Source organism: Crenalkalicoccus roseus (assembly GCF_004761865.1).
GTDB classification, from domain to species: Bacteria; Pseudomonadota; Alphaproteobacteria; order Acetobacterales; family Acetobacteraceae; genus Crenalkalicoccus; species Crenalkalicoccus roseus.
The window spans coordinates 218,569-275,123 of the sequence record NZ_SJDM01000002.1 but is presented as its reverse complement, the minus strand read 5'-3'; the positions used below and the strand labels follow the sequence as shown (position 1 = coordinate 275,123).

The window sequence follows — 56,555 nt, the reverse complement described above, 5'->3', positions numbered from 1 at the left end:
ACCCCTTCGGGCAGGCCGCGCGGCCCGCACAGGCCGAACCAGCCGGTGATGGCGAGGTCCGGGATCGTCTCCGCGAGTGTCGGCGCCTCGGGGAAGAACTCCCGCGCCGCCTCGTCTCCGACCGCGAGCAGCCGGAGCTGGCCGCCGCGCACCTGGGCGGCGATGTCGCCGAGATTGGTCACCATGAAATCCACCCGCCCCGCGATCAGGTCCGGCAGCGCCGCGGCAGCGCCACGGTAGGGGACGTGCAGCATCCGCACCCCGGCCATCGCCGCGATCCGCTCGCCGGTCAGGTGCTGGCCGGTGCCGGTGCCGGCACTGGCGAAGCTCACCTCGCCCGGGCGCTGCCGCGCCGCCGCGAGCAGGTCCTGCAGGCTGCGGTGGGGCGCGCCCGCGCCCACCACCAACCCCCAGCTCGCCCGGGCCACGTTCGCCACCGGCACGAGGTCGCGCCGCGGGTCTATCGGCAGCCGCACGTCGATGAGCTGGGGCAGGATGGTCATCGGCCCCATGGCGCACTGGTAGAGGGTGTGCCCGTCGGGCGCGGCGCGCGCGGTCGCCTCGGCCGCGATGTAGCCGTTCGCGCCCGAGCGCACCTCGACCACCACCGGGCCGAGCACGGGCGCCGCGCCCTCGGCGACCAGGCGGGAGACGAGGTCCGAGGTGCCGCCGGCGGCGAAGCCCACCAGGATGCGCGGCGGGCGCTCTGGGAAGGCGTGGGCGACGAAAGGCAGGGCCGCGAGCAGCAGCCCAAGCAGCAGGCGCATCGGTTCCTCCCTCTTGCCGGGCGGGCTACTCGGCCCGCACATTCACGGCGCGGATCACCTCGAGCCAGGTGCGCCGGTCGTTCTCCAGCCGCCGCGCCAGCGTGGCGGAGTCCTCGAAATGCGGCGTCAGCCCGTTGTCGGCGAGCCGGCGGACCACCGCCTCGTCCCGCAGCGCCGCGCGGAGCGCCTCCTCCCAGCGGCGCAGCGGCTCGCCCGAGAGCCCCTTCGGGCCGCAGATGCCGAACCAGCCGGTGACGTCGAAACCGGGAACGATGCGGGAGAGCGGCGGCGTCTCGGGGAAGAGGGGAGAGCGGCTGTCGTCGGCGATGGCGAGCAGCCGCAGCTTCCCGCCCTGGATGTGGCGCGTGGCGTCGCCGAGATTGGTGATCATGAAGTCGGTGCGCCCGCCCAGGATGTCCACGATCGCCGGCGTGGCGCCGCGATAGGGCACGTGCGTCATGCGCAGCCCGGTCTTCTGCTGCAGCAGCTCGCCCGAGAGGTGCTGCGCGGAGCCGACCCCGGCGCTGGCGAAGGTGACCTGGCCGGGGCGCTGGCGCGCCGCCTCCAACACATCCTCGACGCTGCGGTAGGGGCCGTCCGCCGCCACCACGAAGCCGTAGGAGGAGAGCGCCACCGTGGCGATCGGCTGCAGCGCCGTGCCGGGGTCCACCGGCAGGCTGGCGCCGATGAGCTGCGGCGCGATGGCGAGCGTGCTCATCGGGCACTGGAAGACGGTGCCGCCGTCGGGCGCGCTGCGCGCCACCTCGGCCGCGCCGATCGCGCCGTTCGCGCCGGTGCGGTTCTCGACCACCGCCCGCGCGCCGAGCATCGGCCCCACCGCCTCCGCCACCAAGCGGCTGACGAAATCCGAGGCGCCGCCGGCGGCGAAGCCGCTGACGACGCGGACGGTGCGCTCCTGCGCCCCCGCCGCGGAGGCGGCGAGGAGGAGCAGCGCGGCGAGCGCCAGGCGTCCTGGAAGCATCGTCCTCCCTCCCTGTCTTGGCCCCGCCCTGCCGCGCGGGGCGGGGGGAGGATCCTGCCCTTGCGGGAAGCGCGTCAAGCCGCTCCGCCGCCCCGAGGGGGAAACCCGGCCATGGCCGGGCGCCGGCGTGACTGGACCGGGGCCGGCCGCGCCTCCACTCTCCGGCGGTCCGGAGAGGGAGTTGGGCGATGAGGACGCGCGCTGCGGTCGCCTGGGCGGCGGGGAAGCCGCTCAGCATCGAGACGATCGAGATCGAGGGACCGAGGCAGGACGAGGTGCTGGTGGAGATCAAGGCCACCGGCATCTGCCACACCGACCACTACACCCTCTCGGGGGCCGATCCGGAGGGGCTGTTCCCCGCCATCCTCGGCCATGAGGGCGCGGGCATCGTGCGCGAGGTGGGGCCGGGCGTCGCCACGCTGAAGCCGGGCGACCACGTGATCCCGCTCTACACGCCGGAATGCCGGCAGTGCAAGACATGCCTGTCGCGGCGCAGCAACCTCTGCACCGCGATCCGCGCGACGCAGGGCAAGGGGGTGATGCCGGACGGCACCAGCCGCTTCCGCTGCGACGGCGCGCAGGTGTTCCACTACATGGGCTGCAGCACCTTCGCCAATTTCACCGTGCTGCCGGAGATCGCGCTGGCCAAGGTGCGGGAGGACGCGCCCTTCGACAAGATCTGCTACATCGGCTGCGGCGTCACCACCGGCCTCGGCGCGGTGATCTACACGGCGAAGGTCTGGCCCGGCGCGAACGTCGCCGTGTTCGGCCTCGGCGGCATCGGGCTCAACGTGATCCAGGGCGCGCGCATGGTGGGCGCCGACCGCATCATCGGCGTCGACATCAACCCGAAGAAGCGCGCCATGGCCGAGAAGTTCGGCATGACGCACTTCGTCAACCCGGACGAGGTCGGGCACGACAAGGTGGTGCAGGCGATCCAGGACCTGACGGATGGCGGCGCCGACTTCTCCTTCGAGTGCATCGGCAACGTGAAGGTCATGCGCCAGGCGCTGGAGTGCTGCCACCGCGGCTGGGGGGAGAGCATCATCATCGGCGTCGCCGCGGCAGGGCAGGAGATCGCGACGCGACCCTTCCAGCTCGTCACCGGTCGCGCCTGGCGCGGCACCGCCTTCGGCGGCGCGCGCGGGCGCACCGACGTGCCGCGGATCGTGGACTGGTACATGGAGGGAAAGATCAACATCGACGACCTGATCACCCACACCATGCCGCTCGAGCGGATCAACGAGGGCTTCGAGCTGATGGAAAGGGGGGAGTCGATCCGCTCGGTGGTGCTGTACTGAGGCCGCCCGGCGGGGAAGGGCGCGGCCCGCTTGGCAGCGCTCCCGGACCGGTCCACAAGGCCTATGTGGCCGCCGCGACGCGGCACGACCGCAACAGGGAGCAACGTCACCTTGCAGCGCAGGACCCTCCTTCTCGCCACTCCCGCCCTCCTGGGCGCCGCCGCCGGCGCGCGGGCGCAGCAGCCGGCCTGGCCGCAGCGGCCGCTGCGCATCATCATCCCCTGGCCGCCGGGGCAGGCGACCGACCTCGCCGGGCGGGTGATCGCCCAGCGCCTTTCCGAGCAGCTCGGCCAGCCGGTGGTGCCGGAGAACCGCGCCGGCGCCGGCGGCATGATCGGCACCGACGCCGTCGCCAAGGCGGCGCCGGACGGCTACACCCTGCTCGCCGCCTCCACCGGGCCGATCACCACCGCGCCGCTGGTGCAGCGCACCCCCTACAACCCGGAGCGCGACTTCGCCCCCGTGGCGAGCTTCGGCCTCTCCCCCTACGTGGTCGTCACCAACCCGAATTTCCCGGCGCAGACGATCGAGGAGTTCATCCGCGTGGTGCGGGCCAATCCCGGCCGCTACACCTTCGCCACCTCGGGCACCGGCGCGGCCGCGCACCTCATCACCCTGATGTTCCACAGGGCCGCCGGGCTGGACAGCGTGCACGTGCCCTTCCAGGGCAGCGCGCCGGGGCTGACGGCGGTGGTCGCCGGGCAGGTGGACTACGCGATGGAGACGCTGGCCGGCACCGGGCCGCTGATCCGCCAGGGCAGGCTGCGGGCGCTTGGCGTCTCGCTCGTCAACGGCACCAGCCTGGCGCCGGACATCCCTCCCCTGTCCCGCACCGAGGGGCTGGCCGGCTTCGATGCCGGCGCCTGGGTGGGAATGATGGTGCCCGCCGGAACGCCGGCGCCGATCATCGAGCGGCTCGCCATCGAGGTGGAGCGCGCCATGACGAACCCCGAGGTGCGGGAGCGCTTCGCCTCGATCGGCGTGGAACCCGATGTCCGCCGGGGCGAGGCCTTCGTCACCTATCTGCGCGAGCAGCGCGACGCCTTCCAGAGGGTGATCGAGGCCTACAACATCCGCCTCGACTGACGGCGGCGGCCCGGGGGGCGGCGCGCGGCGCCCCCGGGCTGCGGCGTTGCCCTATTCGGCGGCGGCGCGGACCGGCGCCAGCAGCGCCAGCACCTCCGCCAGCGGGCGGTCGGCCGGGCCGAGGATGGCCGCCGCCACCCGCTCCGCATCGGCGGCGATGCCGGCATGGGCCAGGCAGTCGGCGAGCTTGGCGACGAGGTCCGCCTCGGAGAGCGGCAGCGCCGCCCCGCCGCGCAGCGCCTCGACACGGCGGCGCAGCGTGCGGCCGTCGCGCAGCCGCACCGTGATCTCGGCGTAGCGCGGGTTGAGCGGGCCGTCGGCCTCGCGCTTCGTCACCAGCGGCAGGAAGGCCTGGATCTCCGGCCGGCGCACCGCCGCATCCTCGAAGCTCGCGAGCGTCACGCGCCCGTCGGCGAGCGCCGCGGCCACGGCATAGGGCAGGCTGAACTTCGCCTCGAGCCCGGTCCGCGGCCGGTCGTGCAGCAGCGGCGCGAAGGCGCGGTGGCTGCCCTCCACCTCCACCGCCGCGACCTCGCCGAGGCCGATGCCGGTTTCCGCCTTCAGGTCGAGCAGGCCGTCCAGGGCGCGGTGGGTGGCGTAGCACATGGGGTACTTCTTCACCTCGAGTCCCGCCCGGGTCAGCAGACGCGGCGCCTCCCCGATGCCCTCCAGCGCCCGCGCCAGATCCTCCCCGGCGCCGTAGAGCGCGCCATAGCCGCGCGGCCCCTCCAAGACGGCGGGCGAGGCGCCGAACCCCTCGCGCGCCAGCAGCACCGCCTGCAGCGCCGCGCGGTTGGCGTGGCCGGCCTGGAAGGACTTGGCGTCGGTGCCGAAATTCTCCCGGCAGCCCGCCGCCTGCGCCACGGCGAGGCCGATCGCGTCCGCCGTCGCCCGTGCCGGGAGGCGGAGCAGGCTGGCGCAGGCGGCGGTGGTGCCGAGCAGCCCGATGCTGGCGGTGGCGTGCCAGCCCTTGGCGTAGTGCTCGTCGCCGATCGCCTCGCCGATCCGGCCCATCACCTCGAAGCCGACGACATAGGCGGCGGCGAGCGCCTGCAGCCCGAGCCCCTCCGCCTCCGCCAGCGCGACCAGGGCCGGCAGCATGGCGACCGAGGGGTGGCCGCGCAGCGGGGTGGCGACGTCGTCATAGTCGAGCACATGGCCGCCGACGGCGTTGACGAAGGCCGCCTGCTCGAGGCCGAGCCGCTCGGACGTGCCCCAGACGCGCGCGACGCCGGGCCCGCTGACGGCACGGGCGTAGCGCAGCGCCCGCGCCGTCGGCTCCTCGCGGAGGCCGCCGAGGGCGCAGGCCAGGGTATCGAGCAGCGCGCGCCGCGCCAGGCGCGCCTCCTCCGCCGTCAGGCGGTGCGGGCCGAAGCCGGCGGCGAAGGCGCCGATCCGGAGGCTGAGCGGTTCGGTCATGGCCTTTCCTCCCTTCTCGCGGCGCCGCTCACGCGAGCGCCTTCGAGACCTTCTCGAAGGTGCCGCGGCTGAGGCACGGCAGCGCCAGGATCCGCTCCAGCTCGCGCCGCATCAGCGCCGCGCGCTCCGGCGCCTGGCGGCGCCACAGGCCGAGCGGCGAGACGAGGCGCGCCGCGGTGGCGCCGTTGATCGGGTCGAGCGCGATCACCGCATCGGCCAGGAAGCGGTAGCCCTCGCCGGAGGCGTCGTGGAAGCGCGCCGGGTTGCCGGAGGCGAAGGCCCCGATCAGCGCCCGCGCGCGGTTCGGGTTGCGCAGGTCGAAATCCGGGTGCCGGTAGAGCGCGCGCACCGCGGCGACCGTATCCGGGCGCGAGGACATGGCCTGGATCGCGAACCACTTGTCCAGCACCAGCTCGTCGCCGCGCCAGCGCGCGTGGAAGGCGGCGAGCGCCTCCTCCCGCGCCGGCGCATCGGTGTCGGCGAGCAGCGACAGGGCGGCGAGCACGTCGGTCATGTTCGCCTGCGCATCGAATTGCGCCTTGGCGAGGCGCACCCCCTCCTCCCCCGCCGCGGCGAGATAGCCGAGGCAGGCGTTGCGCAGGGCACGGCGGCCGATGCCGCGCCCGTCGATGCGGTAGGGGCCGGTGTCGGTCAGCGCCTCGTAGGCGGCGCGCAGGGTGTCGGCGCAGCGGCGGCCGATCTCGCGGCGCAGATGCTCGCGCGCGAGGTGGATCGCCTCCGGGTCGGCGACCTCCATCTGGTCGGCGATCACCCCCTCCGAGGGCAGGGCGAGCACCTCGGCGGCGAAGGCCGGGTCGTCATCGGCGCCGGCGAGGGTGGTCGTCACCGCCTCGGCCAGCGCCGGGTCGAAGCCGAGCGGCTCGCCACGGCGATGCGCCGCGACCATGTCGAGCACCAGCGCGGTCGCGTATTGCTGGTGGGAATCCCAGCGCACGAACGGGTCCGTGTCGTGCACGGCGAGGAAGCGCAGCCGCTCGCGCGGGATGCCGCCGAGCCGCACCGGGGCGGAGAAGCCGCGCAGCAGGGAGGGCACGGGCGGGGCGGGGACATCCTCGAAGACGAAGCGCCGCTCCGCCTGGTCGAGCAGCAGCATGCGCGTGCCGGCGCGGGCCTCGTTCTCCCCGGCGAGGCGCGTCGGCAGCGCCTGGCCCGCAGGATCGAGCAGGCCCATGGCGACGGGGATGGGAAGAGGGCGCTTCTCCGGCTGTCCCGGCGTCGGAGGCGTGCGCTGGCGCAGCGTCAGCGTGTAGCGGCGCGCGGCGGGGTCGTAGGCATCTTCGGCCGTCACTTCCGGCGTGCCGGCCTGGGAATACCAGCCCATGAAGGCGGAGAGATCCTCGCCGGATGCGTCCTGCATGGCCTGGACGAACTCCTCGATCGTCACCGCCTGGTTGTCGTGGCGGGCGATGTAGAGGTCCATCCCCTTGCGGAAGGCGGCCGCGCCGATGCGGGTATGGATCAGCCGCACCACCTCCGCGCCCTTCTGGTAGACGGTCGGGGTGTAGAAATTCTCGATCTCGATGTAGCTGTCGGGGCGCACCGGATGCGCCATCGGTCCCGCATCCTCGGGGAATTGCGCGGCGCGCAGCCCGCGCACGTCGCGGATGCGCTTCACCGCGCGGCTGCCCTGGTCGGCGGAGAATTCCTGGTCGCGGAAGACCGTCAGCCCCTCCTTCAGCGAGAGCTGGAACCAGTCGCGGCAGGTGACGCGGTTGCCGGTCCAGTTGTGGAAGTACTCGTGCGAGACCACGGTCTCGATGCCCTGCCAGTCGGCGTCGGTGGCGGTCTCCGGGCTGGCGAGAACGTATTTGGTGTTGAAGATGTTGAGCCCCTTGTTCTCCATCGCCCCCATGTTGAAGTCGGAGACGGCGGCGATGTTGAACACGTCGAGGTCGTATTCCAGTCCGAAGGTCTCCTCGTCCCAGCGCATGGCGCGCTTCAGGCTCTCCATGGCGTGGCCGCAGCGGGGCTCGTCGCCGCGCCGCACCCAGATGTTCAGAGAGACCTGGCGGCCGGAGCGGGTGGTGAAGGTGTCGTGCACGTTCACCAGGTCGCCGGCGACCAGGGCGAAGAGGTAGCTCGGCTTGGGATGGGGATCCACCCAGCGCACCCAGTGCTTCCCGCCCTGCGCCGCCCCGGAGCCTTCGGGGTTGCCGTTGGAGAGCAGCACCGGCCAGCGCGCGCGGTCGGCGATGAGGGTGACGGTGTAGCGCGCCATCACGTCCGGCCGGTCGGGGAAGAAGGTGATGCGGCGGAAGCCCTCGGCCTCGCACTGCGTGTAGAAATTGCCGCCGGAGGTGTAGAGGCCGGACAGTTCCGTGTTGCGGTCCGGCGCGATCCGCACGCGCGTCTCCAGCGTGCAGATGCCCGGCGCGTTCGGGATGCACAGCGCGCCGTCCGGCCCGATGCGGTACCGGTTCGGCGGCAGGGGCACGCCGTCCAGCGCGATCTCCAGCAGTTCCAGACCCTCGCCATCGAGGCGGAGCGGCGCCGCCAGGTCGCCATGCGCCCTGTTGCGCCGCAGCGCCAGCCGCGCGCGCACGGTGGTGGCGGAGGGATCGAGATCGAAGACGAGCTCCACCGTGTCCACCAGGAAGGCGGGCGGGCGGTAGTCCTGCCGGCGGATGGGCTGCGGCGTGGCGGAGGCGTCGCGCTGTGTGTCGGGCATGGAGGATCCGATGGGTCAGGCGCTGAAGCGGCGCAGCACGTTCTCGAGCATGCGCGAGATCGGGTTGCGGTAGCCGCCGTGCGAGAGGCTGCCGCAGAAGGTGATGGAGCCGACCGAGAACACCGCGCCGCCGCCCCGCGTCTCGAAATGCACGATCTCGCTGCGGATCAGCGCCTCGGGCGGCTCGCCGGTGACGGTGGTGATGTGGGTCAGCAGCTCCTCCGGCACGGTGACGAAATGCTCCTGATGGCCTTCGGAGCGCGCGAGGATCACCGCGTTGGGCGGCGTGCCGAGCATGGGATCGGCGCGGTCCAGCTCGAAGCCCGCGGCGCCGCCGCCGGAGAGGCCGAAGCCGCCGAAGGCATCGCCCGGGCGGAGGCCGGTACCTTCCAGGATCCAGGCGACGCGCGGGTCCTCCGCCTCCGGCAGCAGGCGGTAATGGCTGCCCTCGAACTTGCCCTGGCCGGAGAAGCCGACGCCGCAGAGCATCTGCGGCGGTCGCCCGTTGCGCCGCCACAGCCCGCCGAGCGTGCCGTCGAGCTGGTGGTAGTACTCGCCGGGCTCCGCGGCCCAGGCGCGGATGCCGCCCTCGGCGCGGCGGATCTCCAGGATGTGCGGCCGGTCGGGGCGGCGCGCCACCTTCCAGTAGAAGCCGTTGCCGCCGAGATAGGCCAGCCGCCCGCCCTGCGCCACGTAGTCCTGCAGCGCGTCCAGCGTGCGCTGCGTGTGGTACTCGGGGTGGGAGCCGGTGACGACGCAGCGGTAGCGCGCGAGCAGCGGCAGCCCCTCCTCGTCGAGGTCCTCGTCGGTGATGACGTCGAAGGCGAAGCCCTTCTCCTCCAGCCAGTCGGTCAGGTGGCTGTCGGCCGGCAGGTGCCGCAGGCCGGAGCCCTTCTCGTCCGGCACGGCGAGGAAGCCCGGACGCAGGTTGAAGATCGGACGCAGGCGCGAGGAGAGGTGGATGCCGCTGCCGTCCGGGTGGGTGTTGTAGGTGGAAAGCCCGTAATCGGCGTCGAGATTGCCGCAATGCGGGTAGGCGCCCCATTCCGCCCGCCGCGCAAGCTGCGACTCCGGCAGCTCGACGCGCCGGTAATTGGCATAGACCTGGTAGGTGAAGGTGCCAGCGAGGTACGCGATCGGCGCCCGCGCCTCGCCCCTCGGCGGCGGCACGAAGAAGGGGATGACGTCCCACTGCCCGCCGGCGCGCAGCCGCACGCCATAGACGCCGCTCGGCATGTCGGCGGGGATGTCCACCTCGAAATCCGTGGCCCAGCCGCAATCCTCGAGGTCGTCCTCGTGGAAGTGGATGGCGCCGTACTGCGCCGGATCGTGCCGCCAGCAATGCGCGCCGCCGTCCCAGGCGCTGCCGCGCACGGCGCGGGCGGGCAGGTTGACGAGCCGCCCGTGCAGCCCGGCGGGGCCGCGATCCTCGATGCCCTCGCCCTCGATGCCGCGGCGGAAATCCCACCAGGCGGCGAGGCGGCCGGAGGCGAGCAGCGCCTCCGGCGCAACGGGCACGAAAGGCGCGGCGCCGCGCAGCAGCAGCGGATCCTCGAGCCGGCCGTTCAGGTGGCCCCGCATCGTCCCGTCCGGCCCAGCCTCGGCGGCGAAGGTCACGGCGAAGCGGCCCGACCACGGCACGGCGGCAAGCCGGGCCTCGGCCGCGCCCGCATCCGCCGCGCCCCAGCTCGGCCGCAGCGGCCGCTGCGCCAGGCGCAGCCGCCCGTCCCGCAGCGTCGCCGTCACCTCGTACCAGCGCCGCGCCACCGGCGGGGCGGCGACGGCGCAGCGCGCCGTGGCGCCTTCCGCCACCGCCTCCGCCTCCACCCCGCCGGCGGTGACGCGCAGGATGAGGCGCCGCCCCGGGCCTTCCAGGGCCAGCAGCGTCTGCGGCGCCTCGCGCAGCAGCCAGGGCTGCACGCGCAGCGCCACGGTGAAGGACTCGCCGAGGTCGAGCACCCCCTCCGCCCGGCCCCAGGAACCGCGATGCACGGGCTGCGCACGCGAAGGGTAGCGGCCCGCCCAGGGCGCCGGCACCGGGATCAGCTTCATCCCCGGCCCGGCCGGGTTCGGGTCGGCGTGGCGGATGCGCACCAGATCGGCCTCGTAGGGCTCGCCGAGGGCGGAGGAGACCTTCACCGCCAGCCGCTCGCCCGGCCGGGCCGAGAAGCGGTCGAGATAGCCGATCAGCGGCACCACCATGCGCCCACCCCCTTGCCAGCCACACCAGCATGCCCCAGGCCGCCGGGCGAGGCGAGCCCGGTTGACCCCTCGGCGGCCGGGCGCGAGGCTGCAGGGGGAGGACGCCGCCATGGATTTCGCGCTGACACCGGAGCAGGAGGCGATACGCGAGGGCGTCGCCGCGCTCTGCGCCCGCTTCGACGACGCCTACTGGCTGGCAAAGGACCGCGAGGGCGGCTTCCCGCACGAGTTCCACCGCGCCGTGGCGGAGGCCGGCTACCTCGGCATCTGCATCCCGGAGGAGTATGGCGGCTCCGGCCTCGGCATCACCGAGGCGGCGCTGATGATGGAGGCGATCGCCGCCTCGGGCGCCGGCATGTCGGGCGCGACGGCGGTGCATCTCAACATCTTCGGCCTGCATCCGGTGGTGGTGCACGGCACGCCGGAGCAGAAGCGGCGCATGCTGCCGCCGATCGCCCGCGGCGAGGTGAAGGCCTGCTTCGGCGTCACCGAGCCGACCACCGGCCTCGACACCACACGCCTCAAGACGCGGGCCGAGCGGCGCGGCGACCGCTACGTCGTCAACGGGCAGAAGGTGTGGATCAGCACGGCGCAGGTGGCGGACAACATCCTGCTGCTGGCGCGCACCACGCCGGTCGAGCAGTGCCGCAACCCGGCCGACGGCATCTCCCTGTTCTACACCAGGCTCGACCGCGCGCGTGCCAGCGTGCGGGAGATCGAGAAGATGGGCCGCAAGGCGGTGGACTCCAACGAGATCTTCTTCGAGGACATGGAGGTGCCGGAGGAGGACCGCATCGGCGAGGAGGGCAAGGGCTTCCGCTACATCCTGCACGGGCTGAACCCGGAGCGGGTGCTGATCGCCGCCGAGGCGGTGGGCATCGGCCGCGCCGCGCTGCGCCGCGCCGCCGACTACGCGCGGGAGCGCGTGGTGTTCGGCCGCCCGATCGGGCAGAACCAGGCGGTGCAGCACCCGCTGGCGCAGGACTGGATGGCGCTGGAGGCGGCGTGGCTGATGTGCCTGCAGGCCGCCTGGCGCTACGACCAGGGCCTCGACTGCGGCGCGCAGGCGAACGCGGCGAAGTATCTTGCCGCCGAGGCCGGGCTGAAGGCGTGCCAGAACGCCATCATGACCCATGGCGGCTTCGGCTATGCCAGGGAATACCATGTGGAGCGTTTCCTGCGCGAGGCGATGATCCCCTGGATCGCCCCGGTGAGCCCCAACCTGATCTGCTGCTACATCGCCGAGCGGGTGCTCGGCCTGCCGAAGAGCTACTGACGCCGGCCCCCGCCAAGGAGAGGGATGATGAGCGACGCCGTCCTCTACGAGATGCGCGGCCCGGTCGCGGTGATCACCATCAACCGCCCGGAGGCGCGCAACGCCATCAACCGCGCCGTGCGCGACGGCATCTTCGCCGCCTTCGGGCGCTTCGAGGCGGACGCGGCGGCGCAGGTCGCCATCCTCACCGGCGCCGGCGAGCGCGCCTTCTGCGCCGGCATGGACCTGAAGGAGGCCGCCTCCGAAGGCCGGGGCGTGCTGCCCCGGGGCTTCCTGCCGCTGATCGGCGACACGCTGGAGGTGACGAAGCCCACCATCGCCGCCGTGAACGGCTTCGCCATGGCAGGCGGCTGGATGCTGGCGCAGATGTGCGACCTCTGCGTCGCCGCCGAGCACGCCACCTTCGCCATCACCGAGGCGAAGGTGGGGCGCGGCACGCCCTGGGCGGCGCCGCTCGTCCACATGCTGCCGCAGCGCGTCGCCATGGAGGTCCTGCTGACCGGCGACCCGATCCCGGCGCGGCGCCTGCTCGAGCTCGGCTACATCAACCAGGTGGTGCCGGGCGAGCGGCTGATGGAGGCGGCGCTGGCGCTGGCGGAACGCATCGCCGGCAACGCACCGCTGACGGTGCGCGCCTGCCGGGAACTGGTCTACCTCAGCCAGGAGATGGGCCGCTCGGCGGCCCTGCGCGCGGCGCGGCACCTGTTCCAGCCGGTGTACATGAGCGAGGACGCGCAGGAAGGTCCGCGCGCCTTCGCCGAGAAGCGCCAGCCGGTGTGGAAGGGGCGCTGACCGCCGCGCTTGCGGCCCCTGCCCCGCGGGCGCGATGCTCCCCGGCGAGAAGGAGACGCGCCATGCCCCGCCCGCCCCGCCGCCTGCCCGCGCCGCGCGCCATGATCGTCGCCCCGCAGCCCGAGGCGGTGGAGGCCGGCACCGCCATGCTTGCCACCGGCGGCAACGCGCTGGACGCGGCGCTGGCCTGCGCGCTGACGCAGGGCGTGGTGGACCCGATGATGTGCGGCATCGGCGGCATCGCCACGCTGCAGGTGCTCGACCCGGCGAGCGGTACGCATGTCGTGCTGAACGGCCTCGGCACCTGCCCCGGCGCCGCCCGCGAGGGCATGTGGGCGGATCTCTTCGAGGGCGAGTGCAGCGACGGCTTCGGCTACCGCGTGAAGGGTCATGTGAACGAGCTTGGCCCGCAGGCGATCACCACGCCGGGCGCGCTCAGCGTCTTCGCCGAGGCGCATGCGCGGCTCGGGCGCAGGCCCTGGCACGCGCTGTTCGAGGCGGCGATCGGCTTCGCCGAGGAGGGCTGGATCGTCCGCCCTCATGTCCACGCCATGTTCACCATGGACGAGAGCCCCTACGGCCGCCTCTCCTACGCCGACAAGCTGCGCTTCACCGAGGAGGGGCACCGCCTCTACTGCCGGGCGGACGGTACGCCGAAGCGCCTTGGTGACTTGGTGCGCAACCCGGCGCTGGCCGGGACGCTGCGGCTGATCGCGCGCGAGGGCGCGGAGACGTTCTATCGGGGCACCATCGCGCGGTGCATCGTCGAGGCGGTGCGGCAGGGCGGCGGCCTGCTCTCGATGGAGGATCTGGCCGGCTTCCGCCCGGCGGAGAGCGCGCCGCTCCGCGTGCCCTATCGCGGCTACGTCGTGGCGCTGCCCGAACCGCCGGCAGGCGGGGTGGTGGTGGGCGAGATGCTGCGCATCCTGGAGCGCTTCGACCTCGTGGCGCTCGGGCACAACACGCCCGCCTACATCCGCACCGTGGCCGAGGCGATGAAGATCGCCGGCCGCGACAAGGAGACGCATGTCGGCGACCCCGCCTTCACCCCCGTGCCGGTGGAGCGGCTGCTCTCCGCTGCCTATGCCGAGGAGTGCGCCGCGCGCATCCGCCGCGGCGAGCGCACCAGCCTGCCGCGGGTGACGGCGGATGCGCAGAATACCACTCATGTCTCCTGCGTGGATGCCGACGGCATGATGGTGTCCATGACGCACACCCTGGCCACCCCTTCCGGCGTGATCCCGCCCGACCTCGGCTTCATGCTGAACGGCGCGATGAACTGGATGGATCCGCGGCCCGGCCGCTCCGGCTCCATTGCGCCGGGCAAGCGGCGCTATTCCGCCATGTCGCCCGCCATCGTGCTGGAGAACGGGCGCCCGGTGGCGACCCTCGGCGCGCCGGGCGGAGCCTGGATCACGGTGGCGGTGGCGCAGGTGCTGCTGAACCTGCTCGACTGGGGCATGACGATGCAGGAGGCGGTGAGCGCCCCGCGCTTCTCCGCCACCAGCGACGCCATCGACATCTCCAACCGCATCCCCCGCGCCGTGCAGAAGGCGCTGGAGGCGGAGGGCTACGCGGTCCGGCGCAGCTACCAGTCCTACGCCTTCGCCGGCGTGCACGGCATCGCGCGGTGGGACGGCGTGCCCGAGGGCGGCGCCGACCCGCAGCGCGACGGCTATGCCGGCGGCGTCTGAACCCCCGCGGAGCGTGACCGATCCGCCCCCGGATGCCGGCGCGTGCCTGGCTTCGCCGCACGCGCGGCGGCGGGCGCAAGCCGCGCCCGGTGGGATCCGGTATCAGCCGCCGACGGCGCCGCCAGCGAGGCGCGTGAGGCCGATCAGGGTGGTGCGCGGCGGCACGCCCGGTTCGAAGGCCGGCCAGCGCGTCGCCGGCCGCTCGAAGCTCGCGCCCGGCTCGGCGCCGGGGTGGCGGACGGCGGCGAACAGGATCTCCCCGTCCGGGGGCAGCGCCGCGCCGCCGATCGAGGCGGCGCGCGGCGCGCCATAGGCCGGCAGCGGCACGCCGCGGCGCGGGCCGTCCAGTTCGCAGACATAGAGGCCCTCGGCTTGGCCGCGCACAACCCCGCCATTGTCGGTGCCGATCCAGGCACGCCCGCGCGCGTCCACCGCCACCGTGTCGGGGTTGAGCGGGATGGCGCTGCCCGGCGGCAGCCCGCCTCCGCCGTAGCGCGCCGCCGGGTCGCGCGGATCGCCGGCGGCGAAGAGCAGGCGCGCGAGCGCGGTTTCCGCCCCGTCGTCGCCATCGGCGGCGGTGATCTCGATCACATGTCCCGCCGGGCGGGCCGGGCTGCCGCGGCAGGCGAGCAGGAGGCGCTGCCGGCGCGGATCAAGGCCGAGGCCGGAGGGGCCGTCGAAGGGCGTGCCGCCGGCGCGCTGCGCCGACGCGCCGGGGTCGCGCGCCGTCTCCCCCCCTTCCGGCAGCGGCAGCCAGCGCAGCCTGTCCCCTTCCAGCCGCGCCACGAACAGCCGCCCGGCATCGAGCGCGTCCCGTGCCGTCGCCAGGTCGGCGGAGACGAAGCGGTAGAGGAAGCCGGCCGGGCGCCGGTCGGTCATGTACACCACGGCGCGCCCGTCGCTCGCCAGCGCCGCCGCCACGTCGCCATGGGCGAAGCGGCCGAGCGCGGTGCGCTTCACCGGCAGCGACAGCGGGTCGAAGGGGTCGAGCTCCAGCACCCAGCCGAAGCCCTCGCCATGGGTGAAGCGGGGGTGCAGCGGCGCGAGGCGCGAGAGCCAGCCGCGCGGATCGCCCTCGGCCAGCAGCAGCGTGCCCCAGGGCGTCACGCCGCCGCCGACCGGCCCAAGCACGCCAAGGGCGCTCTCCGCCCCGACCGCGACCGGGCCCGAGATGCGGCAGAGGGTGTCGGCGGCCAGGCGCCGGCTCTGGAAGCCGCCATCCACCACCACCCAGCGCCCGTCCCGCTTCTCGATGTTGAGCAGCGAGGCGCCCTGCATCGCCGCCGCCACCTCCGGCCGGTCCCGTCCGCCCGGCCAGGCCATGGCCGGGTTCACCGTAGGGTGCACCACCGCCAGCACGCCACGCGGGATGCTGTCGGCCGCCGGCGGCGGGATGGCGATGCCGCAGACCCGCGCATCCCAGCCGAATTGCGTGGCGGCCGCCCGCGGCGACGGGGCGCGGGGGTTCCAGGGTGGCGCATCGAAGGTGACGCGATCCCCCCAGCGCACCAGCACGTCGCGCCGGTAGCCGGGGGCGACGGTGTCGTCCTGCCGCACCGGCAGGGCGAGGGCGCCGAACTCGGGGGGGCGGGCCTGGGCGCGGGCAAGCGCCGGGGCCGCGAGGGCGGCGCTCGCGGCCAGGATCTGCCGGCGCCGGATCACGCCGGCTCCTCGATCGGGGGCGGGAGGTGCGCGCGCACCGGCGGCAGCGGCCCGTCCCAGCGCTCCACCTCGACCAGGCAGGACTGCGCCGAGGGTCCCTGGCCGAGGCGCGAGGTGCCGACATCCGGCGTCAGCACGTTGGGGTTGCCGTGGACGCAGAGGCTGCCGGGCACGCCCGGCTCCTGCGGATCGAACCAGGCGCCGGTGGCCATCGTGACCACGCCACGGAGCAGCCCGGCATCGAGCCGGAGGCCGCCGAGGCAGGCGCCGCGGTCGTTGAACACGCGCACCACCTGCCCCTCCACGAGGCCGCGCGCGGCGGCGTCCTCCGGATGCATCAGGACCGGCTCACGGCCCTGGATCTTGTCGGCAGCGGCGACCCGGCCGGGATCGAGCTGCCCGTGCAGCCGCGTCGCCGGCTGGTAGGAGAGGAGGTGCAGCGGGAAACGCGCCGCCTTCTCCGCCCCCAGCCACTCGCGCGGCGGGATCCAGACCGGGTGGCCGGGGCAGTCGTCGTAGCCGAAGGAGGCGATGGTCTCGGAGAAGATCTCCACCTTCCCGGAGGGGGTGTCGAGCGGGTGCTCCTCCGGGTCGGCGGCGAAGTCGGCGAACTGCGTGTAGGCCTCCTCCGGCGGCGGCTCCGGCGCCTCGACATGACCCTCCTCCCAGAAGCGGTCGAAGGAGGGGGCCTCGAAGCCCATGCCGGCGCAGACCTGCCGCCAGCGCTCGTAGAGGTGGCGGAGCCAGGCCGCCTCGTCGCGCTGCTCGGTGAAGCGGTCGCGGTAGCCGAGCTCCTCGGCGATGTCGGCCAGCATGTCGTGGTCGTTCCTCGCCTGCGCCTGGGGCGGGATCGCCTGGTGCATGGCGCGCACGAAGCGGTCGCGGGAGGAGAAGGCGATGTCGTTGCGCTCGAGCGTGGTGGTCGCCGGCAGCACGATGTCGGCGTGGCGCGCCACCGCGGTCCACCAGGGCTCCTGCACCACGATGGTCTCGGGGCGGGACCAGGCGCGCAGCAGGCGGTTGAGGTCCTGGTGGTGGTGGAAGGGGTTGCCACCGGCCCACCAGATCATGCGGATGTCCGGCAGGGTGATGTCGCGGCCGTTGAACTGCAGCACCTCACCCGGCCGCTCCAGCATCTCCGTGATGCGTGCCACCGGGATGGTCAGCGGCACCGGGTTGCGTGCGACCGGGGAGGACACGGCGGGCAGCTCCCGCCGCGGCGTACCCATGCCGTTGGTCGAGCCGTAGCCGAAGCCCACCCCCTGCCCGGGCCTGCCGATGGTGCCGAGCATGGCGGCGAGCGCCACCAGCATCCACCAGGGCTGCTCCCCGTAATCGGCGCGCTGCAGCGACCAGGCGGCGGTGAGCATGTTGGGGGTGTCCGCGCAGTCCAGCGCCAGGCGGCGGATCGTCTCCGCCGGCACGCCGGTGATCGGCGCGGCCCAGGCGGGCGTCTTCGGCGTGCCGTCCGTCTCGCCCAGGATGTAGGCGCGCAGCCGCTCCCAGCCGACGCAGCGGGTGGCGAGGAAGGCGCGGTCCTCGCGCCCCTCGGCGAGCAGCGCGTGCGCCATCGCCAGCATCATCGCCGCGTCGGTGCCGGGGCGGATCGGCACCCATTCGGCGCCGAGATCGGCCTCGGTGTCGCCGCGATAGGGGGAGATGCTGACCAGCCGCACTCCGGCGGCGCGCGCCTTGCGCATCAGCGGCAGGTAGTCGTGCCGCCCCATCCCCCCCGAGAGGACGAGGCCGTTCTTCGCCGCCAGCCCGCCAAAGCAGAGCATCAGCCGCGCGTTCCGCGCGATCGCCTCCCAGTCGGTGATGCGGCCGAGCAGGATCTCCGCCGTGCCGACGACGTGCGGCATCAGCGCCTGGCCGGTGGCGTAGGAATAGGCGTGGATCGAGGAGGTGAAGCCGCCGCCGAGGCCGAGGAAGCGCTGGAGCTGCGTCTTGGCGTGATGGAACCGCCCGGCCGAGGACCAGCCGTAGGAGCCGCCGTAGATCGCGGTCGGCCCGTGCTCGGTGCGGATGCGCCGCGTCTCCTCCGCCAGCAGGCGCGTGACGCGGTCCCAGGAGACGGGGACGAAGGGCTCGCCGCCGCGCATCGCCCCGCGCCGGCGCCCCTCCAGCCAGCCCTTGCGGATGTAGGGGCGGTCGATCCGGCAGGGGGCGTGGACCACGTCCGGCACGCTCTCGATCAGGCTGCCGGGGAAGGGGTCCGGCCCGAAGGGGCGGACGCCAACGACGCGGCCGCCTTCCACCACCGCGTCGAAGAAGCCCCAATGCGAGGCATGCGGCTTGAGCATCGTCATTCCGGCTGCGTCCCTTCCCTGCGGCGGGCCTCGCCCGTCGCGGCGTTCCTGCACGCAAAGGCCGGGCCGGGTCAACCGGCCGGGCTGGCGGAGCGCCCGGGCAGGCCCTAGGCTCCCCTGCCAGACGAGCACAGCAGGGACAGGGCTGATGACCGACGCTCCCACCACCCACCCGGAGACCCTGGCGCTGCACGCCGGCTGGCGGGCGGACCCCGCCACCGGCTCGGTGGCCGTGCCGATCCACCAGACCACCTCCTACCAGTTCCAGGACACGGGCCACGCCGCGCGCCTGTTCGCGCTGCAGGAGCTCGGCAACATCTACACCCGCATCATGAACCCGACCGTGGACGTGCTGGAGAAGCGCGTCGCGGCGCTGGAGGGGGGCGTGGCGGCGCTCGCCCTCGGCTCGGGCCAGGCGGCCACCACCTTCAGCGTGATGAACCTGTGCGAAGCGGGGGATAACGTCGTCTCCTCCACCGACCTCTACGGCGGCACCTGGAACCTGTTCGCCAACACGCTGAAGCAGTTCGGCGTCGAGGTCCGCTTCGTGGACCCGACGGATCCCGAGAATTTCCGCCGCGCCACCGATGCGCGCACCCGCTGCTACTACGCCGAGACGCTGCCCAACCCGAAGCTCAACGTCTTCCCGATCGGCGAGGTGGCGGCGATCGGGCGCGAGCTCGGCGTGCCGCTGATCATGGACAACACCGCCGCCCCCATCATCTGCCAGCCGTTGAAGCACGGCGCGGCGGTGGTGATGCACTCCACCACCAAGTGGATCGGCGGCCACGGCACCTCGATCGGCGGCATCGTGGTGGATGGCGGCAACTTCGACTGGGAGAGGTGGGGCGACCGCTTCCCCACGCTGAACAAGCCGGATCCCTCCTACCACGGTGCGGTGTGGACCCAGGCGGTGAAGCCGCTCGGGCCCATCGCCTACATCATCCGCATGCGCACCTGCCTGCTGCGCGACATCGGCGCGCCGATGGCGCCGATGAACGCCTTCCTCACCATCCAGGGGCTGGAGACCCTGCCGCTGCGCATGGAGCGGCACTGCGCCAACGCGACGAAGGTGGCGGCCTGGCTGGCGCAGCACCCGGCGGTGGACAAGGTGATCCACCCCTCCCTGCAGGACGGGGAGATGCGCCGCCGCGCCGACGCCTATCTGAAGGGCGGCCACGGCAGCCTGATCGGCTTCGAGCTGAAGGCGGGGGCGGAGGCCGGGCGGCGCTTCATCGAGGCGCTGAAGATGTTCTACCACGTCGCCAATATCGGCGACGCGCGCAGCCTGGCGATCCACCCGGCGACGACGACGCACAGCCAGCTCTCGGTGGACGAACAGGCCGCCTCCGGCGTCACGCCGGGCTATGTGCGGCTCTCCATCGGCATCGAGCACATCGAGGACATCCTCGGCGACCTCGACCAGGCCCTGGCCGCGGCGGGCGCCGGCGGAGCGAAGATGGCGGCGCAATGAACGCGGACCGGCGGGCCCTCGGCCCGGACCTGACGCGGCGGGAGCTTCCCGCCGCGCCGGGCGGCTTCCCCACCATCCGGATGCGGCGCAACCGGCACGACGCCTGGACGCGCCGCCTGGTGGCCGAGAGCGCGCTCTCGGTGGACGACCTGATCTGGCCGATCTTCGTCATGGAGGGCGAGCGGGAGGAGCGCCCGGTCGCCTCCATGCCCGGCGTGGCGCGGGTCACGCTCGACCGTCTTGCGGCGCATGTGGAGCCGGCGGCGCGGCTCGGCATTCCGGCGGTGGCGATCTTCCCGATGACGCCGCCCGAGCTCAAGGACCCCGAGGGGACCGAGGCGCTGAACCCGGAGAACCTGATCTGCCGCGCCGCCCGCCTCCTGAAGCGGGAATTCCCGGAGGTCGGGCTGGTCGGGGACGTGGCGCTCGACCCCTACACCGACCACGGGCATGACGGGGTGATCCGCGAGGGCTACGTCGCCAACGACGCCACCCTCGTCGTGCTCGAGCGCCAGTCGGTGATCCAGGCCGAGGCCGGCATCGACGTCATCGCGCCGTCCGACATGATGGACGGCCGCGTCGGCGCCATCCGCAGCGCGCTCGACCGGGAGGGGCTGATCCACACCAGGATCATGTCCTACGCCGCGAAGTACGCCTCCGCCTTCTACGGCCCGTTCCGCGACGCGCTCGGCTCCGGCGGCGCGCTGAAGGGCGACAAGAAGACCTACCAGATGGACCCCGCCAATTCGGACGAGGCGCTGCGCGAGGTGGCGCTCGATCTCTCCGAGGGGGCGGACATGGTCATGGTCAAGCCGGGGATGCCGTATCTCGACATCGTCCGGCGCGTGAAGGACCGCTTCGGCGTGCCGACCTTCGCCTACCAGGTCTCGGGCGAGTACGCGATGATCATGGCGGCGGTGCGGAACGGCTGGCTCGACCATGAACGCGCCATGATGGAGAGCCTGATCGCCTTCAAGCGCGCCGGCGCGGATGGGGTGCTGACCTACTTCGCGGTCGAGGCGGCGCGGCGGCTGCGCGGCTAGCGCGCGTTCCGCGACGGCGGGAGCGCCGGAGCGGTGAACCGGGCACGCAATGAAGGGCGGGAGCGCGATCCGTCGAAGCGGATCACGCCGCAGGGGCGCTTCCGCTCTGGGGCTTGACCCGCTCCGCCGCACCCGCGTCTGATCGCCGGACCAGCGGGAGGGAACGGGCATGGCCAGCGACTGGCTCGGGCTGGGCGGGAAGACCGCCGTCGTCACCGGCGCGGCGGGTGGCATCGGCCGCGCGATCGCGGCGAATCTCGCCGCGGCCGGCGCCGCCGTGGCGCTGCTCGACCGCGAGGCGACGGCGGCCGAGGGCCTTGCCGCCGAACTCGCGGCGAAGGGCGCGCGCGCGCTCGCCATCGGCTGCGACACCACCGACGAGGGCAGCGTCGGCGCCGCCGCCGAGGCGGTGGCGGCGCGGCTCGGCCCGGCCGACATCCTGGTGAACAATGCCGGCATCCTGCGCCCCGGCCCGCTCGCCACCCTCTCCCGCGCCGAGTGGGACCAGCTCCTGGCGGTGAACCTCACCGGCTACCTGCTCTGCGCCCAGGCCTTCGGGCGGGGGATGATCGAGCGGAAATCGGGGGCGCTCGTGCACATCGCCTCCATCGCCGCCTCCAACCCCCAGCCGAGGAGCGGCGCCTACAGCCCGTCCAAGGCCGCGGTCGCCATGCTGTCGCGCCAGCTCGCGCTGGAATGGGGGCCGGAGGGAGTGCGCAGCAACGTGGTCAGCCCGGGGATGATCCGCACCCCGATGTCGGAAAGCTTCTACCAGGATCCCGACATCGCGGCGCGGCGGGCGGCGATGCTGCCGCTGCGCCGGGTCGGCACCCCGCAGGACATCGCCGACGCGGTGACCTGGCTCGCCAGCCCCCGCGCCGCCTACGTCACCGGCGCCGAGATCCTGGTGGATGGCGGGCTCGACCAAGTGATCATGGAGCTGACGCCGCGCCCCGGATACTGACCGAGCCGAGGCGGCGCGACGTTCCGTGAACACCGCCTCCCCGCCCCGCCGCCGCGCCCGCCGCACCGCCTGGGAGGCCGGGCTGCCCGCCCGCGCCGCGGCGCTCGCGGAGCGCTGGGCGCTGCGCGGGCTCGCGCCGATCCCCGGCGGCGCCACCGGCGCCCGGCTCTTCGCCGCCGAGGCGCCGCAGGGCCCTGCGGTGCTGAAGCTCTCCCTGCCCGGCCAGGCGGTGCGGGCGGAAGCGGACGCGCTGGCCGGCTTCGGTGGCAGCGGCGCCGCCCACCTCCTCGCCGCCGACCCGGCGGAAGGGGCGCTGCTGCTGGAGCGCCTCTCTCCCGGCACCCCGCTCACGGCGCTGGCGGCGCGGGACGACGACGCGGCGACCCGCGCGGCGGGGGCGGTGATGGCGGCGCTGCGCCGCCCCCCGCCCCCCGGCGCGCTGCTGGCCGAGGCGGCCGGCTGGGTGCGGCTGCTCGACCGCGCCCTGGCCGGGGCTTGGCCCCTTCCCCGCCCGATGCTGGACCGCGCCGCCGGACTGTTCCGGGACCTCGCCGCCTCCGCACCCGCGCCGGCGCTGCTGCACGGCGACCTGCACCACGGCAACATCCTGGCCGACGGGCCGGGATGGCGGGCGGTGGACCCGCGCGGCCTCTGCGGCGATCCGGCCTTCGAGGCGGCGGCGCTGCTTCGCAACCCTCCGGCCTCGCCGCTGCTGCGCCGCGCCCCGCGGCGCCTCGCCATCCTGGCCGAGACGGCGGGGCTCGACCGGGCGCGGATGGCCGGCTGGGCCTATGCCAGCGCCGCGCTCGCCGCCTGCTGGGCGATCGAGGACGGGGAGGATCCCTCTCCCTGGCTCGCCGCGGCGGAGGCGCTCTCCGCCTGATCCGCCACGCCCTCGCAGAAGGCGCCGAGGATGCGCACCGCCATCCCCTCCGGGGCCTTGTCGTAGAAGCCGCAATGCCCGCCGCCGGAGGCGAGCAGCGGCACCACCGCCGGGCAGGCCGCCCAGTCTATGCCCTCGAGCGAGGCGGGCGGCACCAGCGGATCGTCTTCGGCCATCAGCAGCAGCAGCGGCTGCTTCAGCGCGGGCAGGGCGGCGGCCGGGCGGTTCATCTCCACGAACACCTCGTAGGAGGGGTAGCCGAAGCGGGGCGCGGTGACGCTGGCCTCGAACTCCTGCAGGCTGCGGGCGCGCCTCGCCGCCTCGCGCAGCGGCGGCGGCAGGTCCCGCGCCCGCACCGCCAGCACCTCCTGGCGGTACAGGGCCAGCAGGGCGCGGCCGAGGATCCGGTTGGCATCCACCGCGGCGTAGGCGAGTTCGGGCTGCAGCGGCGGGCAGATGGCCGCGCCGCCGAGCAGGCGCGGCATCCCGGCCGCCCCGGCGTGGCGCGCCAGCGTCAGGATCGTCAGCGCGCCGCCGAGCGACCAGCCGGCCAGCAGGACGCCGGCGGCGACCAGCGGACCGGGCAGCGCCCTGAGCGCATCCGCGATATCCTCGCTGCGGCCGAGATGGTAGTGGCTGGTGCTGCGCGGCCGGCTGAGGTCGTTGCCGCGCAGGTTCAGGCGCAGCACCGGGAAGCCGCGGCGCAGCAGCCCGGCGGCGGCGTCGCGCAGATAGGGCTCGTCCTCCCATCCGGTCAGCCCGTGCACCAGCACGGCGAGAGGCCGGGGGGGCGGGCGCCGCCCCTCCGGGAAGTGCAGGCTCGCCGCCAGCGCGTCGCCATCCGGCAGCGGCAGCCACAGCCGCTCCCCGTGGGGCAGCGAGGCGCTGACCGGGATGCGGATCGCCCGCAGGGTCTGCAGGGTGCCGCCATACCAGGGGGGGCGGGCGCGGAACGGGACGGTCTGGGGCTGCATGGACACCCCAACGCGCCGAAGCCGCGCCGGTCGCGTCAGCGCCGCAGGAACGCCGCCACCAGCGCGGTCTGCGCCGGATCCATCAGCGCCGGGGCGTGGCCGGCACCGGGGATCTCCACCACCTCCACCCCCGGCCGCCGCGCCATCTCGGCGGCGGTGCCGGCCAGCAGCAGGTCGCTCTCCGCGCCGCGGATCAGCAGCGTCGGCGCCTGCACCCGCTGCCAGAAGGGGGAGAGGTCCATCGCCTCCGGCTCCGCCGCCCGGATCGGCACGGCGATCGCCGGGTCGTAGTGCAGGCGCAGGCCGCCCTCCTCGCCGGGGCGGCAGGAGGTTTCGGCGAGGTGGCGCCACTCCGCGTCGGAGAGCGCGCCGAAGGGGGCATGGACCCGACGCAGATGCGCCTCCACCGCCGCGAGGTCGGGGAAGCTGCCCTCCTGGCCCACATAGTCGCGGATGCGACCGATCGCGGCCTTGGGCACGTGCGCGCCGATGTCGTTCAGCACCAGCCGCCGCACCGGGTTGCCGGGCAGCGCCGCGACGGCGATGCCGCAGATGCCGCCCAAGGAGGTGCCGACCCAGTCCACCGGCCCTTCCAGCCGCGCCAGCAGGTGCGACAGCGCCGTGACGTAGGTGGGCGGCACGTAGAGCGCGGGGTCCGGCAGCCAGTCGGAGAGGCCGCGGCCCGGCAGATCGGGGCAGAGCACCCGCCGCCCCTCGGCGGCGAGGGCGCGGGCGAGGGCGTCGAAATCCCGCCCCGTGCGGGTGAGGCCATGCACGCAGACCACCGGCGTGCCCTTCGCCTCCTCTGCCTCCGGCCCCCACTCCCACCAGCGCAGGGTGAAGAAGCCCTGCGGCAGCAGGTAGCGGAGCGCGCCCTGGCGGGGGGTCACACCACCCCCTTGGCCTTCAGCGCCGCGATCTCCTCCTCCGCCATGCCGAGCAGCCCGCCCAGCACCGCCCCGGTGTGCTCGCCGAGCACGGGCGGGGGGATGCGGTAGTCGGGCGGGGTGGCGGAAAGCCTCACCGGGTTGGCGATCACCTTCACCCGCTCGCCGCTGGCATGGGGCAGCTCCACCGTCATGCCGCGCGCCAGCACGTGCGGGTCGGCGAAGACGTCCCGCAGCGTGTTGATCGGCCCGCAGCCGATCTTCAGCGCCTCCAGCGCCTCGATCCACTCGGCGGTGGTCTTCGACTTCATCACCGGCGTCAGCGTCTCGGTGACGAGCTGGCGGTTCTCCACGCGCTTCGGGTTGGTGGCGAAGCGCTCGTCGGCCAGCAGGTGCTCGCAGCCGAAGGCGCGGCAGAAGCGCTCGAAGGTGGGGTCGTTGCCGATGGCGAGGATGATGTAGCCGTCCCTGGTCGGGAATTCCTGGTAGGGCGCGATGTTCGGGTGCTGGTTGCCGAGCCGCGGCGGGTTCTCGCCGGTGGCGAGGTAGTTCATGCCCTGATTGGCCAGCCAGGCCACATGCGTGTCCAGCATGCCGATGTCGATGTGCTGGCCCTCGCCGGTCTGGTGGCGGTGGTTCAGCGCGGCGAGGATGCCGATGCAGCCGTAGAGCCCGGCGAACAGGTCGGCGACCGGCACGCCGACCTTCTGCGGCGGCCCGTCCGGCTCCCCGGTCAGGGACATGATGCCGCCCATCGCCTGGATCAGCGCGTCATAGCCCGGGCGCGGCGCGTAGGGTCCGGTCTGGCCGAAGCCGGTGATCGAGCAGTAGATCAGCCGCGGGTGCCGCGCCTTGAGCTGTTCCCAGCCGAGGCCGTACTTCGCCAGCGCGCCGACCTTGAAATTCTCGACCAGGATGTCGCAATGCCCGAGCAGGCGGTGGATGACGGCCTGGCCCTCGGGCTTCGCTATGTCGAGCGTCAGCGACTTCTTGTTGCGGTTGACGCCGAGGAAGTAGGCGCTTTCCCTCGTGTTCGGCCAGAAGGGGGGCGCGAAGCCGCGGGTGTCGTCCCCGGCCTCCGGCCGCTCGATCTTGATCACCTCGGCGCCGAGGTCGCCCAGCATCTGGGTGCAGGTGGGCCCGGCCAGCACGCGCGTCAGATCCAGCACCCGGATGCCCTTCAGCGGACCGCTCGGCGCCTGCTCCATTCCTGTCTCCTGCCTGTCTGCCGGCCATGGGCCCTCTCGCCCGCTCCATCCTATAGTCCGCGGCGGGCCGTGGCGGAACCCGCTGCCGGCCGCGCCCTGCCCCGGCATCACAAGGCGCGGCGGGCATGATACGGGGCTGGCATGGCGGCGGCCGGCACGGCATGGGATGCCTTCCGCCTTCCGGAGCGGAGTCCGCCCCACATGGATCACGTCGACAGCGGCATCGAGGCGGTGGGAGCCGTCCCCTGGGGGACGCATTTCTGCCAGTTCTACGAGACGGCGGCGGATCTAGTGGACACTCTGGTCCCGTATTTCAGGGCCGGCCTCCTCGCCAACGAGCAGTGCATGTGGGTGACCTCCACCCCCCTGCGCGCCGCCGACGCCGCCGACGCGCTGCGCACCGCGGTTCCCGACCTCGACCGGCGCATGGCCCGCGGCCAGATTGAGATCCTGGACCACGACGAATGGTACCTGCAGGGCGGTGGCAAGGCCGGGGCCGATGCGGTGATCGCCGGGTGGATGCGGCGGAAGGAGACGGCGCTGGCCAGGGGCTGGTCCGGCTTCCGGCTGACCGGCAACACCTACTTCCTCGAGGCGGACGACTGGGACTCCTTCACCGAATACGAGCGCAAGGTCAGCGCCTGCTTCTGCGGCCGGCGCGTCCTTGCCCTGTGCAGCTACTGCACCCTCCGTTGCGATGCGGGCGAGGCGATGGACGTGGTGCAGAACCACGAATTCGCCCTGGCGCGCCGGCGCGGCGCCTGGACGATGATCGAGAGCGCCTCGGTGACAAGGGCCAAGGAGGCGCTGCGCCAGGCGAATGCCGAACTCGAGGCGCGGGTCGCACGGCGCACCGCCGAGCTTCGCCGCGCGCTCGCCGAGAAGGAGGTTCTGCTGCGGGAGGTGCACCACCGGGTCAAGAACAACCTCCAGGTCGTCGCCGCCCTGCTCCGGCTGCGTGCGGGGCGCGGCGCCGACCCGGCCGGCCGGGAGGCCTTTGCCGAGACCCTGCGGCGCATCAAGGCGATGAGCCTGGTGCATGAGGCCCTGTACGGGGGCGGCGATACCAGCGGCATCGATTTCGCCGCCTATCTCGGCAGCCTCGCGGCGGCAACGGCGGCGAGCTACGGCATGGCCGAGCGGGTGCGGATCGAGGTCGCGCCCTCGGCGGGGCGCCTCGACCTGAACACCGCCGTGCCGCTCGGCCTCGCCGCCTCGGAGGCGATCGCCAACGCCTTCAAACACGCCTTTCCGGACGCGAGGCGCGGCGTCCTGCGCCTCGCCTTCCGGGCTCCCGCCGGGAAGGCGGAGGGCATGGTGATGGTGTGCGATGACGGGATCGGCCCTCCCGCGTCAGCGCCGCCCGTGCCCGCCGTCGCGCGGGGCGCCGGCCTGACCCTCGCCGAGGCGCTGGCGCGGCAGGTCGGCGGACGGGCGGCGCTGACGCGGGAGGGCGCGTGGACCGTCTGGCGCCTGGCCTTCCAGGGCGCCGCCCAGCCGACGCCGGCGTCTTAACGCGGCCGGAACTTAACATTTCCTCTACGTCGGCGTGGCCGGCCTGTCATCACGACCGTCGATACCATGCCCGGGCGCTGCGCACGGCCGCCCAGACAGGCACGGAGATTCCTCATGCAATTGCAGACAGGCTGGGAAGTGGCGTTAGGCGCCGCCAGGAACGTCATCCTGCTCATCTCGGATGGCGCCGGCTACTCCACCTGGGAGGCCGCGAGCTATTGGCGGCACGGCGAACTCGGCAAGGAGGCGTATGATGCCTTCGAGGTCGCCCGCTTCATGTCGACCTTCCCCCTTAACACCTCCTCCACCCCAACCTTCTCGGTGGAATCCGAGGTGGGGTACGATCCGGCCCGCGCCTGGTCCGATACGCCCTCCACGCAGTCCTATCGGGGTTACGCCCCGTCCTTCGAAGGGTACGACTATCTCCGCGCAGCCTGGACCGACAGCGCCGCCGCTGGCACCGGCATCGCCAGCGGGCAGCTCACTTACAACAACGCACTGAACGTCGACAACTTCGGCAACCCGCTGCTCCACATCGGCAATCTGGCGGTGGAGAGCGGCCGGGAGCTTGGAGTCGTCACAAGCGTGCAATGGTCGCATGCGACGCCCGCCGCCTTTCTGGCCCAGAACGCCACGCGCAACGATTACGTGGGCATTGCGCGGCAGATCGTGGAGGAGGGGCAGGCCAGGGTCGTCATGGGGGCCGGGCATCCCTTCTATGACGACAACGCTCAGCCGCGCGAGCCTGCGCCCGGCCATTTCCGCTTCGTTGGCGGTGAGGAGACTCTCGCTGATCTCCTGGCGGGCCGCACCGCTTACCGCTTCATCGACAGCCTGGAGGATTTCGAGGCGCTGGCCGCCGGTACTTTCGACCTCACACCCGGCGACAGGATCCTCGGCACCGCCCGGGTCGCCAACACCCTGCAGTACAACCGCGACGGCGACGGCATGGACCCCCTCAACGAGGGAGTGCCCAGCCTTGAGACCATGACCCTCGGCGCCCTGCGCGTGCTGCAGGACAGCACCGAAGGCTTCTTCCTGATGATCGAGGGCGGCGCCGTGGATTGGGCTGCGCACGCCAACAATCTGCCGCGCATCATCGAGGAGCAGGTGGACTTCAACCGCTCCGTCGAGGCAGTGGTCCGCTGGGTCGAAGCCTACAGCAGCTGGGACGAGACGCTCGTCATCGTCACTACGGATCACGGCAACGGCCTCATGCTTGGGCCGGACTCGGACACCGTCTTCTTCCAGCCCATCATCGGCCGGGGCCAAGGCGAGCTGCCGTTGGTACAGTGGCATTCTAACACCCACACCAACGAATTGGTGCCGATCTGGGCCCATGGCGCTGGCAGCGACCTGATCGCCACCCTGGCGACGCGCCCCGACCCTGGCCTTGCCAATCTTGGCGTGCCGGAGGAAATGCAGTACTGGCTTCAGCACAACGAGTTGTTCGATGCCATGGCCGTCGCCATGGGCATCACGCGATCCGACACCATGGCCGAGCCGGTGGACTGGAATGCGCTCGCCGCCCGGGTGACCGCCAACTACGAGGCGACCGGAAGCTGGTTCGTCGGCGCAGCGGTGCCGGACCCGGCGGGTCCGCTGGCCCCGGCGGTGGACTGGAACGCGCTCGCCGCCCGGGTGACCGCCAACTACGAAGCAACCGGAAGCTGGTTCGCCTGAGGCGGGCCGCGGCGGGGCCGGGCGATGCGGGCCGGCCCTTGCCGCACCCGGTGCCGCGGCCCATTGTCGGGCCGACAGCCTCGGGAGGCCCCCATGCTCGACCGTCCGCACCCGACCCCCGCCAAGCCGACCACCGATCCCTTCGCCCTCGCCAAGGCGCTGTCCGGCCATCATTTCATCGGCGGCGGCTATGTGCCCGCGCGCTCGGGCAGGACCTTCCCGGTGGTGAACCCGGCGACCGGCGCGGAGGTGGCCCGCGCCGCGGAGGGCGACGCGGCCGATGTGGACGCCGCGGTGCAGAACGCGGCGAAGGCGCAGAAGGAATGGGCGAAGGTGCCGGCCCGCAAGCGCGGCGCCCTGGTGCATCAGTGCTCGGCGCTGCTCAAGGAGCATGCCGAGGAGCTGGCGAGGCTGATCGCCCTCGAGACCGGCAAGGCGCTGCGCACCGAGAGCCGTGTGGAGGCGAACGTCGTCGCCGACATCTTCGAATTCTACGGCGGATTGGGCGGCGAGCTGAAGGGGGAGAGCGTGCCCTTCGACCCGAAGGTGCTCTCCGTGACGGTGCGCGAGCCGCTCGGCGTGGTCGGGGCCATCATTCCCTGGAACGTGCCGATGCTGCTGATGGCGCTGAAGATCGCGCCGGCGCTGGTGGCGGGCAACTCCGTGGTGGTGAAGTCGGCCGAGGAGGCGCCGCTCGCGGTGCTGCGCATCTGCGAGCTCCTGAACCGCGTGCTGCCGCCGGGCGTGTTCAACATCCTCTCCGGCTTCGGGCCCGAATGCGGCGCCCCGCTCGTGTCGCACCCGCTGGTGAGGAAGGTGACCTTCACCGGCTCGGTCGAGACCGGAAAGATCGTCTACAAGACGGCGGCGGAGAAGATCATCCCGGTCACGCTGGAGCTCGGCGGCAAGTCGCCGATGATCGTCTTCGCCGATTGCGACTTCGAGAGGACGGTGCAGGGCGCGCTGACCTCCATGCGCTTCACCCGCCAGGGGCAGAGCTGCACCGCGGCGAGCCGCATCTACGTCGAGCGCCCGATCTACGACAGGTTCGTTGCCGCCATGAAGGAGGCGGTGGACCGGATGGTGATGGGCGACCCGCTGGATGAGAGGACGGATATCGGCACCATCGTCTCCGAGGGCCAGCTCGAGAAGGTGCGCGGCTTCATCGAGGAGGGCAGGCGCACCCCCGGCGCCACCGCGCATGTCTGCTCCCGCCTGCCCGACGACCCGGCCCTGAAGAAGGGCCTGTTCATCCAGCCCGTCATCTTCACCGGCCTGCCGAAGGACAGCCGGCTGGTGCGCGAGGAGATCTTCGGCCCCGTCACCGTCATCGCCCCCTTCGACGACGCGGAGAGCGTGCTGGCGGAGGCGAACGATTCCGAATACGGCCTCGCCGCCAGCATCTGGACCAACAACCTCAGGATCGGGCTCGACCTCGCGCACCGGCTGGAGGCCGGCCTCGTGCAGATCAACCAGAACCTGGTGGTGCAGGCCAACCTCTCCTACGGCGGCGTGAAGTCCTCCGGCCTCGGCAAGGAGGCCTCGCTGGAGGCGATGCTGGAGCACTTCACCCACAAGAAGACCATCATGGTGAACATGGCATGAGGCGCCCGGCGCGCGCCGCCGGCCTCGCCCTGCTGCTGGCCGCCCTGGGCTGCGCACAGGCGGCGCCGCCCGGCGGCGGGGAGTGCGCCCGGAACGAGGACCGCTTCCCGGCCCTTCTCGGCCGCCCGGCGGAGGAGGCGCGGGCGGCGCTGGAGCGGATGCCGGGCATCCGCACCGTCCGCATGGTCGGCCCCGACGACATGGTGACGATGGATCACCGCCCCGATCGCGTCACGGTGCGGGCACGCGGCGGCAGGGTGGAGAGCATCCGCTGCGGCTGACCGCCATGCGCGGGAGGGTGCGGCCAAGGCCGCCCCTCCCCTTCCCCGCATCCCTGTTCGGACAACGCCGTCCTGCGGGCGCGGCATCCGCCCTGCCGCGCCTCTCCCGCGCGGGCCGAATGGCGGGCGGATGACGGGCGGGCAGGCCGGGAAGCTGACGACGCCCCCTCATGCCGCCACGATATCCCCAAGCCCGAAGGCGCGCCCTGCCGTGGCTGCGCCGCCTCCTGCTCGGCCTCGGCGCCACGCTGCTGCTCGCGGTGCTCGGCGCCGCGGCGGCGCTGTGGTGGACCCTGCCGGCGCACGAGCAGACGCTGCGCCTCGCCGGGCTTTCCGCCCCGGTCGAGATCACGCTCGATGCCCACGGCATTCCGCGCATCGCCGCCGCCACGGAACGCGACGCGGTGATGGCCCTCGGCTGGATGCACGCGCGCGACCGCCTGTTCCAGATGGAGCTGATGCGCCGCAGCGCCGGCGGGCGGATGGCGGAGCTCTTCGGCGCCGAGGCGCTGCCGCTCGACCGCTTCATGCGCACCCTCGGCCTGGCGCGGCGGGCGGAGGCGGACCTCGCCGCCCTGGCGGAGGAGACGCGCGACCTGCTGGAAGCCTATGCCGCGGGCGTCAATGGCTGGATCGCCGCCCGCGGCCGCTTCGCCGCGCCGGAATTCCTGCTGCTCGGTGCGCCAGAGCCCTGGCGGCCGGAGCACAGCCTGCTCTGGGGCAAGCTGATGGGCGTATGGCTCTCCGGCAATTGGCGGATCGAGCTTGACCGGGCACGCCTGCGCGCCCTGCTGCCGCCCGAGCGGCTGAACGAGCTCTGGCCCGCCGACGAAACCGCCGGACGGCCCGACCAGCCATGGCATGCCGACGCCCTGAGCCGGCTCGATCCGGCGGGGCTCGCCCGCCTCGCCGAGGCCCTGCCCCGCTTCCCGGATCCGGGAACCCTGCCATCCGCCGCGAGCAATGCCTGGGCCGTCGCCTCCCGGCACTCGGCCTCGGGAGCGCCGCTGCTCGCGGCGGATCCGCACCTGCCCTTCCAGGCCCCGATCCTCTGGTACCTGGCACGCATCGACCTGCCCGGAGGCCGTGTCCTGGCCGGCGGAACCAGCCCCGGCGTGCCCTTCATGGTGTTCGGGCGCAATGAGCGCATCGCCTGGGGCTTCACCACCACGCATTCCGACACGCAGGACGTGTTCGTCGAGCGGGTGCTCGGCCCCGACACCTACGAGACCCCCGAGGGACCCCGGCCCTTCCGGGTCTTCGAGGAGACGATCCGGGTGCGCGGCAGGGAGCCGGTGACGCTGCGCGTGCGCGAGACGCGCAACGGCGTGGTGATCTCCGACCTCGCCCCCTACGCCACCGGCGAGGACACCGCCCTCGCCGTGGCGATGGCCAACCTGGCGACGCCGGACAGCGCCGCCTCCGGGCTGCTGGCGCTGAACCGCGCCCGCAGCCTCGCGGAAGCGCGCGCCGCCGCGGCGCTGATCACCAGCCCGCCGCAGAACCTGATGGTAGCGGCGGCGGATGGGGGGATCGGCCTGTTCCTGACCGGCCGCACGCCCCTCCGCCGGGGCGGGGACGGAACCCTGCCGGCGCCCGGTTGGGACGACAGCCACCGCTGGATCGGCTGGGTGCCGTTCGACGAGATGCCGCATGTGGAAAGGCCGGAGAGCGGCGTGCTGGTCAACGCCAACAATCGCGTCAGCCCGCCGGACTGGCCGGTCTTCCTCGGGCGCGACTGGTTCGGCGACTGGCGCTTTCGCCGCATCGGTGAGATGCTGGCCGCGAGCGGGGGGACCGGCACGGCAGCGGAGGGGCGGCACGATGCCGCGGGCTTCGCCGCCATGCAGCTCGACACGGTCTCGCTCCTGGCGCGGGAGCTGGTGGTGGCGCCGCAGGCGCTGTTCCGCGCCCTGCCCCGCCCGGACGGCGCGGCGGGGCGGGCCCATGACCTGCTGCGCGCGTGGGATGGCGACATCCGCGCCGACCTGCCGCAGCCGCTGATCTACAACGCCTGGAAGGTGCGCCTGGGCCGGCGCGCCCTGGAGAATGCCGGCGTGCCTCCCGGTGCGTGGATCGTCGGCGCCGAGTTCATCGGCTTCCTCATGCGCCCCGATGGCCGCGGCGCCTGGTGGTGCGGCGGCGACTGCCGCGCGATGGCGGCCGAGACCCTCGTGGAGGTGGTGGAGGAGCTGCAGGCCGAGCATGGCCCCGATCCCGCCGCCTGGCGGTGGGGCCATGTCCATGTCGTGCGGTTCGAGCATCCGGTGCTGCGCCACCTGCCCCTGCTTGGGCCGCTGACGCGGCTCGAGGTCCCGACCGGCGGGGACGGGGAGACCGTGAATCGCGGCGGCTTCCGCGGCACCGGGCGCCCCAACCCCTGGGAGAACGTGCACGGCGCGGGCATGCGCCTCGTCGCCGATCTTGCCGATCCGGAGCGGACGCTGGCGGTGATCGCCACCGGCCAGTCCGGCCATCCCCTGTCGCGCCACTGGGGCGACCTGGTCGGGGCCTGGCGGGATGGGGAGATGCTGTCGCTGGAGCGCGAGGTCGCGGCGCCGCACGGCCGGCTGCGCCTCCGGCCCTGAAGGCTGGCGCGCCAGGGCGGAGCCTGTTCCAGCAAAACCGCCGAGCGGGATCCGCCCTGGCGCCGCATGCAGGGTAGGCTCTTGCCCGCGGCCGCATCCGCGCGGATGGCTGTGCTGCGGCCGCTGGCAATCGCGTGAGCTTGCGTCCGGGCCCCATCGCGGCCCGCCGCGATGGGACCCCGGCAACCCCTGCGCGCGGATGCGTCCGGCGATGCCGCCGGCGGTATCAGCCGGCCTCGGCCACGGCGCGCTTCGCCATCACCGTGACGAGGTGCGCGCGGTATTCGGCGCTGCCATGGATGTCGCTGTTCAGCCCCTCCGGGGACTGCCGGATGTTCGCCACCGCCTCTGGCGACCAGTTGGCGGAAAGCGCCTTCTCCATCTCCGCCTGGCGGAAGACGCAGGGACCTGCGCCGTTGATGGCGACGCGCACCTCGCCCGATCTGAGCCGGGCGACGAAGGCGCCGGTCATGACGTAGCGGCTGGCCGGGTTGCGCATCTTGGCGTAGCCGGCCTTCTCCGGGATCGGGAACTCGATCGCCACAAGCAGCTCCCCGGGCTCCAGCGCCGTGGTGAACATGCCCTGGAAGAAGTCGTCCGCGGCGATGCGCCGCCTGTCGGTGACGATGGTCGCGCCCAGGCCGAGCACGGCCGCCGGATAGTCCGCCGCCGGGTCGTTGTTGGCGACGCTGCCGCCGATGGTGCCGCGGTTGCGCACCTGGATGTCGCCGATATTGGCCGCCATCCGTGCCAGCGCGGGGATGGCGGAGGTCACCTCGGCGCTCTCGGCCACATCGACATGCCGGGCCAGGGCGCCGATGGTCAGCGTGTCGCCCTCCTTGCGGATGCCCTTGAGCTCGGCGATGCCGGAAAGGTCCACCAGCGCGGTCGGCCGGTTCAGCCGGTGCTTCAGCGCCGGCAGCAGGGTCTGGCCGCCGGAGATCGGCCGCGCCTCCGGATCGGCGGTGAGGAGCTTCACCGCATCGGCGACGGAACCCGGCTTATGGTAGGCGAAGTCGTACATGGAACCGATCTCCCGACTGCTTGGGCCGTAGGGGTGGGGCCGTTCCCGCCCGACCGTCATCGCGGAAGCGGCCCTGTCTGTTCATGCGGAGGGCGGGTCCGCGCCTGCGGCCGATCCCGCTCCTCCGGGGTCCGTTCTATTCGGCGGCCGCCGGCCGCTTGGCATGGATGATGCTCCAGATTCTCTGCGGCGTCGCCGGCATTTCTATGTGGCGCACGCCGTAGTCGCGCAGCGCGTCCACCACCGCGTTGATCACCGCCGGCGGGGAGCCGATCGCCCCCACCTCGCCGCAGCCCTTCACGCCGAGGGGGTTGTGGGTGCAGAGGGTGGTATGGGTGGCGACGCCGACCGGCGGCAGGTCCTCCGCGCGCGGCAGGCAGTAGTCCATCATGCTGCCGGAGAGGAGCTGCCCCTCCGCGTCGTAGACCGCCTGCTCCAGCAGCGCCTGGCCGACGCCCTGCGCCACCCCGCCCTGCACCTGGCCCTCGACGATCATGGGGTTGATGACGCGGCCCACATCGTCCACGGCGGTGAAGTTCACCACCTGCACCTGGCCGGTCTCGGGGTCGATCTCCACCTCGGCGATGTGGCAGCCACCGGGATAGGTGAAGTTCTTGGGGTCGTAGAAGGCGGTCTCCTCCAGCCCCGGTTCCAGCTCCTCGATCGGGTAGTTGTGCGGGACATAGGCGGCAAGGGCGATCTCGGCGAGCGACTTGGTCTTGTCGGTGCCGGCGACACGGAAGGTGCCGCGGTCGAACTCCACATCCTCGACCGAGGCTTCCATCAGGTGCGCGGCGATGCGCTTGCCCTTGGCGATGATCTTGTCCATCGCCTTCACCATGGCGGAGCCGCCGACGGCGAGGCTGCGGCTGCCATAGGTGCCCATGCCGAAGGGCACCCGCGCCGTGTCGCCGTGCACCACCTCCACCTGCGCCAGCGGCACACCGAGCTGGTCGGCGACAAGCTGGGCGAAGGTGGTCTCATGTCCCTGCCCGTGGCTGTGCGCCCCCGTCAGCACCGTCACGCTGCCCGTGGGATGGACGCGGATGGTGCCGACCTCGTAGAGGCCGGCACGCGCGCCAAGCGAGCCCACCACGGCGGAAGGCGCGATGCCGCAGGCTTCTATGTAGGTGGAGCAGCCGATGCCGCGCAGCCTGCCGCGCCGCGCCGCCTCCGCCCGCCGGGCCTCGAAGCCGGCCCAGTCGGCGGCCTGCAGCGCCGCGTCCAGAGTCGCGTGGTAGTTGCCGCTGTCGTACTGCAGCGCCACCGGCGTCTGGTAGGGAAAGGCGTCGGGGGGGATGAAGTTGCGGCGCCGGATCTCGATCCGGTCCATGCCCATCTCCGCCGCGGCGATGTCCACCAGCCGCTCCAGCAGGAAGGTCGCCTCCGGCCGGCCGGCGCCGCGATAGGCGTCCACCGGGACGGTGTTGGTGAACACCGCCTTCACCTCGGCATAGATGGCCGGCGTGGTGTAGCAGCCGGCGAGCAGCGTGGCGTAGAGGTAGGTCGGCACGCTCGGCGCGAAGGTGGAGAGGTAGGCACCCATGTTGGCGAGGGTGGAGACGCGCAGCGCCAGGAACTTGCCGTCCTTGTCCAGCGCTAGCTCCGCCTTCGTGACATGGTCGCGGCCGTGCGCGTCGGACATGAAGCTCTCGGTGCGATCGGCCGTCCACTTCACCGGGCGGCCGAGGCGGCCGGCGGCCCAGGTGACGATCGCCTCCTCGGCGTAGTGGAAGATCTTGGATCCGAAGCCGCCGCCGACATCGGGCGCGATCACGCGCAGCTTCGCCTCCGGGATCTGCAGCACGAAGGCGCCCATCAGCAGGCGGATCACGTGCGGGTTCTGGCTGGTGGTCCAGAGCGTGTACTCGCCCGTCGCGGTGTCGTAGTCGCCGATCGCCGCGCGCGGCTCCATGGCGTTGGGCACCAGGCGGTTGTTGGAGGTCTCGAAGGAGACCACCTTGTGCGCCGCGGCGAAGGCCGCGTCGGTCGCCGCCTTGTCGCCGAGATGCCAGTCGTAGCAGATATTGCCCGGCGCGCCCTCGTGGATCGCCGGCGCGCCGGGGGCGAGCGCCGCCTCCATGGTCGCGGCGGCGGGCAGCACCTCGTAGTCCACGACGATCGCCTCGGCCGCGTCCCTGGCCTGGGCGCGCGTCTCCGCGACCACCACCGCGACGGGGTCGCCGACGTGGCGCACCTTGCCCTCGGCCAGCACGGGGTGCTTCGGCTCGGCCATCGGCGAGCCGTCCTTGCTGTGGATCTGCCAGCCGCAGGGCAGGCCGCCGATGCCGGCCATGTCGGCGCCGGTGAAGACCGCGAGCACGCCCGGCATCGCCTTCGCCGCGGCCGTGTCGATGCCGCGGATCGCCGCGTGGGCGTGCGGGCTGCGCAGGATACAGGCATAGGCCTGGTTCGGGCGGACGATGTCGTCCGTGTACTGCCCGCGGCCGGAGAGGAAGCGCGGGTCTTCCTTGCGCCTCACACTGGCCCCGATGCCCTCGAAGGGAACCACCACGTTCATTGGACCGTCTCCCACCCCCTGACGCCAGCCATGCCCGCAGCGGCGGGCCGCCCGCTACTCGGCGGCGCGCGCGATCTCCGAGCGCCGGCCGTGCATCACCTCGGCCGCGGCGGCGATCGCCTTGACGATGTTGTGGTAGCCGGTGCAGCGGCAGAGGTTGCCCTCCAGCCCTTCCCGGATCTCCCGCTCGGAGAGTCCCTGCGGATGCTTCTGCACCAGGTCGATCGCCGCCATCACCATGCCCGGGGTGCAGAAGCCGCACTGCAGGGCGTGGTACTCGCGGAACGCCTCCTGCATCGGGTGCAGCGTGCCGTCGGGCTTCGCCAGACCCTCGATCGTCGTCACCTGCGCGCCATCGGCCTGCAGGGCGAGCAGGGTGCAGGACTTCACGCTCTCGCCGTTCACGTGCACGACGCAGGCGCCGCACTGGCTGGTGTCGCAGCCGACATGCGTGCCGGTCAGGCGCAGCTTCTCCCGCAGCAGCTCGACCAGCAGCGTGCGGCCCTCAACCTCGACCGTGTGGGACTTGCCGTTCACGGTCAGCGTCACCTGCGGCATTCCGCGCCTCCCAAGGATTCCGTTCGCAAATGGCCGGCGGCCCGGGGGACCGCGCATGATGCGAAAGCTCACCCCGCGCCCGCCTCTCCGTCAAGCGCCGCGAAACGGCGTCAGCGGGGCGGTCCGGTCGGCGGCACGCTGCCGCCGCCGCGGCTCCGGCCCGACGGCGCGGCGGCGCCGTCCGGCGCCGGGATCAGGCGCTTGCGCCCCCGCGTCAGCAGGACGAGCACCCCCAGGATCACGGTGCCCCCGGGCCAGATCGCCCACAGCGCCCCGAGCGCCAGGGCGCCGAACATGCCCGCCCCCATCGCGACCTCGGGGTCGGGATCGGCCAGGTAGGGCGTCACCGCCGCGCAGGTGCCGAGCGCCAGCAGCAGCATCACCCCCTGGAAGATCCAGAAGGCCCATTTGCAGAAGCGCCCGAACGGGCTGCGCCGCTCGCGCACCTCGAGCATCACCGGCTCGGCCAAGGCGCGCCTCCCCTCACTGGCCGCCCGCCCGGCGGCCGCGGGCGCCCGGGGCCGCCGGCGATCCGGGCGGAGGGATCAGGCGGGCAGCAGCGCGCCCCCCCTGGCGCCGGCCAACGGGTTCTCGGCCGCCGGGCGGTCGTGCAGGTGGCAGGCGGCGAGGTGCCCCGCCTCCAACGGCCGCAGGGGCGGCTCCTCCACCCGGCAGCGGTCGAAAGCGTAAGGGCATCGGGTATGGAAGCGGCATCCCTTCGGTGGGTTGATCGGGCTTGGCACGTCGCCCTTGAGGATGATGCGCTGCCGCTGCGCCCCCGGCTCCGGCACCGGCACGGCGGAGAGCAGCGCCTCGGTGTAGGGGTGCTTCGGTGCGGCGAACAACTCGCGCTTCGGCGCCACCTCCACGATCTTGCCGAGGTACATGACGGCGACGCGGTGCGTCATGTGTTCGACGATGGCGAGGTCGTGCGAGATGAACAGCATCGCGAGGCCGAGCTCCTTCTGCAGGTCCTGCAGGAGGTTCACGATCTGCGCCTTCACCGACACGTCGAGGGCCGAAACCGCCTCGTCGCAGATGATGATGTCCGGCTCGGCCGCAAGCGCGCGGGCGATGCCGATGCGCTGGCGCTGCCCGCCGGAGAACTCGTGCGGCCAGCGCCCCACCGCGTCGCGCGGCAGGCGCACCTTGTCCATCAGCGCCGCGACCCGCTCCTCCATCTCGTCTTTGCCCTTCGCCAGGCCGAAATTGCGGATCGGCTCGGCCAGGATGTCGCGCACCCGCATGCGCGGGTTGAGCGAGCTGAACGGGTCCTGGAACACCACCTGGATGCGGCGGCGGAGCGGGCGCAGCCTGCCGGCCGGCATGTCGTCGATGCGCGTGCCGTCCAGCACCACCTGGCCCGCGGTGATGGGGAAGAGGCGCAGGATCGCCTTGCCTACGGTGGACTTGCCGCAGCCGGACTCGCCGACCAGCGACAGGGTCTCGCCCCTGGCGATGTCGAAGGAGACGCCGTCCACCGCATAGACATGGCCGGTGACGCCGCCGAAGAAGCCGCCATGGATGGGGAAGTGCTTCTTGAGGTCCTTGACCTCGAGGATCGGCCTGCTCATGCCGCCATTGCCCCTTCCCTGGCCGCGTAGTGGCACGCGGCGACATGGCCGGGCGCCTTCTCCTCCAGCGCCGGCGCCACCTCGCGGCAGAGGTCGGTCGCGTGCGGGCAGCGGCTGGCGAAGACGCAACCCGGGATCTTCTGCTTGAGGCTCGGGACGAGGCCGGGGATCTCCGCCAGCCGCGTCTCCGTGCCGGTGAGCGAGGAGCCGAGCTTCGGCACCGAGCCGAGCAGCCCCTGGGTGTAGGGATGGCGCGGCGTGCGGAACAGCGGGCCAACCTGCGCCTCCTCCACCTTGCGTCCGGCATACATGACGACGACGCGCTCCGCGACCTCCGCCACCACGCCGAGATCGTGGGTGATGAGAACGATGGCCGCGCCGACGCGGCGCTTCAGGTCGCGCATCAGGTCGAGGATCTGCGCCTGGATGGTGACGTCGAGCGCGGTGGTGGGCTCGTCCGCGATCAGCAGCTTCGGGTTGCAGGCGAGCGCGATGGCGATCATCACGCGCTGGCGCATCCCGCCCGAGAGCTGGTGCGGATACTCCCGCACCCGGCGCTGCGGCTCCGGGATGCCGACAAGCTGCAGCATCTCCACCGCCCGCGCCTCGGCCTGCTGGCGGTTCAGCCCCTGGTGCAGCCTGAGCGTCTCGCCGATCTGCCGCCCCACGGTCAGCACCGGGTTCAGGCTGGTCATCGGCTCCTGGAAGATCATGCTGATCTCGTTGCCGCGGATGTCGCGCATCTCGCGGTCGGAGAGCTCGAGCAGGTTGCGCCCCTGGAAGCGGATGGCGCCGGCGATCCTGCCCGGCGGTTCCGGGATCAGGCGCAGGATGGACATGGCGGTGACGGACTTGCCGCAGCCCGATTCGCCCACCACCGCCAGCGTCTCCCCCGCCTCGACGTTGAAGGAGACGCCGTCCACGGCGCGGTTCACCCCGTCGGGCGTGCGGAAGTGCGTCTGCAGGTTCTCGATCTCGAGCAGTGCCATGCGTCAGAGCCTCTTCGCCATGCGCGGATCGAGCGCGTCCCGCAGGCCGTCGCCCAGCAGGTTCACCGCGAGCACGGTGATGGAGAGGAACAGGGCGGGGAAGAACACGATGTAGGGCTTCACCTGCCAGAGCGCGCGCCCCTCCGCCATGATGTTCCCCCAGGAGGGGATGATGGGCGGGGTGCCGGCGCCGATGAAGGAGAGGATCGCCTCCACGATCATCGCCGAGGCGCAGATGTAGGTCGCCTGCACGGTGATCGGCGCGAGGGTGTTCGGCAGGATGTGGCGCAGGATGATCATCGGCGTGCGCGTGCCCGCCGCCACCGCCGCCTCCACGTAGGGCTGCTCCCGCAAGGACAGCACCACGCCGCGCACCAGGCGCGAGACGCGCGGGATCTCGGCGATGGTGATGGCGATGATGACGTTCTGCACCGAGCCGCGGGTGAGCGCCATCAGCGCGATCGCCAGCAGGATCGGCGGGATGGACATCAGACCGTCCATGATCCGCATGATGATGCCGTCGGCGACGCGGATGAAGCCCGAGACCAGCCCGATGGCGAGGCCGATGACGGAGGAGAGGATGGCGACCGCGAAGCCCACGATCAGCGATACCCGCGCCCCGTACATCACGCGCGAATAGACGTCCCGGCCCAGCATGTCGGTGCCGAACCAGTGCTCCAGGGAGGGTTCGCGCGTGCGCCGCGCCGGGGCCAGGGCGGTCGGGTCCACGGTCCAGAGCAGGGGCGCGAAGACGGCGATGAAGATCATCACCAGCAGCAGGAAGCCGCCGATCGCCATGGTCGGGTGGCGGTACACGAAGCCCACGAGGCCCCGGCGGGGCTTCACCGGCGGCAGCACGTCCGGCATCGGGGGGGCGGCCGCGACGGGCGGGCGGGACTCCGCGGCGAGGCCGAGCGGCGCGGTATGGGCGGAGGCCATCAGTACCGGATCCTCGGATCGAAGAGGGTGTAGACGAGGTCAATCGCCAGGTTGACCAGCACGTAGATGAAGCTGAACAGCAGGACCACGCCCTGGATCACGGGGTAGTCCCGGCGCAGGATCGCATCCACCGTCAGCCGGCCGAGGCCGGGAATGGCGAAGACGCTCTCCGTCACCACCGCGCCGCCGATCAGCAGCGCGATGCCGATGCCGATCACGGTCACGATCGGCACCGCCGCGTTCTTCAACGCGTGCAGGAACAGGATGCTGCCCTGGCTCGCGCCCTTGGCGCGGGCGGTGCGGATGTAGTCCTGGCTCAGCACCTCGAGCATCGTCGCGCGCGTGATGCGCGCGATCAGCGCGATGTAGACGCTGCCGAGCGCGACCGCGGGCAGGATCAGGTTCTCGAGCCAGGGCCAGAAACCGGCGCTGAAGCTGGTGTAGCCCTGCACCGGCAGCCATTCCAGCTCGAGCGCGAACACGTAGGCGAGCAGGTAGCCGACCACGAAGACCGGCACCGAGAAGCCGAGCACGGCGAAGGCCATGACCCCGCGGTCGATCCAGGTGCCCTGCTTCCAGGCCGCCAGCACGCCCATCGGGATGGCGACGACCACCGCCAGGATGAGCGTGAGGACCATCAGCGAGAGGGTGGGCTCGATGCGCTGCGCGATCATCGTCGTGACCGGCAGGTTGGTGAAGATCGAGACCCCGAGGTCCCCCTGCAGGATGCGGATCACCCATTCCCCGAAGCGGACCAGGAAGGGCCGGTCGAGGCCGAGCGAGGCGCGGATGCGCTCCACATCCTCGGGCGTCGCCTGGTCGCCCGCGATCACCGCCGCCGGGTCGCCCGGGGCGATGTAGAGCAGGCTGAAGACGAACAGCGCGACCACCGCCATGACGGGGATGGTCGCCAGTATGCGGCGGACGACGTAGGCGAGCATGGTGTGTCAGGCTGCTCCGCTCAGGTCTTGGCGATGCCCCAGAAGAAGGGGATCGGCGCCCCGATAACGCCGGAGACGTTGCGCCGCCAGGCCTGGTAGGTCTTGTAGAAGCCGGTCGGCGCGTAGGTGACGTGGTTGAACAGCGCCCGGTTCATCTCCGCCACCGCCGCCTTCTCCGCCTCGAGATCCGGCGCCTCGAACCACTTGTCGCGCGCCGCCTCCACCGCCTCGTCCTTCGGCCAGCCGAACCAGGCGCCGTCGCCATTGGCGCGGATCTGGATCTGCGTCGCCGGGTTGGTGCAGTCGGCGCCCGCGTGCCAGGTGTGGAAGACGTGCCATCCCCCCTGCCCCGGCGGCGCCTTGGAGGCGCGGCGCTGACCCACCGTGCCCCAGTCGGTCGCCACGAAGTCCACGGTCATGCCGATCGAGCGGAGCAGCGCGTCCGTCACCTCGCCCATGGCCTTGAGCGGTGCCTGGTCCTGCGCCACCAGCACGGTGATCGGCTGGCCGTCGTAGCCCGCCTCGCGCAGCAGCCGCCGCGCGCCCTCGATGTCGCGCGGGCCCTTGAGGATGTCGCCGCCCTCCTCGGTGTAGAGGGGCGTGCCGGGGGTGAAGAAGCTGGCCGACGTCTGCCACAGGTTGCGGTCGTCGCCGACCACCGCGCGCATATAGTCCTCCTGGTTGAGCGCCATGGCGACGGCGCGGCGCGCGCGGACGTCGTTGAAGGGCGGGTGCAGGTGGTTGAAGCGGAAGGAGCCGATGTTGCCCAGCGGGTCGGCGATGTCCACCTGGATGTTGCGGTTGCGCCGGAGCTGCGGCACGAGGTCGGTCAGCGGCGTCTCCCACCAGTCGACCTCGCCGCTCTGCAGCGCCGCCGAGGCGGTGGCGGGATCGGGCATGATGATCCATTCCAGCCGGTCTATCGTGACGCGCTTGCCGCCGGCCAGCCAGGAGGCGGGCTCGCCACGGGGAACGTAGTTCTCGAAGCGCGCGAACACCGCCCGCGCCCCCGGCACCCACTCGTTGCGCAGGAAGCGCATCGGCCCGGAGCCGACATACTCCGTGATCTGCTGGAACGGATCGGTCCTCGCCAGCCGCTCCGGCATCATGAAGGCCATCGGCGTGTTGGTCTTGCCGAGGGCCAGCAGCATCTTCGGGTAGGGCTGCCGGAGGCGCCAGCGGAAGGTGCGGTCGTCCACCGCCACCAGCTCCTCCTGGATGGCGCGCAGCATCTGGCCCATACCGTCGCGCACCATCCACCGGTTCAGGCTGGCGACGCAGTCCTGCGCCCTGACCGGCTCCCCGTCGTGGAAGCGCAGCCCCTCGCGCAGGCGGAAGGTCCAGGTCTTCCCGTCGTCGGAGATTTCCTCGCCCTCGACCATCTGGCGCTGCGGCTGGAGTTCCGCGTTCAGGCCGTAGAGCGTATCCCACACCAGCACCGAGGCGTTGCGCACGACGTATTGCGTGCCCCAGATCGGGTCGAAATTCGCCAGGTTGGCCTGCGGCACGAAGCGCAGCGTGCGCGCCGCCGTGCCCTGCGCCAGGGCCGGCGCCGCAAGCCCGGCCGTTCCGGCCAGTGCGCCGGCGGCTGCGGCCGCCTTCAGGAAATGCCTCCGGTCCATGTTCTCTCTCCCAGCCGTTGCCTCGCCCGGATTTCCATCAAACTGCCTTAAGGCCGGGCAGAGCGCCAGGGACCATCGCAGAGGCTCCACGGGCGCTCCGCCGCTGGGTGCGGGCGACGGGGGAGAAGGTTTGCATGCGCCGTGCCAAGCGCCCCGGCGGCCGGCCCGCCATCCCGTGCTCCGACGGGCGCAGCCGGGACCGCCGCGTCCCGAAGCGCTCCGGGACGCGCGGCGTCAGGCCCGACGGATGCCCCAGAACACCGGCGGGCCGGGCACCCGCCCCTCCAGGTTCCGGCGCATCGCCATGATGGAGAGGTAGGAGCCGAGCGGCACGTAGACCACCTCGTCCAGCGCCACGCGCTGGATCTCGCGCGCGATCCGCTGCTGCGCCTCGAGGTCGGGGGCGCCGAACCATTCGAGGCGCAGCTCCTCCAGGCGCGGCACGGTCGGCCAGCCGAACCAGCCGCTGGTGCCGTTGCCGCGCAGCGGAAAGTGCCCGGCGGGGTCGAGGAAGTCGTAGGCGTTGAAGGCGGTGCAGAACACCGACCAGCCGCCGCGCTCCAGCGGCTCGCGAGAGGCGCGCCGCTGCACCACCGTGCCCCAGTCGGTCAGCACCAGGTCGAGATTGACCTCGAGGCGGCGGAACATGTCCGCCGCCACCTGGGTCATGGCCGAGGGGGCGAGGATGTCGGTGGAGCCGAGCAGGCGGATCGGCTGGTTGGTGTAGCCGGCCTCGCGCAGGAGCTGGCGCGCGCGCTCGATGCTGCGCGGGCCGGTCAGCACCTCCATCCCCTCGTCGTTGGCGAGCGGCGTCCCGGGGGTGAAGATGCCGGTGCCGGTCTGGTACAGGTCCTTGTCGGTGCCGACGATGGCGATCATGTGATCCTCCTGGCTCACCGCCGGGAGGATGGCCTGCCGCATCCGCTTCTCGCTGAAGGGCGGATGCAGGTGGTTGAAGCGCATGATGCCGGTCAGCGGCAGCCGGTCGAGCGGCTCGACGCTGATCTGGCGGTTGCGGCGGAGAAGCTGCTGGATCTCCGGCGGCGGCTGCTCGTACCAGTCGATCTCGCCCGCCTGCAGCGCCCCGGCCGCGGTCGCCGCGTCGGTGATGATGTGCCACTCGACGCGGTCGAAATGCACCGTCTTCGGGCCGGAGAGCAGCCCGTTGCCGGCATGCGGCGTCGGGGCGTAGCCGGCGAAGCGCTCGTACACCACGAGGCTGCCGGAGTTGAACTCGTCCGCCTTGAAGCGGTAGGGGCCGCTGCCCACCACCTCGCGCACCTGCTGGAAAGGATCGGTATTGGCCAGCCGCTCCGGCATGATGAAGGGGATGGGCGCGCCGATGGTGCCGAGCGCGTGGGCCAGCATCGGGAAGGGCTGCTTCAGGCGGAAGCGCAGCCGCCGGTCGTCCACCGCCGTCAGCTCCTCGGTCAGGCCCTCGAGATGCTGCCCGATGGGGTTGCGCTTCATCCAGCGCTTCAGGCTGGCCACGCAGTCCTGTGCGCGCACCCGCTCGCCGTCGTGGAAGTACAGCCCCTCGCGCAGCGTCACGGTTGCGGTGCGGCCGTCGTCCTCCACCGCCAGCCCCTCGGCCATCTGCGGCTGCGGCTGGAACTCCCGGTCGATCCCGAACAGCGTGTCGTAGACCATCAGCCCGTGGTTGCGGCTGATATAAGCGGTGGTCCAGATCGGGTCGAGCACGGCGAGGTTGGCGTGCGGCACGAAGCGCAGGAGGCGCGCCTGCCGCGGCTGGGCGATGGCGAAGCGGGGCAGCGCCGCGACGGCCCCCGCCGCAGCGGACGCCTTGAGGAGGGAACGCCGGTTCATCGTGAGCCTCCGGGTGGTCTTGCTTGCCCCCATGGGACCACCGCCGCCGCCCCTCCGCAAGACCGGGGGGTGGAGCGCTCAGCCGCTCTTGCGCAGGCTCCAGAACACCGGCAGCCCCTGCTGCACCTCGGTGATCGCGCGGCGGTGCGCAGTGGTCTGGAAATACTGTCCGAGCGGCAGGGTCGGCGCCTCCTCGAAGGCGATGGCCTGCATCTCCCGCGCGATCGCCTGCTGGGCGGCGAGGTCGTCGGCGTCGAACCACCGGGCGCGCAGCGCCTCCAGCCGCTCGCTCGTCGCCCAGCCCCACCAGCCGTCGCGGCCGTTGCCGCGGATCGGCTGGTTCACGCCGGGATTGATGTTGTCGAGCCCGGTCCAGAAGGTGAAGAACATGCTCCAGCCGCCCCGCTCCGGCGGCTCGCGGCTGGCGCGGCGCGCCACCACGGTGCCCCAGTCGGTGGCGACGAACTCCACGTTCAGCCCCGCCCGGCGCAGCATGTCGTGCCCGACATGGCTGAGCGCGGCCAGCGTCGGCACGTCGGTGGTGCCGAGGAGCACCACCCTCTCCCCGCGATAGCCCGCCGCCTCGATCTCCCGCCGCACCCGGTCGAGGTCGCGCGGCCCGCGCAGCACCTCGAGCCCGGCATCGGAGGCGAAGGGGGTCTCGGGCGGGAAGAAGCCCACCCCGTCGCGCCACAGCGAGCGGTCCGTGCCGGTGACGGCGGTCATGTAGTCCGCCTGGTTGATGGCGCCCATCAGCGCGCGGCGGATGCGCTGGTTGTCGAAGGGCGGATGGAGGTGGTTGAAGCGTCCCCACGCCATCATCCCGGTCGGGTTCGGCAGCGCGACCACGATGTTGCGGTTGCGCCGGAGCACCGGCAGCAGGTCGGCGGTCGGCGTCTCCCACCAGTCCACCTCGCCGCCCTGCAGCGCCCCGGCCGCGGTGGCCGGATCGGGCATGATGTGCCACTCGACCCGCTCGACATGCACCCGCTTCGGCCCCGCGGTCCAGGAGGGCTCGCCCCCCTCGCGCGGGACGTAGTCCGCGTTGCGCGCATAGACGAAGCGGCTGCCCTGCACGCGCTCCCCGGCGAGGAAGCGGAACGGCCCGCTGCCGATGATCTCGCCGACCGGGCGGGCGCTGTCGGTCTGCGCCAAGCGCTCGGGCATGATGAAGCAGCAGGGCGTGACCGGGCTGCCCAGCGCCTCCGCCAGCAGGGCGTAGGGCCGGTGGAGCCGGATCAGGATGGTGCGGTCGTCGGGTGCCGAGAGCTCCGCCAGGCGCGCGTTGAGCTCCTGCCCGAGCGGGTGGCGCCCGGCCCAACGCCGGATCGAGGCGACGCAGTCCCGCGCCAGCACCCTCTCGCCGTCGTGGAAGCGCAGCCCCTCGCGCAGGGTGAGGACCCAGCGCCTGCCGTCCTCCTCGATGCGGTGCCCCTCGACCATCTGCGGCTGGGGGCGGAACTCCGCATCCACGCCATAGAGCGTGTCGTACACCAGGAAGCCGTGGATGCGGGTGACGTAGGCGGTGGTGACGATCGGATCGAGGATGCCAAGGTCGGCGTGGGGGATGAACCTCACCACCTGGCTGCCGGTAGGCTGGCCGATCGCGAAGCGCGGCAGGCCGGCGGCGCCGGCGGCAGCGGCGCCGGCCAGGAAATCACGTCGAAACATGCACTCCTCCCTGGGGGTCTCGCGGAGCCGTGACGGCGATCCCTCAAGCCACTGAACCAGCGCGCCCCAAGGCGCCGCAAGCGCTTTCCGGGCGCGCGGGCGCACGCCCCGCCGCCACTCTGTTGCCATAAGGACGGCGCAGGTCTCCCGCGCACCTTCTCCGCGCCGCTTCCGCCGGCCTGCTGCCGGAGGCGCGGCCGGATGCCGTGCATCGCCGTGCGCTGGTCACCGCCCCGTGGTTTGTCGCCCGCATACGATATGATTAAACCCGACCCAGCCGAGACCCACCGCATGACGACATTGCCGCTCCGCCCTGCACTGGAGGCCCGCCCCGGCCCGCGCCCCTCCCCGATCGCCGGGGAGTTCCTGCGGTTTGGCGTGGTCGGCTGCCTCGGCTTCCTGGTCGATGCCCTGGTGCTGCTGGCCGGGCTCGCGCTCGGCCTCGGCCCCTGGCTCGGCCGGCTGGTGTCCTATGTGGCGGCGGCGAGCACCACCTATGCGCTCAACCACGCCTGGACCTTCCGCGGTCGCGCCGGCGGCCGGCCGGAGGCGCGGCAATGGGCCCTGTTCCTGCTGGTCAACCTCTCGGGATTCGCCGTCAATTTCGGAACCTACGCCGCGGCGATCACGCTGATCCCGCTGGCCTCGGCCCAGCCGGTGCTCGCGGTGGCGGCGGGTTCGATTGCGGGCCTTGCCGTGAATTTCACGCTGTCCCGCCAGATCGTCTTCGCCGCGCGGCTGCGCGTGGCCCCTGTAGCCGAGCGATGACAATGGACGGGACCATGCGCTTCGACGTCCCAGGTACCGACGCTGCGCCGCCCCTGGCCTGGACCCCGAACGCGATTCCGACATGCACGGCATGATTCCGCCCGATCCGGGACCTCCCCAGGCCCCACCCGGCCCGACACTGGTCGAGACCGGCTGGGCGCGGTTCGCGCCCCGTGGCCGGTCCGCGGGACTCGCGGGACCGTGGACGCTGGCGAGGCCCTTCCCGCCCCTGCTGCTCGCCGCCGGCGCCGCCCTGCTCGACGCGGCGGGAATCGGCCTCTCAGGGGCGCTCCTCCACTGGTCGGAGCTGTCGCCCGGGCGGCCGGCGCCGGAGCTGATCCTGTTCCTCGCCGTGCTGCTTCCCTGCCTTTCGGGCCTGGCGGGGGCCTATGCGCATCCGGCGCTGTTCGGCGGGCGGCGCGCCCTGTCCTCCGTCCTGGTCGTTGCCGCGGGCGGCATCGGCGCGCTGTGGCTCGCCGGCCACGCGCTCGGCGCGCCGGGCGCGCTGCCAGCGGGGATCGCCGCGCTGTGGCTGGCGGGGGCGGTGCCGCTGCTCCTGGCGGGGCGCCTCGTCCAGGCCACCGCGCTGCGGCGCGCCGCGGAGCGCACCCGGCGGCGCGTCGTGCTGGTCGGGGATGGCCCGCACGCGCAGCGCCTGGTGCAGGCCCTGCGCGCGCGGCAGGACCACGGCCTCAGGCTCCTCGGCGTCGTGGATGACCGCCCCGGCGCGGTCAGCCCCTCAGGGCGCGGCCGCAGCGGCCTGCCGCATCTCGGCGATCTCGCCAGCCTGCTTGCGATGATCCGGCACGACGAGGTGGATGAGGTTATCCTCGCCCTGCCCTGGGCGGCGGAGGCGCGGCTGATGCGTGTGCTCGGCGTGCTCGCCGACTATCCGGTGGATGTGCGCCTCGCGCCCGAGCTGGTCGCCTACCATGGCTGCCGCCCCGGCGCGCCGGAGGCCGGCGGCCTGCTGCTGCCGCACTTGGTCGAGCGCCCGATGAACGGGCTCGCCGGCGCCATCAAGACGGCCGAAGACTACTTGCTGGCCCTGGTCGCGCTCGCCATCGCCGCGGTGCCGATGGCGTTGATCGCCCTGGCGATCCGCCTGGACAGTCCCGGCCCGGTGCTGTTCCGCCAGCGCCGCACCGGCTTCAACAACCGCGACTTCCACGTGTTCAAGTTCCGCACCATGTATCACGATGCGGCGGACCCGGAGGCGCGCTGCCAGGTGACCGAGGGCGATCCGCGGGTGACGCGCGTCGGTGCCCTCCTGCGCCGCACCTCCCTCGACGAGCTGCCGCAGATCTTCAACATCCTGCGCGGGGAGATGTCCTTCGTCGGCCCGCGGCCGCACGCGCCCGGTACCCTCGCCGCCGGCCGCCCCTTCGAGCAGGTGTTCGCGCGCTACGCCGCCCGCCACCGCGTCAAGCCGGGCCTGACCGGCCTCGCGCAGGTGCGTGGCTGGCGCGGTCCCACCGACACGGAGGAGAAGCTGATCCGCCGGGTGGAAAGCGACCTCGAATACATCGAGCGCTGGTCGCTCTGGCTCGATTTCGTTATAATCCTGCGCACCTTGTTGGCCGTGGCCCGCATGCGCAACGCGCTCTGACCCACCGGGCCGCGCAGGAGACGCGCAGCGCATGTCGGACAGCCTGGCCGTGGAAGCGGCGTACGCCAACCCCCCCGCCCCGCCCTCCGGCAGGGCCGCGCCGCGGATCGCGGTGCTCATCCCCTGCTACAATGAGGAGGTGGCGATCCCGGGCGTGGTACGTGCCTTCCGTGCGACGCTGCCGGCGGCCGCGATCTACGTCTACGACAACAACTCCCGCGACCGTACGCGGGAGGTGGCGGGCGCGGCCGGCGCCGTCGTCCGCACCGAAGCGCTGCAGGGCAAGGGCAACGTGGTCCGCCGCATGTTCGCCGACATCGAGGCCGACGTGTACGTGCTGGTGGACGGCGACGGCACCTACGATGCCGCCGCCGCCCCGGCCATGGTGCGCCTGCTGATCGAGCAGCGCCTCGACATGGTGACCGGCGTGCGTGTGACACCGGAGGAGACGACCGGCGCCTACCGCCCGGGCCACCGCTTCGGCAACGCCATGCTGACCGGGATGGTGCGCCTGCTCTTCGGCAACCGCATCACCGACATGCTCTCGGGCTACCGCGTCTTCTCCCGCCGCTTCGTCAAATCCTTCCCCGCCCTGGCCGAGGGGTTCGAGACGGAGACGGAGTTCACGGTCCACGCCCTGCAGCTCCGCATGCCGGTGGGCGAGCTGCGCACCGCCTATGGCGAGCGCCCGCAGGGCTCCGCGAGCAAGCTGCGCACCTACACGGACGGGCTGCGGATCCTGCGCACCATCGTCAACCTGGTGAAGGGCGAGCGGCCGCTCGCCTTCTTCTCGGCGGCGGGGGCGGCGCTGCTGGTGCTGGCGCTGGCGGTGTTCCTGCCGGTGCTGGCGGAGTATCTGCGCACCGGCCTGGTCCCGCGCTTCCCCACCGTCGTGCTCGCCACCGGCCTCGGCCTCGCCTCGCTGCTCTCCTTCGCCTGCGGCCTGATCCTCGACACGGTGACGCGCGGGCGGAAGGAGGCGAAGCGCATCGCCTATCTCGCCGTCCCGGCCCCCGATTTCGATCCCGTCCTCGCCTTGGGCGGACGCGCGCCGTGAGCCTCGGCCCCTTCCCGCCACCGCGGCGGATCGCCGGAGCGGACGGCCCCGCCGGGGAGTCCTACGACGCGGACGTCATCATCCTCGCGCTCGACCGGGCGGAGGAGACGCTGGCCGCCATTGCCTCGGCGCGCGCGCAGCGGGGCGTCTCCCGCCATGTCTGGATCGCCGATCAGGGCAGCGCGCCGGAGGCGCTGGCGGCGCTGGCCCGGGCCGTGGAAGGGGCGGCGGACGCCACGCTGGTCCGGCTCGACCGCAATTGGGGCGTGGCGGGCGGACGCAACCGGGCGACGGCGCTGGGGCGCGGGCGGGTGGTCTTCGCCCTCGACAACGACGCGGAATTCGCCACCGCCGACACGCTGGCGCGGGCGGTGGCGGCGCTCGATGCCGAACCCGACCTCGCCGCCATCGCCTGCCGCATCCTGGTGCACGCCACCGGGGAGGACGACCTCTCCTCCTGGGGCTATCCGGCGGCGCTGCTGCCGCGCGCGGCCGGCAGCTTCGACGCCTGCACCTTCGTCGGCGCCGGCCATGCCATCCGCCGCGCCGATTTCGAGGCCGCCGGCGGCTACGACGATGCGCTGTTCTTCTGCTGGGAGGAATACGACTTCGCCCTGCGCGCCATCAATCTCGGCCGGCGCATCCGCTACCGCGGCGACATCGCGGTGCGCCACAAGGTGAGCCCCGAGCAGCGCGTCGCCTGGTCGGGAACCCGCTGGTTCCACTTCGTGCGCAACCGCCTCTACATCGAGATGAAGTTCGGTGCCTCTCCCCTCGCCCTGCTGCCGCGCTTCCTCGGCTACCAGGCGAAGGGCGCGCGCAACGGCGTGCTGGCGCAGGGGCTGCGGGCCGGGCTGGCGGCGCTGGCGCTGGCGCGGGCGTTCCGCCCGGCGCCGGGCACCGAGGCGCTCTACCGCCTCTCCCCGGCGGCGCGGCGCTACCTCGCCGCCAATGATGCCCGGCATCGCGGCGGGCTGCTCACCCGCCTGCGGCGCGAGGTGCTGGCGACCCTGCCGGCCGCCGCCGCGCGCCCCGGCGCGCGCTAGAGCCTCTTCACCCGTTCAGCTTGGCCCGCTTCAACGGGATCCGCGGCAGGCCCGGGAGGGAAGGCATCACCCGGCCTCGGCCAGGGCGGCGAAGGGGCAGCCGGCACCGCGGCGCCGGCGGCGCGCCTCGGCGGCGTAGCGGCCTGGCCGGCGGTCCGGATCGTGGTTCGGGGCCACCAGCGTGTCGTAATAGCCCGTCCAGTCCTCCTCCCGGAACGCCTCCAGATCGGGGACGAAGGCGGTGCGGTTCAGCACCGCCTCGGCATAGGCCGCCTGCGGAATCGGCTGCACCTGCACCAGCGGCTCTCCGGCATGCAGGCGCACCGGGATGTCGGTGCGGGTCAGGCGCAGATTGGTGAAGAGCGGCCCGAACCAGCGGTCGGTCTCGACCAGCCCCTCATAGGGTTCGAGGGCGGGGTGGCGGGGCAGGTTGGCCAGCGGGCGGACCAGCAGGCTCCAGCCCGGAGCGGTGCGCGCGGCCAGCCCGGTCCAGAGCTGCACCATCCCCGGCTCCTGCAGCGCGGTGAGGAAAGGAGGCGACCAGCCCTTCACCCGCTCCGGCGCCGCGGCGTCGAAACGGGCGGCGAAATGCGGGAATTGCGCGGCGCCGAGCGGCAGCCAGTCCGTCAGCCCCTCGCAGGTCCACCAGATCTGCGTGCCATCCCACAGCAGGTCGAGATCGAGGGGGGAGGAGAGATACCATCCGAAGCCGGAGGCAGTGGTCACGGCGTCGCAGTAGCGGAAGGCCCGGGTCGGCAGGCTGCCGAGCGCAGCGCGGTCGGCGCGCTCCGGCGGGCGGGCCGCGTCGATCAGCCGGTAGAAGGTGACGATGGGCGCTAGGTCCATGGCGTTCGGCTCCGCTCTGCGGGAGGCGGAGGGGCGCGCGGCCCCTCCGGGAATGGCTGACCCGCCTTGGCTCAGCCGCGGCGCATGCCGGCACCGAAGCGCAGCCGCCCCGCATCGGCCACCGCTGCCGGCGCCATCCGCGCGGCGCGGGGGGCGTCGCTCCGCGGCGAGGCGGGGCGGGCCGGCAGCGCCGGCAGCGTCTTCGTGGCCGGGCGGAGCAGGGCGCCGGAGGGGTTGGCCGCGGTGGAGGAAGGGAAGCGCATGGGGGACACTCCTTGTGGCACCGGGAGGGGCCCGCCCCGCGGTGCTGCCGCGGGGCGGGCCCGGCGATGGCTGGGGCAACCGCCGTGACCGGAACAATAGGAGTACGTTGTGAGGGTGTAAAGGACTTTTTACCTAGTAGGCGGTTTTTTTCCTTTCCCGGGAACCGGATCCCACCGCCATCGCCCGCGAATTGACGGTCGTTTCACGCTTGTCGCGGCGAACTCACGCGCGGCGGCAGCGCCGGCGCGATATCCGTGCGGCAAGGCGGAATGACGGGAGAGTCTCCGGATGCAGCCGGACAGCATGGATGTGGACAGGGAACACCTGCTGCGGGTCTTCGAAACCGCGCGCCGCTTCGTGGCCTGCCGCGAGCGCGCCGACGCCGTGGCGGCCGGGCGCGCCCCCGTGGCGCGGACCCTGGCCGAGGCGATCGAGCGGGATTTCGCGGGCTTCGAACTCGTGGAGGCCGAACGGGCGCTGCGCGCGGCGGTGATCGCCGCCGATCCGAAGCTGACCTCGCTGCCTGCCGCGCCGGCGCGGCGCTCCGCGGGCTGATGCCCGGCCGCGGAAGGTCCTGACCCCCGCAGCCCGATATCCGTGCGCGCGGGGCCACCGCCCCCGTCTCACGGCCGGCCGCGCATGGCGGCCGTGCGCCGGCGAGGAACCATGCCGGCCAGGGATCGGGACGGCATGAGGATCGCCTCCGGCGCGAATCGGCCCTCGCGCCGCGCCGGCACCCCTCCCTCCGGCCGCGCCCGTGGCGGTCGCTCCGCACGGGCCTGCCCGCCGCGCGGAGTCGCCCCGCGGCGCCCTGCGCCGCGAAAGGGGATGACGCGGGACGGGCGCGGCAACATGTTCGATGTATGAGCGCAACCTACCCCGTCACGCCTTGCCTCCGCCTGCCAGAGCCTCCCGCCGATCCCCGGCTGCGCCTCGTGCTGCGCGGGCGCATGGAGGCCTGGAGCCTGGCGGGCGTGCCGGTGCTGCCCCGCTCCCGCAAGACCCGCGCCCTGCTCGCCCTGCTCGGCATGAGCCCCGGCGAGCACGTCTCACGCCTCCGCCTTGCCGGGCTGCTCTGGTCGCGGCGGGGGCCGGAGCAGCAGCGCGGCTCCCTGCGCCAGGCGCTGCGCGAGCTGCAGCAGGCCCTGTCCCCCATCGGACTGCCGGTGCTGTCGGCATCCCGCGACACCGTCAGGCTGCGCGAGGGGGCGGTCTGGGTGGACGTGATCGAGGCGCTGCGCAGCGGTGGCGCGACGGGCGGGGAGGAGCTGCTGAGCGACCTCGACGGCCTCGATCCCGCCTTCGACCACTGGCTCGCCGAGCAGCGGCGGCGGCTGCGCGAGGCGGCGCCGGCCCCGTTCCCGCCGCGGCGGGCGGCGCCCGGTCCCGTCGCGGGGCCGCCGCCCGCCGAGGCCCCTCGCCTCTCCTTCCCTTCGGCGTCGCGCCCCCCGCGGCAGGGGCTGCGCGGCGCGCGGCTCGGCGTGCCGCCGCTCCGCGCCCTCGGGGGAGAGGCGGAGCAGCACCTCTCGGTCGGGCTAGCCGAGGAGATCACCGCCGCTCTCGCCCGCTTCCGCTGGCTGTTCGTGGTGGACGGCGCCTCCCTCGCCGCCGCCGCCGCCTCGCAGGGCGAAGAGGGGGCGGCGCGGGCCCTGCGACTGGACTTCCTGCTCGCCGGCACGGTGCAGCGCGGCGCCGGGCAGGTGCGCGTCTCCCTCCGCCTGACCGATCTGCGCGGGCCGGCCACCGTGGTCTGGAGCGAGCGCTTCGACCGCAAGGCGGACGACATCCTCGCCCTGCAGGACGAGATCGCCGCCGAGGTGGTGGCACGGATAGACCCGGAGATCCTGTTGATCGAGGCAAGCCGCGCCAGCGCCCGCGGCACCGTCCATGGCGGTGCCCACGACCTCCTGCTGCGGGCCATCCCGGCGATCCACCGGCTCGAGCGGACGGGCTTCCTCGCCGCCGGGGAATGGCTTCGCCAGGCCATCGCGCTCGAACCCGACCATGCCGCGGCCCATGCCTGGCTCGCCTACTGGCACCTGTTCCTGGTCGGCCAGGGGTGGGCGGCGGACAACGCCGAGGTGCTCGCCCAAGCGGAGACGCTGGCAAGCCGCGCGGTCGCCCTCGACCCGCTCGACGCCCAGGCCCTGACCATCCTCGGCCATGTGCGCGCCTTCCTGCACCACCAGGTGGAGGAGGCGGCGGCGCTGCACGAGCGGGCCCTGGCGCTCAACCCCAACCTGGCCATGGCCTGGGTCTTCTCGGGCATGGCGCAGAGCTATCTCGGTGCGCACGAGGCGGCGCTGCAGCGCTTCGACCGCTACCGCCAGCTCGCCCCGTGCCACCCGCACGCCTTCTTCTTCGATGCCGGGCGCGGCATTCCGCTGCTGTTCCTCGGCCGCTACGCGGAGGCGGCGGCGGTCGGCCGCGCCGTCGTGGCGCTGCAGCCGGGCTTCAGCTACCCCTACAAGACCTACCTCTCCGCCCTCGGCCATCTCGGCCTCGCGGCGGAGGCGGCGGCGGTGCGGGCACGGCTGCTGGCGATCGAGCCGGACTTCACGGTGGCCAAGGCGCTGCGCCGCACGCCGGTGCGCCGGCCGGAGGACCGCGCGCTCTACGAGCGCGGCCTCAGGCTGGCGGGCCTCGAATGATGCGGCCGGCGGGATCGCCGGACGCGGCCGCGCTCGGCCACGCCACAGCCGCCCGGGCCCGCGGCCGCCGGCCGGGGGATGCCGCTACCGGCCGAGCCCGCGCAGGGCGGCGCAGATGCGCTCCACCTGCGCCTCGGACAGTTCGGGATACATCGGCAGGCTCAGCACCTCCCGCGCGGCGCGCTCGGTCTCGGCGCAGCCGGCCGGGCCGAGCGGGATGCGGCCGCGATAGGCGGGCTGCAGATGCACGGGCACGGGGTAGTGGATGCCGGTGCCCACCCCCTCGTCGCGCAGCCGCGCCTGCGCCGCGGGACGGTCGGGCACGCGCAGCACGTACTGGTGGAAGACGTGCTCCGCCCCCTCCCGCCGCGCCGGTGGCGCGATCGGGCCGCCGGCGAGCGCGGCGTCGTAGCGCGCCGCGATCTCCCGCCGCCTGGCATTGCCGGCGTCGAGATGCGGCAGGCGCGCGCGCAGGATCGCCGCCTGCAGCTCGTCGAGCCGGCTGTTCACGCCGACCAGGCCGGAGACGTAGCGCTCCTTCCAGCCGTACTGGCGCAGCGCCGCGATGCGGTCGGCGAGCTCGAAATCGTCGGTGGCGAGGATGCCGCCATCGCCGAGCGCGCCGAGGTTCTTGGTGGGATACAGGCTGAAGGCCGCCGCCTGGCCGAAGGTGCCGAGCTTCTGCCCGCCCAGGGTGGCGCCGTGGCACTGCGCGCAGTCCTCGATCAGCGCCACGCCGCTGCGCGCGCAGGCCCCGAGCATGGGGCCGAGATCCGCCGCTTGGCCGTAGAGGTGCACGACGATGGCGGCGCGGATCGGCGGCAGGCCGGGCGGCGGATCCTCGAGCACCGCGGCCAGCTCGTCCGGGTCCATGGTGTAGGTGTCGGGGTCTATGTCGAGCAGCAGCGGCACCGCGCCCGCCATCTCGATCGCCGCCACGGTGGCGACCGCGGTATGGGAGACGGTGGCGACCGTCGCGCCCTCGCCGATGCCGAGCCCGCGCAGGATCAGCGCCAGCGCGTCGGTGCCGTTGCCGCAGCCCACGGCGCGCGCGGTGCCGAGCCAGGCGGCGAATTCCCGCTCGAAGGCCTCGCCCTCGCGGCCCAGGATGTACCAGCCGCTGTCCAGCGCCCGGGCCACGGCGGCATCTATCTCCGCCTTCTGCGCGCGGTAGCCGGCGCCGGGATCGGCCTGGGGAATCATCGCGGGCGGGGAATCCATGGTCGTCGCTTCCGGAAGTCGGTGCTGGCGGGAGGAAGGGGTTCTACACGTAGTCGGGAAGGCGCGCGCGGTACCATTCCAGGGTGCGGCGCAGCCCCTCGTCGAGGTCCACGGCCGGCGCCCAGCCGGTGGCCGCGCGGAAG

General features: G+C 73.0%; 45 protein-coding genes (2 of these 45 only partly in view). 20 read left to right on the top strand and 25 right to left on the bottom strand.

The genetic code is table 11. From position 1 onward, the window contains the following. Positions 1-767, bottom strand: the 5' portion of a protein-coding gene (locus ET526_RS03410) for a Bug family tripartite tricarboxylate transporter substrate binding protein (protein ID WP_158295476.1). 181 nt of this gene lie to the left of the window's left edge; the window shows 767 of its 948 coding nt (coding positions 1-767); its start codon is at positions 765-767; its stop codon lies beyond the left edge, outside the window. A 25-nt stretch (positions 768-792) separates the two neighbouring features. Next, positions 793-1,749 carry a Bug family tripartite tricarboxylate transporter substrate binding protein gene (locus ET526_RS03405; protein ID WP_135466251.1) on the bottom strand — a complete coding sequence of 319 codons (957 nt, stop codon included), beginning with the start codon at positions 1,747-1,749 and terminating at the stop codon, positions 793-795. Positions 1,750-1,937: 188 nt separating this feature from the next. Here ET526_RS03405 and ET526_RS03400 point away from each other — a divergent pair, with 188 nt between their 5' ends. Further along, positions 1,938-3,050, top strand: a complete 1,113-nt coding sequence (locus ET526_RS03400) for an S-(hydroxymethyl)glutathione dehydrogenase/class III alcohol dehydrogenase (protein WP_135466250.1) — start codon at positions 1,938-1,940, stop codon at positions 3,048-3,050. A 111-nt stretch (positions 3,051-3,161) separates the two neighbouring features. Beyond that, a complete protein-coding gene (locus ET526_RS03395) occupies positions 3,162-4,136 on the top strand; it encodes a Bug family tripartite tricarboxylate transporter substrate binding protein (protein WP_158295475.1) in 975 nt (324 codons plus the stop codon). A gap of 51 nt (positions 4,137-4,187) precedes the next feature. Here ET526_RS03395 and ET526_RS03390 read toward each other — a convergent pair whose 3' ends face one another. Genes ET526_RS03390 through ET526_RS03380 form a run of 3 tightly spaced genes read right to left on the bottom strand, consistent with a single transcriptional unit; the run spans position 4,188 to position 10,446 of the window. Then, complete coding sequence (locus ET526_RS03390) at positions 4,188-5,555, bottom strand: MmgE/PrpD family protein (RefSeq protein ID WP_135466248.1); 1,368 nt, start codon at positions 5,553-5,555, stop codon at positions 4,188-4,190. 28 nt (positions 5,556-5,583) lie between these two features. Continuing rightward, on the bottom strand, positions 5,584-8,244 hold the full coding sequence (gene pepN, locus ET526_RS03385) for an aminopeptidase N (RefSeq protein WP_135466247.1): 2,661 nt from the start codon (positions 8,242-8,244) through the stop codon (positions 5,584-5,586). Positions 8,245-8,259: 15 nt separating this feature from the next. Further along, on the bottom strand, positions 8,260-10,446 hold the full coding sequence (locus tag ET526_RS03380; RefSeq protein WP_240048230.1) for a N,N-dimethylformamidase beta subunit family domain-containing protein: 2,187 nt from the start codon (positions 10,444-10,446) through the stop codon (positions 8,260-8,262). A 109-nt stretch (positions 10,447-10,555) separates the two neighbouring features. On the opposite strand from ET526_RS03380, the gene ET526_RS03375 reads away from it, so the two are divergent. From ET526_RS03375 to ET526_RS03365, 3 genes are all read left to right on the top strand, one after another. After that, a complete protein-coding gene (locus ET526_RS03375) occupies positions 10,556-11,722 on the top strand; it encodes an acyl-CoA dehydrogenase family protein (RefSeq protein WP_135466246.1) in 1,167 nt (388 codons plus the stop codon). Between the two features lie 27 nt (positions 11,723-11,749). After that, entirely contained in the window at positions 11,750-12,514 is a 765-nt protein-coding gene (locus ET526_RS03370) for an enoyl-CoA hydratase-related protein (protein WP_135466245.1), read from the top strand. Positions 12,515-12,576: 62 nt separating this feature from the next. Continuing rightward, complete coding sequence (locus tag ET526_RS03365; RefSeq protein WP_204623460.1) at positions 12,577-14,208, top strand: gamma-glutamyltransferase family protein; 1,632 nt, start codon at positions 12,577-12,579, stop codon at positions 14,206-14,208. A 102-nt stretch (positions 14,209-14,310) separates the two neighbouring features. Here the strand turns inward: ET526_RS03365 and ET526_RS03360 are convergent, their stop codons facing one another. Both ET526_RS03360 and ET526_RS03355 read right to left on the bottom strand, forming a co-directional pair. Next, a complete protein-coding gene (locus ET526_RS03360) occupies positions 14,311-15,870 on the bottom strand; it encodes a PhoX family protein (RefSeq protein WP_158295474.1) in 1,560 nt (519 codons plus the stop codon). Then, positions 15,867-18,179 carry a molybdopterin-dependent oxidoreductase gene (locus tag ET526_RS03355; RefSeq protein WP_135466243.1) on the bottom strand — a complete coding sequence of 771 codons (2,313 nt, stop codon included), beginning with the start codon at positions 18,177-18,179 and terminating at the stop codon, positions 15,867-15,869. Before ET526_RS03355 ends, ET526_RS03360 begins: the two co-directional genes overlap by 4 nt. Positions 18,180-18,327: 148 nt before the next feature. Here ET526_RS03355 and ET526_RS03350 point away from each other — a divergent pair, with 148 nt between their 5' ends. The 4 genes from ET526_RS03350 to ET526_RS03335 all read left to right on the top strand — a co-directional run bounded on the left by ET526_RS03350 (position 18,328) and on the right by ET526_RS03335 (position 22,543). Beyond that, positions 18,328-19,653, top strand: coding sequence for an O-acetylhomoserine aminocarboxypropyltransferase/cysteine synthase family protein (locus tag ET526_RS03350; RefSeq protein ID WP_192898647.1), 1,326 nt, complete (start codon positions 18,328-18,330; stop codon positions 19,651-19,653). Positions 19,654-19,733: 80 nt separating this feature from the next. Continuing rightward, positions 19,734-20,696, top strand: a complete 963-nt coding sequence (gene hemB, locus ET526_RS03345) for a porphobilinogen synthase (RefSeq protein WP_240048241.1) — start codon at positions 19,734-19,736, stop codon at positions 20,694-20,696. Positions 20,697-20,865: 169 nt separating this feature from the next. After that, positions 20,866-21,660 (top strand): SDR family NAD(P)-dependent oxidoreductase, encoded by a 795-nt coding sequence (locus ET526_RS03340; RefSeq protein ID WP_135466241.1) that lies wholly within the window; start codon positions 20,866-20,868, stop codon positions 21,658-21,660. A 25-nt stretch (positions 21,661-21,685) separates the two neighbouring features. Next, complete coding sequence (locus ET526_RS03335) at positions 21,686-22,543, top strand: aminoglycoside phosphotransferase family protein (protein WP_135466240.1); 858 nt, start codon at positions 21,686-21,688, stop codon at positions 22,541-22,543. Here the strand turns inward: ET526_RS03335 and ET526_RS03330 are convergent. The 3 genes from ET526_RS03330 to ET526_RS03320 are packed head-to-tail and all read right to left on the bottom strand — an operon-like array spanning position 22,450 to position 25,612. Then, the gene (locus tag ET526_RS03330; protein ID WP_135466239.1) at positions 22,450-23,517 is read right to left on the bottom strand and encodes an alpha/beta fold hydrolase; all 1,068 of its coding nucleotides are present in this window, start codon (positions 23,515-23,517) and stop codon (positions 22,450-22,452) included. The two genes, ET526_RS03335 and ET526_RS03330, sit on opposite strands and share 94 nt — an antisense overlap. A 35-nt stretch (positions 23,518-23,552) precedes the next feature. After that, positions 23,553-24,407, bottom strand: coding sequence for an alpha/beta fold hydrolase (locus ET526_RS03325; RefSeq protein WP_135466238.1), 855 nt, complete (start codon positions 24,405-24,407; stop codon positions 23,553-23,555). Beyond that, positions 24,404-25,612 (bottom strand): CaiB/BaiF CoA transferase family protein, encoded by a 1,209-nt coding sequence (locus ET526_RS03320; RefSeq protein WP_135466237.1) that lies wholly within the window; start codon positions 25,610-25,612, stop codon positions 24,404-24,406. The genes ET526_RS03325 and ET526_RS03320 overlap by 4 nt, the downstream gene beginning before the upstream one ends. A gap of 201 nt (positions 25,613-25,813) precedes the next feature. Between ET526_RS03320 and ET526_RS03315 the strand changes: the two genes are divergently transcribed. From ET526_RS03315 to ET526_RS03295, 5 genes are all read left to right on the top strand, one after another. Further along, on the top strand, positions 25,814-27,127 hold the full coding sequence (locus tag ET526_RS03315; protein ID WP_158295473.1) for an MEDS domain-containing protein: 1,314 nt from the start codon (positions 25,814-25,816) through the stop codon (positions 27,125-27,127). A gap of 114 nt (positions 27,128-27,241) precedes the next feature. Beyond that, positions 27,242-28,810: an alkaline phosphatase gene (locus ET526_RS03310; protein ID WP_158295472.1), complete on the top strand. Its 1,569-nt coding sequence runs from the start codon at positions 27,242-27,244 to the stop codon at positions 28,808-28,810. Positions 28,811-28,903: 93 nt separating this feature from the next. Continuing rightward, entirely contained in the window at positions 28,904-30,415 is a 1,512-nt protein-coding gene (locus tag ET526_RS03305; protein ID WP_135466234.1) for an aldehyde dehydrogenase family protein, read from the top strand. Then, complete coding sequence (locus tag ET526_RS03300; protein ID WP_135466233.1) at positions 30,412-30,696, top strand: I78 family peptidase inhibitor; 285 nt, start codon at positions 30,412-30,414, stop codon at positions 30,694-30,696. The genes ET526_RS03305 and ET526_RS03300 overlap by 4 nt, the downstream gene beginning before the upstream one ends. 170 nt (positions 30,697-30,866) lie before the next feature. Then, the gene (locus ET526_RS03295; RefSeq protein WP_135466232.1) at positions 30,867-33,284 is read left to right on the top strand and encodes a penicillin acylase family protein; all 2,418 of its coding nucleotides are present in this window, start codon (positions 30,867-30,869) and stop codon (positions 33,282-33,284) included. A gap of 226 nt (positions 33,285-33,510) precedes the next feature. Here ET526_RS03295 and ET526_RS03290 read toward each other — a convergent pair whose 3' ends face one another. The 11 genes from ET526_RS03290 to ET526_RS03240 all read right to left on the bottom strand — a co-directional run bounded on the left by ET526_RS03290 (position 33,511) and on the right by ET526_RS03240 (position 46,950). After that, on the bottom strand, positions 33,511-34,308 hold the full coding sequence (locus ET526_RS03290) for an FAD binding domain-containing protein (protein ID WP_135466231.1): 798 nt from the start codon (positions 34,306-34,308) through the stop codon (positions 33,511-33,513). Between the two features lie 136 nt (positions 34,309-34,444). Then, complete coding sequence (locus ET526_RS03285) at positions 34,445-36,829, bottom strand: xanthine dehydrogenase family protein molybdopterin-binding subunit (protein ID WP_135466230.1); 2,385 nt, start codon at positions 36,827-36,829, stop codon at positions 34,445-34,447. Positions 36,830-36,883: 54 nt separating this feature from the next. Then, positions 36,884-37,387, bottom strand: a complete 504-nt coding sequence (locus ET526_RS03280; RefSeq protein ID WP_135466229.1) for a (2Fe-2S)-binding protein — start codon at positions 37,385-37,387, stop codon at positions 36,884-36,886. A gap of 110 nt (positions 37,388-37,497) precedes the next feature. Next, positions 37,498-37,857 carry a hypothetical protein gene (locus ET526_RS03275; RefSeq protein WP_135466228.1) on the bottom strand — a complete coding sequence of 120 codons (360 nt, stop codon included), beginning with the start codon at positions 37,855-37,857 and terminating at the stop codon, positions 37,498-37,500. A gap of 75 nt (positions 37,858-37,932) precedes the next feature. Continuing rightward, positions 37,933-38,961: an ABC transporter ATP-binding protein gene (locus ET526_RS03270; protein ID WP_135466227.1), complete on the bottom strand. Its 1,029-nt coding sequence runs from the start codon at positions 38,959-38,961 to the stop codon at positions 37,933-37,935. Further along, a complete protein-coding gene (locus ET526_RS03265) occupies positions 38,958-39,950 on the bottom strand; it encodes an ABC transporter ATP-binding protein (protein WP_135466226.1) in 993 nt (330 codons plus the stop codon). Before ET526_RS03265 ends, ET526_RS03270 begins: the two co-directional genes overlap by 4 nt. Positions 39,951-39,953: 3 nt before the next feature. Then, positions 39,954-40,889 (bottom strand): ABC transporter permease, encoded by a 936-nt coding sequence (locus ET526_RS03260; protein ID WP_135466225.1) that lies wholly within the window; start codon positions 40,887-40,889, stop codon positions 39,954-39,956. Beyond that, entirely contained in the window at positions 40,889-41,830 is a 942-nt protein-coding gene (locus ET526_RS03255; RefSeq protein WP_135466224.1) for an ABC transporter permease, read from the bottom strand. Before ET526_RS03255 ends, ET526_RS03260 begins: the two co-directional genes overlap by 1 nt. Before the next feature lie 20 nt (positions 41,831-41,850). Then, positions 41,851-43,452 carry an ABC transporter substrate-binding protein gene (locus tag ET526_RS03250; RefSeq protein WP_135466223.1) on the bottom strand — a complete coding sequence of 534 codons (1,602 nt, stop codon included), beginning with the start codon at positions 43,450-43,452 and terminating at the stop codon, positions 41,851-41,853. Between the two features lie 234 nt (positions 43,453-43,686). Beyond that, on the bottom strand, positions 43,687-45,279 hold the full coding sequence (locus tag ET526_RS03245) for an ABC transporter substrate-binding protein (RefSeq protein WP_135466222.1): 1,593 nt from the start codon (positions 45,277-45,279) through the stop codon (positions 43,687-43,689). Between the two features lie 78 nt (positions 45,280-45,357). After that, complete coding sequence (locus tag ET526_RS03240; protein WP_135466221.1) at positions 45,358-46,950, bottom strand: ABC transporter substrate-binding protein; 1,593 nt, start codon at positions 46,948-46,950, stop codon at positions 45,358-45,360. Positions 46,951-47,241: 291 nt separating this feature from the next. Between ET526_RS03240 and ET526_RS03235 the strand changes: the two genes are divergently transcribed. The 4 genes from ET526_RS03235 to ET526_RS03220 all read left to right on the top strand — a co-directional run bounded on the left by ET526_RS03235 (position 47,242) and on the right by ET526_RS03220 (position 51,430). Next, entirely contained in the window at positions 47,242-47,718 is a 477-nt protein-coding gene (locus ET526_RS03235; protein WP_135466220.1) for a GtrA family protein, read from the top strand. Positions 47,719-47,800: 82 nt separating this feature from the next. After that, positions 47,801-49,327 carry an exopolysaccharide biosynthesis polyprenyl glycosylphosphotransferase gene (locus ET526_RS03230; protein ID WP_135466219.1) on the top strand — a complete coding sequence of 509 codons (1,527 nt, stop codon included), beginning with the start codon at positions 47,801-47,803 and terminating at the stop codon, positions 49,325-49,327. Between the two features lie 31 nt (positions 49,328-49,358). Then, entirely contained in the window at positions 49,359-50,384 is a 1,026-nt protein-coding gene (locus tag ET526_RS03225; protein WP_135466218.1) for a glycosyltransferase, read from the top strand. Beyond that, on the top strand, positions 50,381-51,430 hold the full coding sequence (locus ET526_RS03220) for a glycosyltransferase family 2 protein (protein ID WP_135466217.1): 1,050 nt from the start codon (positions 50,381-50,383) through the stop codon (positions 51,428-51,430). The genes ET526_RS03225 and ET526_RS03220 overlap by 4 nt, the downstream gene beginning before the upstream one ends. 66 nt (positions 51,431-51,496) lie before the next feature. Here ET526_RS03220 and ET526_RS03215 read toward each other — a convergent pair whose 3' ends face one another. Both ET526_RS03215 and ET526_RS03210 read right to left on the bottom strand, forming a co-directional pair. Further along, the gene (locus ET526_RS03215; protein WP_135466216.1) at positions 51,497-52,276 is read right to left on the bottom strand and encodes a DUF6065 family protein; all 780 of its coding nucleotides are present in this window, start codon (positions 52,274-52,276) and stop codon (positions 51,497-51,499) included. Between the two features lie 71 nt (positions 52,277-52,347). Continuing rightward, positions 52,348-52,539: a hypothetical protein gene (locus tag ET526_RS03210; protein WP_135466215.1), complete on the bottom strand. Its 192-nt coding sequence runs from the start codon at positions 52,537-52,539 to the stop codon at positions 52,348-52,350. Between the two features lie 289 nt (positions 52,540-52,828). Here ET526_RS03210 and ET526_RS03205 point away from each other — a divergent pair, with 289 nt between their 5' ends. Both ET526_RS03205 and ET526_RS03200 read left to right on the top strand, forming a co-directional pair. Continuing rightward, on the top strand, positions 52,829-53,095 hold the full coding sequence (locus ET526_RS03205; RefSeq protein WP_135466214.1) for a hypothetical protein: 267 nt from the start codon (positions 52,829-52,831) through the stop codon (positions 53,093-53,095). A 308-nt stretch (positions 53,096-53,403) separates the two neighbouring features. Next, positions 53,404-55,191 carry a hypothetical protein gene (locus ET526_RS03200; protein ID WP_135466213.1) on the top strand — a complete coding sequence of 596 codons (1,788 nt, stop codon included), beginning with the start codon at positions 53,404-53,406 and terminating at the stop codon, positions 55,189-55,191. An 84-nt stretch (positions 55,192-55,275) separates the two neighbouring features. On the opposite strand, the gene ET526_RS03195 is transcribed toward ET526_RS03200, so the two are convergent. Both ET526_RS03195 and ET526_RS03190 read right to left on the bottom strand, forming a co-directional pair. Next, a complete protein-coding gene (locus tag ET526_RS03195) occupies positions 55,276-56,412 on the bottom strand; it encodes a DegT/DnrJ/EryC1/StrS family aminotransferase (RefSeq protein WP_135466212.1) in 1,137 nt (378 codons plus the stop codon). 43 nt (positions 56,413-56,455) lie between these two features. After that, positions 56,456-56,555 carry the 3' end of an NAD-dependent epimerase/dehydratase family protein gene (locus ET526_RS03190; RefSeq protein ID WP_135466211.1) on the bottom strand. The gene runs 902 nt beyond the window's last position, so the window shows 100 of its 1,002 coding nt (coding positions 903-1,002); its start codon lies off the right edge, out of view; its stop codon occupies positions 56,456-56,458.

What these genes read in the sequence shown, in the direction of transcription:
- ET526_RS03405 (WP_135466251.1), bottom strand. Translation starts at nt 1,749, where the DNA reads ATGCTTCCAGGACGCCTGGCGCTCGCCGCGCTGCTCCTCCTCGCCGCC.
- ET526_RS03400 (WP_135466250.1), top strand. Translation starts at nt 1,938, where the DNA reads ATGAGGACGCGCGCTGCGGTCGCCTGGGCGGCGGGGAAGCCGCTCAGC.
- ET526_RS03390 (WP_135466248.1), bottom strand. Translation starts at nt 5,555, where the DNA reads ATGACCGAACCGCTCAGCCTCCGGATCGGCGCCTTCGCCGCCGGCTTC.
- pepN (WP_135466247.1), bottom strand. Translation starts at nt 8,244, where the DNA reads ATGCCCGACACACAGCGCGACGCCTCCGCCACGCCGCAGCCCATCCGC.
- ET526_RS03380 (WP_240048230.1), bottom strand. Translation starts at nt 10,446, where the DNA reads ATGGTGGTGCCGCTGATCGGCTATCTCGACCGCTTCTCGGCCCGGCCG.
- ET526_RS03375 (WP_135466246.1), top strand. Translation starts at nt 10,556, where the DNA reads ATGGATTTCGCGCTGACACCGGAGCAGGAGGCGATACGCGAGGGCGTC.
- ET526_RS03370 (WP_135466245.1), top strand. Translation starts at nt 11,750, where the DNA reads ATGAGCGACGCCGTCCTCTACGAGATGCGCGGCCCGGTCGCGGTGATC.
- ET526_RS03365 (WP_204623460.1), top strand. Translation starts at nt 12,577, where the DNA reads ATGCCCCGCCCGCCCCGCCGCCTGCCCGCGCCGCGCGCCATGATCGTC.
- ET526_RS03355 (WP_135466243.1), bottom strand. Translation starts at nt 18,179, where the DNA reads ATGACGATGCTCAAGCCGCATGCCTCGCATTGGGGCTTCTTCGACGCG.
- ET526_RS03350 (WP_192898647.1), top strand. Translation starts at nt 18,328, where the DNA reads ATGACCGACGCTCCCACCACCCACCCGGAGACCCTGGCGCTGCACGCC.
- hemB (WP_240048241.1), top strand. Translation starts at nt 19,734, where the DNA reads ATGCGGCGCAACCGGCACGACGCCTGGACGCGCCGCCTGGTGGCCGAG.
- ET526_RS03340 (WP_135466241.1), top strand. Translation starts at nt 20,866, where the DNA reads ATGGCCAGCGACTGGCTCGGGCTGGGCGGGAAGACCGCCGTCGTCACC.
- ET526_RS03330 (WP_135466239.1), bottom strand. Translation starts at nt 23,517, where the DNA reads ATGCAGCCCCAGACCGTCCCGTTCCGCGCCCGCCCCCCCTGGTATGGC.
- ET526_RS03320 (WP_135466237.1), bottom strand. Translation starts at nt 25,612, where the DNA reads ATGGAGCAGGCGCCGAGCGGTCCGCTGAAGGGCATCCGGGTGCTGGAT.
- ET526_RS03315 (WP_158295473.1), top strand. Translation starts at nt 25,814, where the DNA reads ATGGATCACGTCGACAGCGGCATCGAGGCGGTGGGAGCCGTCCCCTGG.
- ET526_RS03310 (WP_158295472.1), top strand. Translation starts at nt 27,242, where the DNA reads ATGCAATTGCAGACAGGCTGGGAAGTGGCGTTAGGCGCCGCCAGGAAC.
- ET526_RS03305 (WP_135466234.1), top strand. Translation starts at nt 28,904, where the DNA reads ATGCTCGACCGTCCGCACCCGACCCCCGCCAAGCCGACCACCGATCCC.
- ET526_RS03300 (WP_135466233.1), top strand. Translation starts at nt 30,412, where the DNA reads ATGAGGCGCCCGGCGCGCGCCGCCGGCCTCGCCCTGCTGCTGGCCGCC.
- ET526_RS03295 (WP_135466232.1), top strand. Translation starts at nt 30,867, where the DNA reads ATGCCGCCACGATATCCCCAAGCCCGAAGGCGCGCCCTGCCGTGGCTG.
- ET526_RS03290 (WP_135466231.1), bottom strand. Translation starts at nt 34,308, where the DNA reads ATGTACGACTTCGCCTACCATAAGCCGGGTTCCGTCGCCGATGCGGTG.
- ET526_RS03285 (WP_135466230.1), bottom strand. Translation starts at nt 36,829, where the DNA reads ATGAACGTGGTGGTTCCCTTCGAGGGCATCGGGGCCAGTGTGAGGCGC.
- ET526_RS03280 (WP_135466229.1), bottom strand. Translation starts at nt 37,387, where the DNA reads ATGCCGCAGGTGACGCTGACCGTGAACGGCAAGTCCCACACGGTCGAG.
- ET526_RS03270 (WP_135466227.1), bottom strand. Translation starts at nt 38,961, where the DNA reads ATGAGCAGGCCGATCCTCGAGGTCAAGGACCTCAAGAAGCACTTCCCC.
- ET526_RS03265 (WP_135466226.1), bottom strand. Translation starts at nt 39,950, where the DNA reads ATGGCACTGCTCGAGATCGAGAACCTGCAGACGCACTTCCGCACGCCC.
- ET526_RS03260 (WP_135466225.1), bottom strand. Translation starts at nt 40,889, where the DNA reads ATGGCCTCCGCCCATACCGCGCCGCTCGGCCTCGCCGCGGAGTCCCGC.
- ET526_RS03255 (WP_135466224.1), bottom strand. Translation starts at nt 41,830, where the DNA reads ATGCTCGCCTACGTCGTCCGCCGCATACTGGCGACCATCCCCGTCATG.
- ET526_RS03250 (WP_135466223.1), bottom strand. Translation starts at nt 43,452, where the DNA reads ATGGACCGGAGGCATTTCCTGAAGGCGGCCGCAGCCGCCGGCGCACTG.
- ET526_RS03245 (WP_135466222.1), bottom strand. Translation starts at nt 45,279, where the DNA reads ATGAACCGGCGTTCCCTCCTCAAGGCGTCCGCTGCGGCGGGGGCCGTC.
- ET526_RS03240 (WP_135466221.1), bottom strand. Translation starts at nt 46,950, where the DNA reads ATGTTTCGACGTGATTTCCTGGCCGGCGCCGCTGCCGCCGGCGCCGCC.
- ET526_RS03235 (WP_135466220.1), top strand. Translation starts at nt 47,242, where the DNA reads ATGACGACATTGCCGCTCCGCCCTGCACTGGAGGCCCGCCCCGGCCCG.
- ET526_RS03230 (WP_135466219.1), top strand. Translation starts at nt 47,801, where the DNA reads ATGCACGGCATGATTCCGCCCGATCCGGGACCTCCCCAGGCCCCACCC.
- ET526_RS03225 (WP_135466218.1), top strand. Translation starts at nt 49,359, where the DNA reads ATGTCGGACAGCCTGGCCGTGGAAGCGGCGTACGCCAACCCCCCCGCC.
- ET526_RS03215 (WP_135466216.1), bottom strand. Translation starts at nt 52,276, where the DNA reads ATGGACCTAGCGCCCATCGTCACCTTCTACCGGCTGATCGACGCGGCC.
- ET526_RS03210 (WP_135466215.1), bottom strand. Translation starts at nt 52,539, where the DNA reads ATGCGCTTCCCTTCCTCCACCGCGGCCAACCCCTCCGGCGCCCTGCTC.
- ET526_RS03205 (WP_135466214.1), top strand. Translation starts at nt 52,829, where the DNA reads ATGCAGCCGGACAGCATGGATGTGGACAGGGAACACCTGCTGCGGGTC.
- ET526_RS03200 (WP_135466213.1), top strand. Translation starts at nt 53,404, where the DNA reads ATGAGCGCAACCTACCCCGTCACGCCTTGCCTCCGCCTGCCAGAGCCT.
- ET526_RS03195 (WP_135466212.1), bottom strand. Translation starts at nt 56,412, where the DNA reads ATGGATTCCCCGCCCGCGATGATTCCCCAGGCCGATCCCGGCGCCGGC.